The organism is Pseudophaeobacter sp. 1A16562, assembly GCF_041008785.1.
GTDB lineage: Bacteria > Pseudomonadota > Alphaproteobacteria > Rhodobacterales > Rhodobacteraceae > Phycobacter > Phycobacter gallaeciensis_A.
Map to the genome: position 1 here is coordinate 1 of NZ_JAXGFT010000022.1, position 45,924 is coordinate 45,924.

At 61.1% G+C, this 45,924-nt stretch carries 44 protein-coding genes; 22 read left to right on the forward strand and 22 right to left on the reverse strand.

The window, feature by feature from the left end:
- Nucleotides 1-438: 438 nt before the first annotated feature.
- From SM764_RS20980 to SM764_RS21025, 10 genes are all read right to left on the reverse strand, one after another.
- Entirely contained in the window at nt 439-789 is a 351-nt protein-coding gene (locus SM764_RS20980) for a RidA family protein (RefSeq protein WP_065271736.1), read from the reverse strand.
- Between the two features lie 55 nt (nt 790-844).
- The gene (locus SM764_RS20985; RefSeq protein WP_368948913.1) at nt 845-1,948 is read right to left on the reverse strand and encodes an NAD(P)/FAD-dependent oxidoreductase; all 1,104 of its coding nucleotides are present in this window, start codon (nt 1,946-1,948) and stop codon (nt 845-847) included.
- A complete protein-coding gene (locus SM764_RS20990) occupies nt 1,945-2,970 on the reverse strand; it encodes a histone deacetylase family protein (RefSeq protein ID WP_065271738.1) in 1,026 nt (341 codons plus the stop codon). The genes SM764_RS20985 and SM764_RS20990 overlap by 4 nt, the downstream gene beginning before the upstream one ends.
- The gene (locus SM764_RS20995; RefSeq protein ID WP_368948912.1) at nt 2,967-3,458 is read right to left on the reverse strand and encodes a GNAT family N-acetyltransferase; all 492 of its coding nucleotides are present in this window, start codon (nt 3,456-3,458) and stop codon (nt 2,967-2,969) included. Before SM764_RS20995 ends, SM764_RS20990 begins: the two co-directional genes overlap by 4 nt.
- Nucleotides 3,458-4,384: a 3,5-dioxohexanoate:acetyl-CoA acetone transferase gene (gene kce, locus SM764_RS21000; RefSeq protein ID WP_369002666.1), complete on the reverse strand. Its 927-nt coding sequence runs from the start codon at nt 4,382-4,384 to the stop codon at nt 3,458-3,460. Before kce ends, SM764_RS20995 begins: the two co-directional genes overlap by 1 nt.
- A gap of 3 nt (nt 4,385-4,387) precedes the next feature.
- Nucleotides 4,388-5,725 (reverse strand): aminotransferase family protein, encoded by a 1,338-nt coding sequence (locus SM764_RS21005; protein ID WP_274833854.1) that lies wholly within the window; start codon nt 5,723-5,725, stop codon nt 4,388-4,390.
- Nucleotides 5,726-5,764: 39 nt separating this feature from the next.
- A complete protein-coding gene (locus SM764_RS21010; RefSeq protein ID WP_065271742.1) occupies nt 5,765-6,844 on the reverse strand; it encodes an ABC transporter ATP-binding protein in 1,080 nt (359 codons plus the stop codon).
- A 65-nt stretch (nt 6,845-6,909) separates the two neighbouring features.
- A complete protein-coding gene (locus tag SM764_RS21015) occupies nt 6,910-8,052 on the reverse strand; it encodes an ABC transporter substrate-binding protein (RefSeq protein WP_369002685.1) in 1,143 nt (380 codons plus the stop codon).
- A 68-nt stretch (nt 8,053-8,120) separates the two neighbouring features.
- Nucleotides 8,121-8,906: an ABC transporter permease gene (locus SM764_RS21020; RefSeq protein WP_065273616.1), complete on the reverse strand. Its 786-nt coding sequence runs from the start codon at nt 8,904-8,906 to the stop codon at nt 8,121-8,123.
- A 17-nt stretch (nt 8,907-8,923) separates the two neighbouring features.
- On the reverse strand, nt 8,924-9,790 hold the full coding sequence (locus tag SM764_RS21025; RefSeq protein WP_065271743.1) for an ABC transporter permease: 867 nt from the start codon (nt 9,788-9,790) through the stop codon (nt 8,924-8,926).
- A 98-nt stretch (nt 9,791-9,888) separates the two neighbouring features.
- Between SM764_RS21025 and SM764_RS21030 the strand changes: the two genes are divergently transcribed.
- Nucleotides 9,889-10,863 (forward strand): LysR family transcriptional regulator, encoded by a 975-nt coding sequence (locus tag SM764_RS21030; RefSeq protein WP_368948910.1) that lies wholly within the window; start codon nt 9,889-9,891, stop codon nt 10,861-10,863.
- Nucleotides 10,864-10,887: 24 nt separating this feature from the next.
- Here SM764_RS21030 and SM764_RS21035 read toward each other — a convergent pair whose 3' ends face one another.
- Complete coding sequence (locus SM764_RS21035) at nt 10,888-11,244, reverse strand: hypothetical protein (RefSeq protein ID WP_369002667.1); 357 nt, start codon at nt 11,242-11,244, stop codon at nt 10,888-10,890.
- A gap of 126 nt (nt 11,245-11,370) precedes the next feature.
- Nucleotides 11,371-12,243: a MurR/RpiR family transcriptional regulator gene (locus tag SM764_RS21040; RefSeq protein ID WP_274830968.1), complete on the reverse strand. Its 873-nt coding sequence runs from the start codon at nt 12,241-12,243 to the stop codon at nt 11,371-11,373.
- A gap of 150 nt (nt 12,244-12,393) precedes the next feature.
- On the opposite strand from SM764_RS21040, the gene SM764_RS21045 reads away from it, so the two are divergent.
- The 7 genes from SM764_RS21045 (at nt 12,394) to SM764_RS21075 (ending at nt 20,589) form a co-directional block, all read left to right on the forward strand.
- On the forward strand, nt 12,394-13,179 hold the full coding sequence (locus SM764_RS21045; protein WP_369002668.1) for an N-formylglutamate amidohydrolase: 786 nt from the start codon (nt 12,394-12,396) through the stop codon (nt 13,177-13,179).
- Nucleotides 13,172-13,768: a TRAP transporter small permease subunit gene (locus SM764_RS21050; RefSeq protein WP_274830970.1), complete on the forward strand. Its 597-nt coding sequence runs from the start codon at nt 13,172-13,174 to the stop codon at nt 13,766-13,768. The genes SM764_RS21045 and SM764_RS21050 overlap by 8 nt, the downstream gene beginning before the upstream one ends.
- On the forward strand, nt 13,768-15,270 hold the full coding sequence (locus tag SM764_RS21055; protein WP_369002669.1) for a TRAP transporter large permease: 1,503 nt from the start codon (nt 13,768-13,770) through the stop codon (nt 15,268-15,270). Before SM764_RS21050 ends, SM764_RS21055 begins: the two co-directional genes overlap by 1 nt.
- A gap of 49 nt (nt 15,271-15,319) precedes the next feature.
- Nucleotides 15,320-16,354: a TRAP transporter substrate-binding protein gene (locus tag SM764_RS21060; protein ID WP_065271750.1), complete on the forward strand. Its 1,035-nt coding sequence runs from the start codon at nt 15,320-15,322 to the stop codon at nt 16,352-16,354.
- A 131-nt stretch (nt 16,355-16,485) separates the two neighbouring features.
- Nucleotides 16,486-17,838 carry a glutamine synthetase family protein gene (locus SM764_RS21065; protein ID WP_369002670.1) on the forward strand — a complete coding sequence of 451 codons (1,353 nt, stop codon included), beginning with the start codon at nt 16,486-16,488 and terminating at the stop codon, nt 17,836-17,838.
- 80 nt (nt 17,839-17,918) lie between these two features.
- Nucleotides 17,919-19,301, forward strand: a complete 1,383-nt coding sequence (locus SM764_RS21070; RefSeq protein ID WP_369002671.1) for an aldehyde dehydrogenase family protein — start codon at nt 17,919-17,921, stop codon at nt 19,299-19,301.
- A gap of 142 nt (nt 19,302-19,443) precedes the next feature.
- A complete protein-coding gene (locus SM764_RS21075) occupies nt 19,444-20,589 on the forward strand; it encodes an iron-containing alcohol dehydrogenase (RefSeq protein ID WP_369002672.1) in 1,146 nt (381 codons plus the stop codon).
- Between the two features lie 87 nt (nt 20,590-20,676).
- Here the strand turns inward: SM764_RS21075 and SM764_RS21080 are convergent, their stop codons facing one another.
- The 9 genes from SM764_RS21080 to SM764_RS21120 all read right to left on the reverse strand — a co-directional run bounded on the left by SM764_RS21080 (nt 20,677) and on the right by SM764_RS21120 (nt 30,848).
- Nucleotides 20,677-22,407, reverse strand: a complete 1,731-nt coding sequence (locus tag SM764_RS21080; protein WP_369002673.1) for an ABC transporter ATP-binding protein — start codon at nt 22,405-22,407, stop codon at nt 20,677-20,679.
- Complete coding sequence (locus SM764_RS21085; RefSeq protein ID WP_065271755.1) at nt 22,404-23,345, reverse strand: acetamidase/formamidase family protein; 942 nt, start codon at nt 23,343-23,345, stop codon at nt 22,404-22,406. Before SM764_RS21085 ends, SM764_RS21080 begins: the two co-directional genes overlap by 4 nt.
- 2 nt (nt 23,346-23,347) lie before the next feature.
- A complete protein-coding gene (locus SM764_RS21090) occupies nt 23,348-24,973 on the reverse strand; it encodes an ABC transporter substrate-binding protein (RefSeq protein ID WP_490363091.1) in 1,626 nt (541 codons plus the stop codon).
- Nucleotides 24,974-25,003: 30 nt separating this feature from the next.
- Nucleotides 25,004-25,924, reverse strand: a complete 921-nt coding sequence (locus SM764_RS21095; protein WP_065271757.1) for an ABC transporter permease — start codon at nt 25,922-25,924, stop codon at nt 25,004-25,006.
- Complete coding sequence (locus SM764_RS21100) at nt 25,924-26,829, reverse strand: ABC transporter permease (RefSeq protein WP_370571121.1); 906 nt, start codon at nt 26,827-26,829, stop codon at nt 25,924-25,926. Before SM764_RS21100 ends, SM764_RS21095 begins: the two co-directional genes overlap by 1 nt.
- Complete coding sequence (locus SM764_RS21105) at nt 26,826-27,398, reverse strand: ANTAR domain-containing response regulator (protein ID WP_274840295.1); 573 nt, start codon at nt 27,396-27,398, stop codon at nt 26,826-26,828. Before SM764_RS21105 ends, SM764_RS21100 begins: the two co-directional genes overlap by 4 nt.
- Complete coding sequence (locus tag SM764_RS21110; RefSeq protein ID WP_368948902.1) at nt 27,395-28,498, reverse strand: transporter substrate-binding protein; 1,104 nt, start codon at nt 28,496-28,498, stop codon at nt 27,395-27,397. Before SM764_RS21110 ends, SM764_RS21105 begins: the two co-directional genes overlap by 4 nt.
- Nucleotides 28,499-28,773: 275 nt before the next feature.
- On the reverse strand, nt 28,774-29,181 hold the full coding sequence (locus tag SM764_RS21115; RefSeq protein ID WP_368948901.1) for a diacylglycerol kinase: 408 nt from the start codon (nt 29,179-29,181) through the stop codon (nt 28,774-28,776).
- Nucleotides 29,178-30,848 carry a phosphoethanolamine transferase gene (locus tag SM764_RS21120; RefSeq protein WP_369002674.1) on the reverse strand — a complete coding sequence of 557 codons (1,671 nt, stop codon included), beginning with the start codon at nt 30,846-30,848 and terminating at the stop codon, nt 29,178-29,180. The genes SM764_RS21115 and SM764_RS21120 overlap by 4 nt, the downstream gene beginning before the upstream one ends.
- A gap of 288 nt (nt 30,849-31,136) precedes the next feature.
- On the opposite strand from SM764_RS21120, the gene SM764_RS21125 reads away from it, so the two are divergent.
- The 6 genes from SM764_RS21125 (at nt 31,137) to SM764_RS21150 (ending at nt 35,692) form a co-directional block, all read left to right on the forward strand.
- The gene (locus SM764_RS21125; protein ID WP_368999654.1) at nt 31,137-31,952 is read left to right on the forward strand and encodes a UDP-2,3-diacylglucosamine diphosphatase; all 816 of its coding nucleotides are present in this window, start codon (nt 31,137-31,139) and stop codon (nt 31,950-31,952) included.
- Nucleotides 31,953-31,964: 12 nt separating this feature from the next.
- The gene (locus tag SM764_RS21130) at nt 31,965-33,194 is read left to right on the forward strand and encodes a BtaA family protein (protein ID WP_369002675.1); all 1,230 of its coding nucleotides are present in this window, start codon (nt 31,965-31,967) and stop codon (nt 33,192-33,194) included.
- Nucleotides 33,187-33,834: a class I SAM-dependent methyltransferase gene (locus SM764_RS21135; RefSeq protein ID WP_369002676.1), complete on the forward strand. Its 648-nt coding sequence runs from the start codon at nt 33,187-33,189 to the stop codon at nt 33,832-33,834. The genes SM764_RS21130 and SM764_RS21135 overlap by 8 nt, the downstream gene beginning before the upstream one ends.
- 243 nt (nt 33,835-34,077) lie before the next feature.
- Complete coding sequence (locus SM764_RS21140) at nt 34,078-34,365, forward strand: ArsR/SmtB family transcription factor (protein ID WP_368948896.1); 288 nt, start codon at nt 34,078-34,080, stop codon at nt 34,363-34,365.
- Nucleotides 34,362-35,420 carry a permease gene (locus SM764_RS21145; RefSeq protein ID WP_368948895.1) on the forward strand — a complete coding sequence of 353 codons (1,059 nt, stop codon included), beginning with the start codon at nt 34,362-34,364 and terminating at the stop codon, nt 35,418-35,420. Before SM764_RS21140 ends, SM764_RS21145 begins: the two co-directional genes overlap by 4 nt.
- A 35-nt stretch (nt 35,421-35,455) precedes the next feature.
- Nucleotides 35,456-35,692 (forward strand): thioredoxin family protein, encoded by a 237-nt coding sequence (locus SM764_RS21150; RefSeq protein WP_065271767.1) that lies wholly within the window; start codon nt 35,456-35,458, stop codon nt 35,690-35,692.
- Between the two features lie 297 nt (nt 35,693-35,989).
- Here the strand turns inward: SM764_RS21150 and SM764_RS21155 are convergent, their stop codons facing one another.
- Nucleotides 35,990-37,006, reverse strand: a complete 1,017-nt coding sequence (locus tag SM764_RS21155) for a GntR family transcriptional regulator (protein WP_369002677.1) — start codon at nt 37,004-37,006, stop codon at nt 35,990-35,992.
- Nucleotides 37,007-37,185: 179 nt separating this feature from the next.
- Here SM764_RS21155 and SM764_RS21160 point away from each other — a divergent pair, with 179 nt between their 5' ends.
- From SM764_RS21160 to SM764_RS21195, 8 genes are all read left to right on the forward strand, one after another.
- On the forward strand, nt 37,186-38,694 hold the full coding sequence (locus tag SM764_RS21160; RefSeq protein ID WP_369002678.1) for an NCS1 family transporter: 1,509 nt from the start codon (nt 37,186-37,188) through the stop codon (nt 38,692-38,694).
- Between the two features lie 49 nt (nt 38,695-38,743).
- Complete coding sequence (locus tag SM764_RS21165) at nt 38,744-40,090, forward strand: amidase family protein (RefSeq protein WP_369002679.1); 1,347 nt, start codon at nt 38,744-38,746, stop codon at nt 40,088-40,090.
- Between the two features lie 11 nt (nt 40,091-40,101).
- Nucleotides 40,102-40,983: a polysaccharide deacetylase family protein gene (locus tag SM764_RS21170; RefSeq protein WP_274836431.1), complete on the forward strand. Its 882-nt coding sequence runs from the start codon at nt 40,102-40,104 to the stop codon at nt 40,981-40,983.
- A 62-nt stretch (nt 40,984-41,045) separates the two neighbouring features.
- Nucleotides 41,046-41,375, forward strand: a complete 330-nt coding sequence (locus SM764_RS21175) for a hypothetical protein (protein ID WP_369002680.1) — start codon at nt 41,046-41,048, stop codon at nt 41,373-41,375.
- Nucleotides 41,372-42,337 carry a CobW family GTP-binding protein gene (locus SM764_RS21180; protein ID WP_369002681.1) on the forward strand — a complete coding sequence of 322 codons (966 nt, stop codon included), beginning with the start codon at nt 41,372-41,374 and terminating at the stop codon, nt 42,335-42,337. The genes SM764_RS21175 and SM764_RS21180 overlap by 4 nt, the downstream gene beginning before the upstream one ends.
- 15 nt (nt 42,338-42,352) lie before the next feature.
- Complete coding sequence (locus SM764_RS21185) at nt 42,353-43,537, forward strand: ABC transporter substrate-binding protein (RefSeq protein WP_369002682.1); 1,185 nt, start codon at nt 42,353-42,355, stop codon at nt 43,535-43,537.
- Between the two features lie 328 nt (nt 43,538-43,865).
- The gene (locus tag SM764_RS21190) at nt 43,866-44,045 is read left to right on the forward strand and encodes a hypothetical protein (protein ID WP_369002683.1); all 180 of its coding nucleotides are present in this window, start codon (nt 43,866-43,868) and stop codon (nt 44,043-44,045) included.
- 541 nt (nt 44,046-44,586) lie between these two features.
- A partial coding sequence (locus SM764_RS21195) for a hypothetical protein (RefSeq protein WP_369002684.1) occupies nt 44,587-45,924 on the forward strand: 1,338 nt, incomplete at its 3' end.

Below are 45,924 nucleotides of genomic sequence, written 5' to 3' on the forward strand. Positions count from 1 at the left end.
ACCGTCTTTCCGATCCGTCAGCTGCGTCTCCGCCGCGCCCCGTAGCGCCTCAGCGCCGCCGGTGAAGGGGGTTCTAGTCCCAACTCCAAATACCCGCAACCCCAAAATCAACAAAAACACATTTTTCAGGAAGAAAGATGAAATAACACGCAAATACAATGACTTAAATCATATCTCTGCGACGCGAACCGTGCTGCACGCGGTGTCGCCCCTTGGGAATCTCGAGTAAATCACGGCGCCTTTAGACGAATCCAATTTCCCCCACAGGGTTACCCACAAACTCGCCCGACCCAAGCCTAGTTTTCGGCTCCGAATCCAAGGAATCGGGTGGAATCATCGGCCGTCCCGAGGCACCAACGCCATCGGATACAAAAAGCCCGGCCAATTTGGCCGGGCTTTCCGTGTGATGTATTCTGTCGTTGACCAAAGGCCGAAGGATCAGGCCTTGGCCGCGGTCACGATGAACTCGACCAGGAAGTCTGGGGTGGCCAGCTTGGCTTCGCCGCAGGCGCGTGCAGGCGTGTGGCCTTCGGGCACCCAAGCGTCCCAGACTTCGTTCATTTCGGCAAAGTCCTTCATGTCAGCCAGCCAGATCACCGTCTGCAGGATCCGGGTCTTGTCGCTGCCTGCTTCGGCCAGCAGCGTGTCGATCTGCTCAAGACAATCCTTGGTCTGCTGCGCGACGCTGGCGCCAGCGGTGCCGACCTGACCGGCCAGATAGATGGTGTCGCCATGGGTGACGATCTGGCTCATGCGGGGGCCGGTGTGTTTGCGGGTAATTTCGGTCATTGTCCGTCCTAATCTGTTCGTAGGGTCTGAAGTTAATCTGTGATCCGGGATCCGGTCATCCGTCAAAGCGTGCCGGGCTGAGCGCCGCGACGACTTCGGGTTCGATAGCGGGTGTCGCGCCGCTGCACAATGCAACCGTGAGAGCGGCCAGCGCCGGAGCTGTCTGCACCCCGTAGCCGCCCTGCCCGGCCAGCCAGAAGAAACCATCCGCCCGCGGATCGAAACCGACAACCGGGGTCCGGTCGGGCGCGAAGCTACGCAGGCCCGCCCAGGAGGTTTCGACCCGCGTCACCGGGACGGTCACCGCCTGCTCGAACCGGTAAAGCCCTTCGGCGAGCACCATGTCATCGGCCCAGGCATCATGCGGCTCGACCGGATCCTCATCGGCGGGTGAGACCATCAGCTTGCCCGCCTCTGGCTTGGCGTACCAGTTTTCCGCGGCCGAGGCGAAGAGCGGCCAGCCTGTGGGATCATAGCCTTCTGGGGCGGGCAGGATCGCGGCAGAGCGGCGCAGCGGTGCCACATCAACTGGCAGGGCTCCGGCCAGCGCCGCAACCTGCGACGCCCAGGCCCCGGCAGCATTGATCACAATGGGCGCAGTATATGTGTCATCACCCGCCTGCACCTGCCAGTCCTGCCCATCGCGGGTCAATGCGCTGACCCGCGCCCCGGTCACGATCTGACCGCCCCGCCGTTTCAACAGGCTGGCATAGCCCGCCAGCATCCGGTCGACGTCGATATCCTGCGCATCCCATTCAATCAGCGCACCCGCAATCCGTTCCGGACGCAGGATGGGAACCAGTTCAACCGCTTGCTCTGGTGACAACCGCTCCAGCCCGACAGCGCCTGCCGCATAAGCCTCAAGCGCGGGCAGTTCGCTTTCGTCGGCCACCAGCATCTCGCCGCGCGGTGACAGAAGTGAGCGATCCGAAATACCTTCCGGAATTTCCAGCACTGGCGCCGAGGCCGCGTTGAGGGCGCGCAGCGTGTCATTGCCATAATTGCGGATGAAGATAGCCGCCGACCGGCCGGTGGCGTGATAGCCGGTCTGCGGCTCTGCCTCCAGAACCAGCACCGACATATCGCGGGCCATTTCAGCAGCTGCCGAAATCCCGGCGATCCCGCCGCCGATCACGATGACATCAAAGTTCGCGCTCACGCTTCCTCCTGAAACCCGGTGAGGGTTCGTGTCAGGTTTTCGCCAAGCGAGTCGGAGAGGTAGCCTCCCTCCTGCACAAAGAGAACCGGCAGGCCGGTGGCCGCAATCGCCGCGCCGATGCGGGCAAAGCCCTCTTTGGTCACCGCCAGCCCCTCGAAGGGATCGTCAATCGAGGCATCCAGCCCCAGCGCCACGACCAGCACATCGGTGCCAAAGCTTTTCACACGCTGAAGGGCGGTGGCCAGGGTTTTCAGGTAATCCTCGTCCCCGGTGCCGCGCGACAGGGGCAGATTTAGGTTATAACCCAGCCCCTGACCTTCACCGCGTTCCTGTGCATGCCCCCAGAAGAACGGGTAGAAGCGCGCCGGATCCGCATGGATCGAGACAGTCAGCACATCGTCACGACGGTAGAAGATACCCTGGGTGCCGTTGCCGTGGTGCACGTCCACATCCAAGATGGCCGGGCGCAGGCCAGCGGCGCGCAGCCGCTCTGCCGCGATACCGGAATTGTTGAGAAAGCAAAAGCCCCCCGCCAGATCGCCAAAGGCATGGTGCCCCGGCGGGCGCGAAAGCACATATGCCGAGCGTTCGCCGCCAAGGATCAGATCGGCGCCGGTGACAGCCGATTGTGCCGACCAATAGGCCGCCTCCCAGGTGCCTTCGGCAATCGGGCAGGCGGTATCGGCTTGGTGGAACCCTGCCTGTCCCACGGCGGATTTGGGATACCCGTCGGTCCGGGCTGCAGGGTGGATGTTGGGAATGACCTCTTCACCGGCTCCGGGAATACGCTGCCAGCGGGTATAGATGTTCTCCAGAAAGGTCAGGTACTCCGCCGAATGCAGCGCTGCAATCGGGCCAAGACCGGCATCCTGAGGCGCCTGAAAGCTGCACCCGGCTGCCACTGCGCCTGCATGCAGAACCTCGATCCGCTTCGGTTGTTCCGGATTGGGCAGAATGGCGCCGTTCGCCATGAAATGCTTTGGATCGTGGTTCCACTGGCGTTCGTCAAAAACCGCTTTCATGTCTCTCCTCTCAGGGCCGCGCATCCGGCCTCATCCAGTATCATTTCCGTCTGCGACACGGCGGGTTTGAACCCGAGCCTGTCGTAAAACCTGCGCGCATCCGGGCTGTCGTCATAGACGTTGAGCTTCAGAAACCGTGCATCCCATCTGCTCTGCGCCTCTTGCAGCACCGCTGCCAGCAGGCGCTGGCCCAGCCTTTGCCCGCGCACATCCGCCGCAACCCAAAGGTCGGCCACATAGACCCCGGCCGCTCCGCGCACGGTGGAAAACACCGGCGAGAACAGGCTGGCCCCGACCGTGCGCGCCGCCACAGGCGGGCCTGCCTCGGCCAGAAGGGCGCCAAAGGCGGGATCAGTACCGAACCCTGCGCGCATCAGATCAGCCTCCCCCGCAACGTGGCGATCCCCCAGATCCTGCGACAACTGCGTTAGCGCCCAATGCAACGCAGGCACATCCTGCGCCTCTGCCGGGCGAAACCGGATCTCCATCAGATTGCGGTCCGGTCGGCGCCCTTCAGGGCCAGCATCTGGCGTGCCTCGTCGGGGCTGGCGACCTCGCGGCCCAGGTCCTCGACGATGCGGCGGATCTTGGTCACCTGCTCGGCATTGGTCTTGGCCAGCTGCCCACGGGAAATCATCAGGCTGTCTTCCAGCCCGACCCGCACGTGGCCGCCCATGGCTGCCCCCATGGTGATCAGCGGCATCTGGTGCCGCCCCGCCGCCAGAACCGAGAACATGTAGCTGTCGCCAAACAGCTTGTCGGCGATCAGTTTCATATGGGTGAGGTTCTCCGGATCCGGCCCGATACCGCCCAGAACACCGAATACGAACTGAATGAACAGCGGCGCCTTCACGAGGCCCCGGTCCACGAAATGTTTCAGCATATAAAGATGGCTGACATCATAGCATTCGAACTCGAACCGGGCGCCGCGCTCCTGTCCGATCTCGGTCAGGATCCGCGCCATGTCGCGCGGTGTGTTCTTGAACACCAGATCGTCGGAATTCTCCAGAAACGGCTTTTCCCAGTCGTGTTTCCATTCGGTGATCCGCTCGGCCGCCGGGTAAAGCGCGAAGTTCATCGTGCCCATGTTGAGGCTGCACATCTCCGGCTCGGCCATCTTGGGGGCTGCCAGCCGGTCCTCCAGCGTCATCACGGCGCTGCCCCCGGTCGAGATATTCAGCACCGCGTCGCTGGCCTGCTTGATGCGGGGCAGAAACGCCTTGAAATGTTCGCTGCTGGCCGAGGGCTGACCGGTTTCGGGATCGCGCGCGTGCAGGTGCAAAACAGCTGCGCCTGCCTCTGCCGCGCCCAGCGCGTGCTCGGTGATCTCATCCGCCGTCACCGGCAGATAGGGCGACATCGACGGCGTATGGATCGAACCGGTGACGGCGCAGGTGATCAGAATCTTGGACATGTCTCAGCCGACTTTCAGTGCGGGGTGTATTTCATCGGTGAACTGGACCAGCGAGGCATCAAGGCCTTCGATGATCTCATCCAGATGGGTTTCATTCACGATCAGCGGCGGACAGACGAGGATATGATCGCCCTCCACCCCATCGCGGGTGCGGCGGGAATAAACGATCAGCCCCTTGTCATAGGCAATATCGACAAACCGCTGGTAGGCGTTCAGCCCCTTGGGCAGCGGCGCCTTGCTGTCGCGGTTCGACATGAATTCAAAGGCGGTGAGCAGCCCCTTACCGCGTACATCGCCAATGATTTCGTGCTTCTGCATCAGACCGTGCAGGCGGGCGATCAGCTTGTCGCCCATCTCGGTGGCGTTCCGGCACAGGTCCTGTGCCTCGATCTCATCCACCACGGCCAGACCAGCAGCGCAGGCCAGCGGATTGCCGGCATAGGTAAACCCATGGGCAAAGCCGCCCGCATCCAGCACCGGGTCGACCAGACGTTCATCGGCGATCATTGCGCCCAGCGGCACATAGCCCGAGCCGATGCCCTTGGACATCACCACGATATCAGGTTGTGCATTCCAGTGCTCACAGCCAAGGAAGGTCCCCGTGCGCCCGGCGCCGGTCATGACTTCATCCATGATCAGCAGCACGCCATAGCGATCACAGATCTCACGGATCCGCTCCATATATCCGAGCGGCGGCACCAGCGCGCCCGTGGAGGCGCCCCCGACCGGTTCCAGAATAAAGGCAAGAACGCTGTCCGCTCCTTCGGCGAGGATCTTCGCCTCCAGCATGTCGGCGTAATGCAGACCGGTTTCCCTGTCGTTCGGGTCGAGACCATCCAGATAGGCGCGCGGCGCGGGCACCTTTGGCATTTCGCGCATCATCGGCGCAAAAGGCTGCGACAGGGTGGTATAGCCGGTGACGGCCAGCGCCCCCAGGGTGCAACCATGATAGGACGGGCTGCGCGAGATCACTTTCCAGCGGCTGTCCTGCCCGGTGGCCAGAGCGTATTGGCGGGCCATCTTCATCCCGCTTTCCACCGCTTCCGAACCGCCAGACACGAAGAACACCTTATTCAGCCCCTTGGGCATGCGCCCGGCTAGACGTGCAGCCAGTTGTTCAGAGGCTTCGGTTTCGAAATGCAGCCGATAGCCGAAGGTGGATTTCTCCATCTGCCGCTGCATCGCGGCCAGCACGTTCTCATTGGAATGCCCGATGTTGCAGACCATCGCCCCGGATGAGCCATCCAGATAGCGCCTGCCATCTTTGTCCCACATATAGACCCCACGGGCCTGTTCCAGCACCGGTTTGCGGCCTCGGCCCTGATAGAAAAGATTGCTCATGCTGTGATCCTGCTCGCGAACGTATCTTGCGTAATACCGTCAGGCGCCAGCCAGCGCCGCACAATCCTGCGGGCGGAATGCCGCGATGACAGATTGCCCTTCGGCAAAGGGGCGGCCGTCGATCATGTTGATCGCCTGTAGCTGGGTGTCCCCAACGCGCAGGAAATACCGGACGGTCTGCCCCTGATAATCGACGGTCTCGACCACGGCTTCGGCGGTGACGAGGCCAGAGGTATCGCTGCCCGGCGCCATCAGCACCAGTTTCTCTGCGCGCAGGACCAGCTTTGCTGCGGCGCCTTCGCTGGCGGCGGCAGCCTTGTCCGCGGGCACGGGAACCTTGCCGAACAGCGGCACGTCCAGCAGCGCGGCCTTGGCGTCGCGGGACACACAGGTGCCAGCCAGAATGTTGGAGGCGCCAAGGAAATTGGCGACGAATTCGCTGGCGGGGGTATTATAGACTTCTTCGGGGGTGCCGACCTGCTCGATGCGTCCGGCGCTCATCACCACGATCTTGTCCGACATGGCCAGAGCTTCGGACTGGTCATGGGTCACAAAGACGGTGGTGACACCGATCTGGGCCTGAATGCGCTTCAGCTCGACCCGCATGTCTTCGCGCAGGTTGGCATCCAACGCCGACAGGGGTTCATCCAGCAACAGCACTTCGGGTTCGATGACGATGGCACGGGCCAGCGCGATCCGCTGCTGCTGCCCGCCCGACAGTTCCTTGGGATAGCGGCTGCCCACGTCCGGCAGCTGCACCAGATCCAGCGCCTCCTGCACCCGGCGGGCCACATCGGATTTGGGGACATCACGGTATTTCAGGCCAAAGGCGATGTTTTCGGCCACGGTCTTGTGCGGGAACAGGGCGTAGTTCTGGAACACGATCCCCAGGTTGCGCTTGTGGATCGGTACATCGTTGACGCGCTTGCCACCGATCAGGATTTCGCCCTCGCTCGGATCCAGCAGGCCCGCGATCATCCGCAGGTTCGTGGTCTTGCCGCAGCCCGACGGCCCCAGCAGCGTCACAAAGGCGCCTTCGGGGATTTCAAGATTGGCCTGATGCACGGCCGTGAAGGTGCCAAAACGTTTGACGATGTTGTTCAGGGTGACGGAACTCACGGGGTGCTCTCCGGATGGAAGGTTCAAAGGTGCCCCCTCCCCGTTCGGGGAGAGGGCGGGAGGGATCAGTAGCCCTTCTGGACGCGACCGAAGGTTTTCGACCAGTCGGCTTCGTGACCGTTCCAGAAGTCCGGATCGGCAAAGGTCAGACCATCCAGCGTGCCGGTGGGGTCAAAGGCCGGCAGGGTCGGGATCTTGTCACCAAGTTCGACCTTGGTTGGATCCAGCGCGGTCGGGTAGTTCTGGCCTTCGGCCACCGCGATCGAGGTTTCCGGCGCCAGCATGAAGTTCAGCAGTTCTTCGCAGGCTTCCATCGGCGAGCCTTTCATCACGAAGAGGCATTCCTGCCAGCCGAATCCGTTGGGCGGATCCATGTAACCGATGTCATGGCCCTGCTCCTGCAGCGCAAAGATGCGTCCGGACCAGGCTTCGGTGACGTAGATCTCTTCTTCGGCCAGAAGGCTCATCAGTTCGGCGCCCGAACCCCAGTATTTCAGGCTCAAATCACGGTGGGTGCGGACTGCATCCCATGCTGCCTCTTCATCCGAAATCTCGTTCGGGTTCTGGCCGGTCTGCAGGGCCGCGTACCACATGCGGGTGCGCCAATCGCTCCAGCCTGCGATCTTGCCCTTGTAGGCTTCCTCGATCAGGATCTTGGCGCCTTTTTCCTTCATCTCGTCGTCCGAGATATGCTTGCGGTTATAGGCCAGACCGGTGGTGCCGTAGTCATAGGGCACGCAGGACAGTTTTCCGCCCGACACGCCGCGGAACACATCAACCAGTTTCGGGATCACGTATTCGAGGTTGGGGATGTTGGCCTCATTGAGTTCCGAGCTGAGGCCCAGCGCATGATAGCGTGCATAGTCGAAGACGCCCGACAGGTGCGCAATGTTATATTCGCCCGGCTGGCTGGCCTTGACGCGCGACAGGTATTCGTCGCCACCGCCGAATGTGCCGTCGACAACCTTGATGCCGGTCTTGCCGGTGTAGGGATCAAAAGCGTGCTTGCGGAAGGCTTCGCTAACAACGCCGCCCCAGCCGTCGAACCGGACCTGCTCGGTGGTCGCCGCATGCGCGTATTTGGCAAAGGGCGTAGACACGCCATAGGCCAGACCCGCCGCGCCGATCAGCCCCAGAAAGCTGCGGCGATCCAGATCACCGTTCATATAGCGCTCGCGGGCGCGCTCATACCGGGTGGTATTGTCCATTTTCTTGGTCATTTCAGTCTCCATGTTGGTCTGTATTTTGTTGGTCTTATTTGGGGAGGGCGCGGTTCTTACGTGCCGCTTTTGCGGGCCATGGCCCGGGCGATGGCTGCACCGAGGAGCGGCAGGCCAACGGTCATCACGATCATCACGGTGCCCAGCGCGTTGATCTCCGGGCTGATCGAGTTTCTCAGCATGGCGAAGATCTGCGTCGGCACGGTTTCCACGCCGCCGGGCTTCCAGAACAGTGTGCCGGTGATGTCGTCGAAACTGATGGTAAAGGCGAAGAGCCCCCCGGCCAGAACGGCGGGCAGCATCAGGGGCAGCGTGACCTGAAAGAAGGTCTGCACCGGCGAGGCGCCAAGGCTCATCGCGGCCTCTTCGACGTCGCGTTTGATCGACACAAGCCGCGCCTGCACCACGAGGATCACAAAGGGCAGCGTGAAGATCACGTGACCTGCCAGCAGGAGGCCAAAGCTCTTGTTGATGCCAAGGAAGTTCAGGAACAGCAGCAGCGCCACCGCAAGCACCACCTCGGGCACCAGGATCGGCGCGATAAGAAGGGTCGAGATCGCATTGGCCCCCGGCACCCGGTAGCGCACCAGCGCAAGACTGGCCAGAACGCCGAGCGTTGTCGAGATCAGCGCTGTCAGCAGTCCGAGGATGATCGAGGTACGAAAGGCGCGCAGGATCGCATCGTTCCCTGCCAGTTCCACGAACCAACGGAAGGAAAATCCGGTCATCGGGAAATTGCCAAACTGGCTGGCGTTAAAGCTGAGCAGCACAACCACGGCCACTGGCAGGAACATGAAGATATAGACGAGGACAGCCCAGCCCCGGATCAGGCTCCAGCCCACGTTGAAACGACCTTCCATCAGCCCAGCCCCTTCATCAGCTGGGCCATGCCCAGGTAGCGGTTATAGATCATCACCAGCGCTCCAAGCACTGCCAGCAGCATCAGCGACAGGGCCGAGCCAAGAGGCCAGTTCAGCTGGGTAATGATGGCTTCGAACACGAGGTTGGCGAACATGGCATCGCGCGGCCCGCCCAGAACCAGCGGGGTAATATAAGTGCCCGCGCCCAGCACGAAGCAAAGCAGACCACCGGCGGCCAAACCCGGCAGCGATAGCGGCAGGGTGACTTGCAGGAACGCCTGCCAGCGGGTCGCGCCCAGAGAATTGGCGGCGTTTTCAAGATTGGTATCGATGCCGTCGAGGCTGACGAAGATATTGAGAATCATGAAGGGCAGCAGGAAGTGCACCAGACCCAGAATGACCGTCACCTCGTTATAGAGCATCTGAATCGGCTCATCGATGATGCCCAGCGCCAGCAGCGCCGAGTTGAAGGCGCCGGATACACCCAGAATGTTGATCCAGCTCATCGTGCGGATGATGTAGCTGATCCAAAAGGGCAGCATCAAAAGCAGCAAGAGCACCGCCTTATTGCCCTGCGAACGGGCAATAAAATAGGCCGAAGGGTAACCCATCAGGGCGCAGGCCACGGTGGTGATCGCCGCGATGCGCAGGGTACTGATCAGAATATCCCGGTAGAAAGGATCGCTCAGCGCCTCTTGCCAGTTATCAAGGTAGAAACCCGCCACATCGGCGCCGGTGGCGGTGCGCAGCCAGAAACTGTAGACCAGAATAAACAGCAGCGGGACGAACAGTAACAACGTCACCGCAGACAGGGCGGGGAACAGCAGAATCCAAGGCTGACGCGCCTCTCGTTTTTCGACGGACATGGTCTTTCCCTGTTAACGCCCGCTTAATTCGGGCTTGACGGAAGCATGCAAAACCTGATCACCATAGATCAAATAGATAATCAAAATTGTGAATATAGATGGAATCTATGGAAAACGACGGGCGCTTTGCCCCCGAGCGTATTGCCCGCGAGTTGGACTGGAACCTGCTGCGTACCTTCGTGGTACTAGCCGAAAGCCACTCGATCACCGAGGCGGCACAACAACTGCGGCTGAAACAGCCTTCGGTTTCTGCCGCGCTGAAGAAGCTGGAGGACCGCATCGGGCGCAAGCTGATCGACCGCTCGCCCGGGCATTACCAGCTGACCGATGCCGGGCGGCTGCTCTATCGCGAGGCATTGGACATCAACGGCTCCATCCTGCGGTTGTCCACACTGATGCGGGAGCTGACAGACGAGGTGCAGGGCCACGTCAAGATCGTCATGGCCAGCCACGTTGTCTGCCCGCTGTTTGACGAGGTACTGGCCGATTTCCACCTCGCACACCCCAAAGCCACCCTGTCGATCGACGTACGCACCAGCGCCGCCGCCATCGCCGAGGTGGCTGCAAAACGGGCCTCCTTTGCACTGTGCCTGGTGCGGGATCACAACCCAAAGCTGGAATATCGGCGTCTGTACCGGGAATTCTTTGGTCTGTTCTGCGGCCCGCGCCATCCGCTGTTCGGGCGCAAGGATCTGAAACTGTCGGATCTGGCCGGGCACAGTTCGGTCAGTTTTGAAACCGACCGGCTGCACGATGTGCTGAAACCGGTGACAGTAATGCGGGCGCAGGCCGAACTGGGCGACAAGGTCACAGGCCTGTCCAGTCACCTTGAGGAAGTTCACCGCATGATCGTGGCCGGTGTCGGTATCGGCCCCCTGCCCGTCCACGTGGCGGCGCGGGATGTCCGGGATGGGCAGCTCTGGCAGGTCCCGCCATATGATGATCTTCCCGCCATCGACGTGCATGTGGTCTGGAACCGCCACGCCGCAAAAAACCGGGCCGAGGAATTGCTGATCGACGGCTTGCTGGAAGCGATTGCAGCCACCCCGATCGAGCAGCGAACCTATCGCTGAATCTGTACTGGCCTTGAAACCCGCTTACAGGGACAAGCGCCACGCGCCCGTGTCGTCCTTGCAGAACTTGCGCTTTGGCTGCAAAGCCTTCTCCCTACCCTTCATGTGCGCTTCGTGCTGCAACATGATGCAGTTGGCATTTCGGTTGGTAATCGTCACCGTTCCATGAGCCTCGGTTTCGGGATTGCTCCACGCCTCGACCGTGCCGGTCTTTGGCTGGCTGACGCTGTAGAGGACAGCCTCAGCCTGGATCATCATCTCCATGTCCAAAGGCGACAGGCCCGATTCCGCAAGAATCCGGCTCAGCGGCTTGCCGATGGAGGGGACGGCAGCCAGAACCGCAATGCTGGCGATGGCAACAACTCTGACAAACCTGTTCATACGTTCGGACCTCGCTAAAAAACTTTGATCTAGGCGCACCCGAAAGGCGCTGAATATCAATACACTGCGGTATCCTCAGGCGCATGTCCATCCCATCCACCGGATGGCTGACAGCAATTGTCGCTGTCAGGAAAACTTGCGGAACAGCCGCGTCATATCGAACAGTTCATCCAACCGTTCATAGCGCTCGCGGGTTTCATCCCAGCCTTCTTCCTGGGTGGCAGCGATCATCGCCTCGAGCAGCATCATGGTGGAGATGTTCGAATCCCATGCCGACGGGATTTCAACCCAGCAATTGAAGGTATAATGGGCAACCGAAGTGATCGGGCTGGCCCATTGGTCCGTGATCAGGATGATTTTCACCCCACGTTCGGCTGCCAGTTCCGCAAGCCGTTGCAGGTTGGTTTCATAACGCCGCACGTCGAACATCAGCAAGGTATCGCCCTCGACCATGTCCAGCACGTAATGGGGCCAGGTAGCCGAAGACGAGGTCATATGCGTCACGTGCTGACGGATCGCCTGAAAGTGGGTGAAGGCATAGTCGGCCAGCGCCCGGGTGATCCGTCCGCCCACCACATAGAGCCGCCCTTCGGTATCGGCCAGCTGGTGCACCGCGCGGTCGAATTGTTCGTAGTCGAGGTTTGAAAAGGTCTGACCAAGGTTGTCCGTCACAGCTTGTGCAAATCTGTTCAGCAGATGTCCCTCGGGCGCCTCGGACGCCCAGTTCGCGCGTCGTTGCGTCGGGCCGGACACCTGCGCCTCCAGCTCTTTCAGCAGCGCCTGATGGAACTGCGGGTAGCCCTTGAAGCCGAGTTTTTGGACCATCCGCGCCACCGTCGGGGTCGAAACCTCGGCATTCGACGCGACGATGGTGATCGAGGCCAGCCCCGCCGCAGGATAGTTTTCGAGCAGAGCATTGGCGAACTTGCGCTCGGACTGGGTCAGCGTCGAATAGTGTTCGCGGATCAGCTCTCGCACACTGGCGGCGGGTTTGGACAAGGGGGCACACCTCTATTTCGGTCGATCAAAAAACGGGCATTCGCCGCATCCTACATCGTGCGGAAAACGACCGCAGAAAAAACTGCCTGAAACGATATTGACAGAAAATGCCCCACGTGAAAACATTTTTCCAAAATCGGGGAGTACTGAATGTCACCGGGCGATTCCAACGCTCTGAGCGAGGCTACCGAAGTCTTCAACGCCGACGGCGCGGGGGAGGTGGTGATCCTGTGCGAGCACGCCAGCCACCACATTCCTGCGCGCTACAAAGGGCTTGGCCTCGCTGAAGCCGACCGCACCAGCCATGCTGCGTGGGACCCCGGCGCCCGGGCGGTGTCGCTCGCGCTGTCCGACGCTCTTGATGCGCCGCTGGTGGCCAGCCGGGTGTCGCGGCTTGTCTACGACTGCAACCGTCCGCCCGAAGCCGCCTCGGCCATGCCGGAAAAGTCTGAAGTGATCGTGGTGCCGGGCAACTGTGACCTGACGCCCGAACAACGCGCCGAGCGTGTTGACACGGTCTATACCCCGTTCTGTCAGGCGGTCAGCGACGTGCTGGCAGCGCGCAAGGCCAAAGACCTGCCGACGGTTCTGGTCACCATGCACAGTTTCACACCGGTCTATTTCGGCGAACACCGCGCCGTTGAAATCGGCATTCTGCACGACAGCGACACCCGTCTGGCCGATGCCATGCTGGCCGAGGCCCCTCGCCTGCCGCAGCGTAGGATCGCCCGCAACGATCCCTACGGCCCAGAGGATGGCGTCACCCATTCCCTGCGCCTGCACGGTCTGGAAAACGGGCTCGCCAATGTGATGATCGAAGTGCGCAACGATCTGCTGCGCACCCCGCAGGATGAGGCTGCCATAGCCGAAGACCTGCTGGTGCTGCTGCGCCCCGTGCTTGCCGCGCTCAAGGCCGGGAGGCAGGCCGATGCCTAGTTTCATTCTGCGATATGTCCGCATGATCGATGCGCTGAACCGGTTCATTGGCCGGTTCGCGATGTATCTGATCTTTGCCCTGATCGGGGTCCTCCTGTGGTCCTCGGTCTCCAAGACCTTCTTCAACCCGTCACTCTGGACATTGGAGACCGCACAATTCGTGATGGTCGCCTATTACATCCTTGGCGGGCCCTATTCGATCCAGATGGGATCGAACGTGCGGATGGACCTGTTCTATGGCGGCTGGAGCACCAGAACCAAAGCCTGGGTCGATGCCTTCACCGTTCTGTTCCTGATGGTCTACCTCGGGATTCTGCTTTACGGCGCGGTCAGTTCCACCGCCTATAGCCTTGGTTATTTCGGGATGGAGCCTTTTTCCTTCTTTGGTGACCTCATCTGGACGCTGGTGAGCGAAGGGCCGACCGCGGCGGGTGAAAAACTCGGCTATCTCGAACGCAGTTCCACCGCCTGGCGACCCTTCCTGTGGCCCGTCAAATTCACCCTCTGCTTCGGTGTCTTTCTGATGCTGCTGCAATGCCTTGCCGAATTGTTCCGGGATATCGGACGCCTGCGCGGAGTGGACCTCTGATGCCCTATGAAATGATCGCCCTCGTGATGTTTGCCGGCATGATGCTGATGCTGATGACCGGCCAGCGCGTCTTTGGCGCCATCGGTTTTGTCGGCGCGGTTGCCGGTCTGCTCCTCTGGGGCACCGGCGGTGTCGAGATCCCGTTTTCCGCCGCGATGAAGCTGATGAAGTGGTATCCACTGCTGACGCTGCCGATGTTCATCTTCATGGGCTACGTGCTGTCGGAATCGAAGATCGCCGACGATCTGTACCGCATGTTCCACGTCTGGATGGGACCGGTAAAAGGCGGCCTGGCCATCGGCACCATCGGCCTGATGGTTCTGGTCTCTGCCATGAACGGCCTGTCGGTCGCCGGCATGGCCATCGGTGCCACCATTGCGCTGCCGGAACTTTTGCGGCGCGGCTATGACAAGATTCTGGTGACGGGCACCATTCAGGCTGGGTCCAGTCTGGGCATTCTGGTGCCGCCTTCGGTCGTACTGGTGCTTTATGCGATGATCGCACGACAGCCGGTGGGTCAGCTGTGGCTGGCCGGCGTGGTGCCGGGCCTACTGATGGCCACCATGTTCATCGCCTACATCTATTTCCGCGCCCGGATGCAGCCGGACCTTGGCCCGGCGATGACACCCGAGGATCTGGCCGAATACAACCGCGTCAGTGACCACCCGCTGCGCCTGAACCATATCGTTCTGGCCGCGCTGGTGCTGATCCCACTGGTGGTGAAGCTGGACTTCGTAGCGCCGAAATCGGCCATCGGTCTGGCCCTGGCGGCAGCGGCGCTGTCCTTTGTGACCCGCAAAATCCCGCTGTTCTACACCGACCTGTTCCTGAAAGAGAAATACCGCCTCTTGTTCTCGGGCGTGCTACCGCTGGCGATCTTTGCCGCGATGATGATCCCCTTCGTCAACGGCTGGACCTCGCTGGTCGAAAGCTCGGCCATCGGTGCCATGACCGCCTTTATCGCTGCGGTGCTGAAGGGGCGCATGAACAAGGAGGTGTTTGAAACCTCCGTGCGCTCGACGCTGGGCATTTCCTGCATGTTCATGTGGATCATCCTCGCCGCGCTGGGGTTCGGCGCCATCTTTGACGGTCTGGGCGCCGTGAAGGCGATCGAGGATCTCTTCACCACGCAGCTTGGCCTTTCCCCCTGGATGATCCTGATCCTGATGCAGCTCAGCTTTGTCATCATGGGTACTTTCCTTGATGACACAGCAATGCTGGTGATCGTGGCACCGCTTTACGTGCCGCTGGTCGGGGCGCTCGGCTTTGATCTGATCTGGTACGGGGTGCTTTACACCATCACCACGCAGATCGCCTATATGACACCGCCTTTTGGCTACAACCTGTTCCTGATGCGCGCCATGGCGCCGCCGGAAATCGGGCTGAAGGACATCTATGTCTCTATCATCCCCTTTGTCGCTGTGATGATCGTGGCGCTATCTCTGGTGATGCTGTTCCCGCAGATCGCCCTGTGGCTGCCCGATCTGGTCTACGGAAAATAACCAAAAAGAGCCCTGTTCGGGGGCCCTATTTCAACAAGGAGAAAACGAGATGACGACAAGACGTAAGTTTTTGACCACCGCCGGTGCAGGCGCAATGGCGGCGCCGCTCGCCACACCGGCACTGGCGCAATCCACCATCAAATGGCGCATGCAGACCTATGCCGGTGCGGCTCTGGCCGAACACGTGGTGAAACCCGCGATCGACATGTTCAACCAGATCGCAGGCGACCGCATGCAGATCGAGCTGTATTTCGCCGATCAACTGGTGCCCACCGGCGAATTGTTCCGCGCCATGCAGCGCGGCACCATCGACGCGGTGCAATCGGATGATGACTCCATGGCATCGCCCACCGAAGTCACCGTCTTTGGCGGCTACTTCCCCTTCGCCTCGCGCTACTCGCTCGACGTGCCGGTTCTGTTCAACAAATACGGCCTGAACGAAATCTGGGACGAAGAGTATTCCAAGGTCGGCGTGAAACACATCTCGGCCGGAGCCTGGGATCCCTGCCACTTTGCCACCAAGGACCCGATCCGCAGCCTCGAGGATCTCAAGGGCAAGCGCGTCTTTACCTTCCCGACCGCTGGTCGCTTCCTCAGCCAGTTCGGCGTGGTGCCGGTCACCCTGCCTTGGGAAGACATCGAAGTCGCCATGCAGACCGGCGAACTCGACGGGATCGCATGGTCGGGCATCACCGAAGACTACACCGTTGGCTGGGCCGATGTGACCAACTACTTCCTGACCAACAACATCTCGGGCGCATGGGCTGGCTCCTTCTTTGCCAACCAGGGCCGCTGGAACGAGCTGCCGGAAGACCTGCAGACCCTGTTCCGCGTCTGCTGTGATCAATCGCACTACTACCGCCAGTGGTGGTACTGGGGCGGCGAAGCAGATCTGCGCGTCAACGGTCCGAAGATGGAACTGACCTCGATCCCCGATGCCGAATGGGCAACCGTTGAAGAAGCGGCTTACAAGTTCTGGGATGAAATCGCTGCCGAAAGCCCCACCAAGGCGAAGGTTGTCGAGATCATCAAGAAGTACAATTCGGACATGACCAAGGCCGGCCGCCCCTACCGCTACGGCTGATAGGCCCCGGTCTTTGACCTTTCATCCGGCCCGCCCAGCGCGCGGGCCGGATACCTGAACAGGAATTCGCCCGCAGGGGCCGGACGGAAACGCGTCCGCCCCTGCGGGCCGCAACACACAAAGGGCCCCTCATGCTCTCCTTCGACACGCTTAAATCTCAGGTTGCCGACGGCACTGTTGACACCGTTCTGGTGTGCCTTGTGGACATGCAGGGACGCCTGATGGGCAAACGGTTCCACGCCAAACATTTTGTCGCCAGCGCCTGGGAAGAAACCCATTGCTGCAACTACCTCTTGGCCACCGATCTGGAGATGGCAACGCCCGATGGCTATGCCTCCACCAGCTGGGAAGGCGGCTATGGCGATTATGTGATGAAGCCGGACCTTTCCACCCTGCGCCCGATGCCCTGGCTGGAAGGCACGGTGATGGTGCTTTGCGATGTGCTGGACCACCACACCCACAAGGAAATCCCCCATTCCCCCCGCGCGATCCTGAAAAAGCAGATCCAGCGGCTGGCCGATATGGGCTATGACGCGATGATGGCCACCGAGCTGGAATTCTTCCTGTTCGAGAAAAGCTTTGGCGAGATCGCCAAATCCGGCTTCCGCGATCTGACGCCGATCTCGGCCTATAACGAAGACTACCACATCCTGCAGACCACCAAAGAAGAGCACGTGATGCGCCCGCTGCGCAATCACCTGTGGGATGCGGGCATTCCGGTGGAAAACACCAAGGGTGAGGCCGAGGCCGGTCAGGAAGAGCTGAACATCAAATATGATGCCGCGCTCAACACTGCCGATCACCACACCATCGCCAAACACGCGGTGAAGGAAATCGCCTGGCAGCAAGGCCACGCCGCGACCTTCCTGCCGAAATGGCACCAGGACAAGGTCGGTTCCTCCTCCCACGTGCACCAGTCCCTGTGGAAGAATGGCAAACCCGCCTTCTATGACGAAAACGATGAACTGGGAATGAGCCAGCTGATGAAACACTACATGGCCGGGATGCTGAAATACGCCCCCGATTACATGTATTTCCTGGCCCCCTACATCAACAGCTACAAACGCTTCATGAAGGGCACCTTTGCCCCGACCCGGATCATCTGGTCGGTTGATAACCGCACCGCAGGCTTCCGCCTTTGCGGCGATGGCACCAAGGCAGTGCGCGTCGAATGCCGCGTCGGCGGCTCGGACATCAACCCCTATCTGGCCATGGCCGCGCAGCTGGCTGCAGGCATCGCGGGCATCGAGGAACAGCTGGAACTGGCCCCCGCAGCCAAGGGTGACGTCTATCAGGGCGAGACCGGCATGCTGCCCGGCTCCCTGCGCGATTCCCGCGAGGCGCTGAATGGCTCAACCCTGCTGCGCAAGGCATTCGGCGACGATGTGGTCGACCACTACGTGCGCGCCGCCGAGGTGGAGATCGAAGACTTTGAACGCGTGGTGACCGACTACGAAATCGCACGCGGATTTGAACGGGCCTGACGCCACGGCGCCTTGCTCCGGACCCCGAAATACTGACACGGCAGGGGAAAGCCCCCTGACAGCAAACACAAGAGGATGGCATGAGCCAGACACTGAAATGTATCTCGCCGATCGACGGATCGGTTTTTGCAGAGCGTGAAACCCTCTCGCGCGAGGACGCCTTTGCCGCCGCCGAGCGTGCCCGCGCCGCGCAGGCCGCCTGGGCCGCCCGCCCCCTGCAGGAGCGGATCGACCTGGTTATGGCCGGTGTCGCCAAGGTCGGCGAAATGAACGACGAGATCGTTCCGGAACTCGCCCATATGATGGGTCGCCCCGTACGCTTTGGCGGCGAATTCGGCGGCTTCAACGAGCGCGCCTCGCATATGGCGGAGATCGCCAAGGAAGCGCTGGCCGATATCGAAGTGGGCGAAGACGAGACCTTCAAACGCTATATCAAACGCATTCCGCAAGGCGTCGTCTTTGTCGTGGCGCCCTGGAACTACCCCTATATGACCGCGATCAACACCGTGGCTCCGGCCCTGATCGCCGGCAATACCGTGGTGCTGAAACACGCGACGCAAACCCTGCTGGTGGGTGAACGCATGGCAGAAGCCTTCCACGCGGCGGGCGTGCCTGCGGATGTGTTCCAGAACGTGTTCCTGGATCACGACACAACCTCTGCACTGATCGCGGCAAAGGCCTTTGATTTCGTGAACTTCACCGGCTCGGTCGGCGGCGGTCAGGCGATGGAGCGCGCCGCGGCTGGCACCTTTACCGGCGTTGGCACCGAACTCGGCGGCAAGGATCCGGGCTATGTCATGGAAGACGCGGATATCGACGCAGCAGTCGACACGCTGATCGATGGCGCCATGTTCAACTCGGGTCAGTGCTGCTGCGGGATCGAGCGGATCTACGTGCATGAAAGCGTCTATGACGCCTTCCTCGCCAAGGCGCTCGAGATCGTCAAAGGTTACAAACTGGGCAACCCGATGGATCCCGAAACCTCCATCGGTCCGATGGCAAATGTGCGGTTCGCCAAAGAAGTGCGCGAGCAGATCGCCGAGGCATTGGAGATGGGCGCCGTGGCCCAGATCGAAACCTTTGCCGGGGATGACGGCGGCGCCTACCTGACGCCGCAGATCCTGACAAATGTCACCCACGACATGCGGGTGATGCGCGACGAAAGCTTTGGCCCTGTCGTGGGCATCATGAAGGTCTCCTCGGACGAGGAAGCCATCAAGCTTATGAACGACAGCGAATTCGGCCTCACGGCATCGCTCTGGACCTCGGATGTGGACCGCGCCCAGCGCATCGGCGATCAGATCGAGACCGGCACCGTCTTCATGAACCGCGCCGACTATCTCGATCCGGGCCTGTGCTGGACCGGCTGCAAGAACACCGGGCGTGGCGGCGGCCTGTCGGTGATCGGCTATCACAACCTGACCCGTCCGAAATCCTATCACCTGAAAAAGGTGACGGGCTGAACCAATCCCGTCCGGGGCGCTCTGCGGCCCGGACCGCGCCCGCCCCCACGGCGGGCGCGATCGCGCCCACCCCGGTCGGGCCCGGTCCTTGTGTCACTCTGAATGTCCCCCGGCCCAATGGCCCTTATGAAAGGCAATATCCATGTCTCTCGTTGGAAACTGGTCCTATCCGACCGCAATCAAATTCGGCGCTGGCCGGATCAAGGAACTCGCCGAGGCCTGCGCGCAGGCTGGCATCAAGAAACCGCTGCTGGTCACCGACAAGGGACTGGCGGATCTGCCCGTGACCCAGTCCACACTGGACATCATGGAGGCTGCGGGCCTTGGCCGTGGCATGTTCTCCGAGGTTGATCCCAACCCCAATGAAAAGAACCTCGAAGCGGGTGTTGCCGCCTATAATGCAGGTGGCCATGACGGCGTGATCGCCTTTGGCGGCGGCTCCGGTCTCGACCTTGGCAAGATGGTCGCCTTCATGTGCGGCCAAAGCCGCCCGGTTTGGGACTTCGAGGATATCGGCGACTGGTGGACCCGTGCCGACGCCGACGCCATCGCGCCGATCATCGCGGTGCCCACAACTGCCGGCACCGGTTCCGAAGTGGGGCGCGCCTCGGTGATCACCGACAGCATCACCCACCAGAAGAAGATCATCTTCCACCCGAAGGTGCTGCCGGCCGTGGTGATCTGCGATCCCGAACTGACCGTCGGTATGCCGAAATTTATCACCGCAGGCACCGGGCTTGATGCCTTTGCCCATTGCGTCGAGGCCTTCTCCTCGCCGCATTACCACCCGATGTCCCAGGGCATCGCGCTGGAAGGCATGCGTCTGGTTAAGGATTACCTGCCCCGCGCCTATGCCGACGGCACCGATATCGAAGCGCGCGCGCAGATGATGTCCGCCGCAGCCATGGGCGCCACCGCGTTCCAGAAGGGCCTTGGCGCCATCCACGCCATGAGCCACCCGATCGGCGCGCATTTCAACACCCACCACGGCACCACCAACGCGGTCTGCATGCCTGCGGTTCTGGACTTCAACGCCCCGGTGATTGCCGACCGGTTCAACCAGGCGGCGTCCTATCTGGGTATTGAAGGCGGCTTTGACGGCTTCCGCGCCTATGTGCAGGAACTGAACGACAGCCTCGGCATCCCGCGCAAGCTGTCGGATCTGGGTGTCACCGAAGCCTCGATCCCCGAACTGGTCAAGGGCGCGATCATCGACCCGTCTTGCGGCGGCAACCCGATCGAGCTGACCGAAGCAAACCTTACAGAGCTGTTCAAAGCCGCCCTGTAAGGACGCCGTCCATTCGCACGTTCGGCCAAGGCGCCTCCCTGTCTTGCAGGGGGGCGCCGTTCCGTTTCGGGACCCGTGCTAGTCTCGTCAGACGGCGGCCCTGTGTCCGGCGCCTAGATCACGCAGGATCAGTTTTTCGGGCGACTGGCCGACTGGTAGCACGGGCGTTCCACTGGCATCACCAGCCTGCCGTTCTGGCAGAGGCCGCGTGGGATCCGGGACTGGCACTGCGGACAGCAAACGGCGGGTATAGGGATGGCGGGGCGAATGCAGCACCGCATCACGCGCGCCTTCCTCGACCACCTGCCCCAGACGCATGACCATGACCCGGTCCGCAACCTGTTCGATCACCGCCATGTCATGGCTGATGAAGAGGAAGGCCAGCCCGTCTTCGTCCTGCAGGCTTTGCAACAACTCCAAGATCTGCGCCTGAACCGAAACATCCAGCGCCGAAACGCTTTCATCCGCCACCAAAATCTTTGGCGACAGTGACAAGGCCCGCGCGATGTTGATCCTCTGCCGTTGCCCGCCGGAAAACTCATGCGGATAGCGCTGCATCATGTCCGGCGACAGGCCGACGCGGCGAAACAGCTCTGCAGTGCGGTCACTCATCTCCGATCCACTGGACAGGCCGTGAATGACCAGAGGTTCAGCCACTTGCTCGCCAACGGTCATCCGCGCATCCAGCGAGGCACCGGGGTCCTGAAATACCATCTGAATGTCCCGGCGCACCGGCTTCAGCGCGCCTGGGCCCATGCCATAGGTCTGCTGCCCCAGAACCGAGATCGAGCCCTGCCATGGCACCAGCCCCAACAGGGCCTTGCCAATTGTTGATTTGCCACAGCCGGATTCCCCGACCAGCGCCAGGGTTTCTCCTGCACGCACGGTAAAGGACACCTGTTCCACCGCGTGGACCCGCGCCTGCACCCGGTTGAGGATACCGCCGCGCATATCGAACCGCACCGACAGATCGCTGACCTCCAGCACCGGGGCGCCCTTTTGCACCTCCGCGCGAGGCGGCGCGGTGCCAAGACGGGGAACCGCAGCCAGCAATTCCCGGGCATAGTCGCTTTGCGGGGCGGCAAAGAGATCGCGCACAGGGGCGCTTTCCACCTCTTGTCCGTGGCGCAGGATCACCACCCGATCCGCCATTTCCGCCACCACGCCCATATCATGGGTGATCATTAGCACAGCGGTTCCATGATCCTTTTGCAAGGCGCGGATCAGATCGAGGATCTCTGCCTGCACCGTCACGTCCAGCGCGGTGGTCGGCTCATCGGCGATCAGCAACTCGGGATCGCAGGCCAGCGCCATGGCGATCATTACCCGCTGCCGCATGCCGCCGGATAATTCGTGGGGGTATTGCTTCAGCCGCCGTTCCGGTTCCGTCAGTTGCACATCCTGCAGCAATTTCAGAGCCCGCGCAGGGGCTTCGCCGCGACTGCACGCCCCATGTTCCAGCAGCACCTCGGCCAACTGGTCCTGCACCGTCATCAGCGGGTTGAGCGAGGTCATCGGCTCCTGAAAGATCATCGCCACCCGCACGCTGCGGATATCGCGGTAGCCGCGCGGACCAAGGGTCGTCAGCTCCAGATCGCCGAGTTTCACCGAGCCGCCCGCGATGCGGCACATCGGCTCTGGCAACAGCCCCATGATCGCCAGAGCGGTCATGGATTTGCCGGAACCGCTTTCGCCCGCCAGACAGAGCGTTTCGCCCCGCTTCAGATCAAAAGACAGCCCATCCAGAACCGTCTTCGCCCCCGAAGGGGTGGCGACCTGAACACTCAGGTCGCGCACTGTCAGCACGGTCTCGCTCATTCGAACACCACGTTCGGGAAGTAGAAGCTGACCACCCAGTTCGGCATGTCGACGATTTCGGAAATCCGCAGATCGCCGCAGACGGAACACAATAGGTAGGCATCTTCGGCCGACAACCCCTTGGTGCGGCCCAGAAGGTCGACCATGGCGCTGACAGCATCCTTCGCGGCCTGCATCATGTCATTGCCGATGCCTGTGGTGACTTCATACCCTTTGGCATCAAGATGGCGCGTCACCGGCCCCGGCGTGGAAAAACGCGGGAAGTTCAGGGTTTCCCCCTTCACCACGTCCAGCGTGACCTCCACATCCATCGGCGATTCAATCGCGGTGCCGCAAACCTCGCCATCGCCCTGCGCGGCGTGGGTATCCCCTATGGAGAACAGCGCCCCTTCGCATTCCACCGGCAGATACAGCGTGGTGCCTGCCGCCAGATCACGGATATCGAGATTCCCACCCATGCGGCGCGGCGGCACCACCGAATGCAGGCCTGCCTCGGCCGGGGCCAGACCTATAGTCCCGGCAAAGGGTTTTAGCGGCACCTTGGCCAGATCTGAGAACAGCGACGGCGCCAGGGTTTCCGGATCGTAATCCCAGACCTTGAGATAGGGATCGGTGAACTGATCGGCGAGCAGGCCAAAGCCCGGAATATTCGCGGTCCAGCCGAACCCCGAGGGGTGGAAGGCTTCGATCTTGACCTTCAGCACATCGCCGGGTTTGGCACCATCGACATAGATCGGCCCGGTGACCGGGTTGATCTTGCCAAAATCCAGATTGGGCACATCGGCGCTGGTGCTGTCCTTGTTGAACTGCCCGCCCGAACTGTCGAGACATTGGAAATGCAGGCGCGATCCGGGAGCCACCGTTTCCACGGGCGGGAGCGAATTGTCCCACCCGTGATGGTGTGCACCGTGGATCGTGTAATCACAGTGCTTACACATTTTTATTCAGCATCCTTCGAGTAGATGTAGTCATAGTTGACCGGAATATGGACCGGATCAACGAACAGGCTGTCGTCGCCCGCGATCCTGTCCGAGGTCAGGGTGAAGCGTTGCTCGTTGAAGACCGGCACCCAGGGGGCATCCGCCATCACATCCAGATAGATGGATTTCCAGGCCTCGATCCGGGCGTCGGCGTTTTCCGCACCAGTCATGGCGTCCGCCTCGGCAGCGCGGGCGTCCAGCTCCTCGTTGCAGTACCAGGACCAGTTCCAGCCCCCCTGAACCGCGCCGGCGCAGCCCAGGATCGGACCGTAGAAGTTCGACGGATCCGGGAAGTCGGCGATCCAGGCCATGCCGCCGGACCAGATCATCGGCGCCTGATCCGCCTCACCGCCTGCGGCGATCACATTGGCCTGTGCCAGGCTGCGGATCTCGGCGGTGACACCGATTTCCTTCAGGTCCTGCTGGATCGCCTGTGCAATCCGCGGGTTGGGATCGACGTTCATCACGTAAAGCTCGGTGGTGAACCCATCGGCAAAACCAGCCTCGGCCAGCATTTCCTTGGCGGCGGCGGGATCAAAGGCATAGCCTTCGTAATCCTCGGCGTAGCCCGGCATCGACGGCGGCAGCGGCTGGTTTGCCGGAACCGCACGGCCGTTGATCAGCTTGACGATACGGTCCTTGTTGATCGCCATGTTGACGGCCTTGCGCACGGCGACATTGTCGAACGGCGCCATCTGGGTGTTGAGTGTGATGTAACCGGTGTGCAGCTGGCCACCTTCGATAACGTTATCCTTCTGTGCCGGATCGTTCATCACCTGCAGGAACTGCGCCGGCGGGATGCCGTCGCCGGGCACATCCGCCTGCCCCTGTTGCAGACGCAGCAGGGCAACGGTGGGCTCCAGTCCGATTTCAAAGGTCACCTGATCCAGCTTGGGCAGGTTGGCGCGGTGGTAATCGGCGAACCGTTCGAACACCACGCGCTGGCCCGGCGCCCATTCCGCCAGTTTGAAGGCGCCCGAGCCGACCGGCTGACGGCCAAAATCTTCGCCTGCCGCCTCGACCGCTTCCTTGGGCACGATGGAGGCAAAGTTTAGCGCCATCACATGGCCAAAGGTCGCGTCGGGACGGGACAGGGTGATCTCGATGGTCTTGTCGTCGATCACCTTGACGCCCGAAAGCCCCTCGCCTTCGCCCGCGTTCCAGCTGTCAAAACCCGCGATCATGCCAAAGAAGCCTGCGCCAGGAGAACGGGTTTCGGGGTTGGTGACGCGCTCTAGCGAGTATTTCACATCCTCGGCGACAATCTCGCGGCCGTTGTGGAACTTGATCCCGTCCTTCAGGGTAAAGGTATGGGTCAGGCCGTCCTCGGAAATGGCATAGTCGGACGCCAGTTCGTTGCGCAGCGTCGTTGTGCCCGGCTCATAGCCCATCAGCCCGTCGAACAGCGATTTGATCATCGACCAGTTCTGCCAGTCATAGCCGATGGCGGGGTCCAGCGTCGCGACATCGTCCTTGTAGGTGACGGTCATGGTGCCACCCATCGGGGCATCTGCATTCACCTCTGCGGCTGCCATATGGCCGCACAAAGCCAGTCCGGCGACACCGGTTAAAAGAAATTTCTTCATGATTTCAGTCCTCTGTTGGTTTTACCGTTTCTATTTGGTCTTGATACGGGGATCGATTGCCGGCGCCACGAGGTCCGCCAGAAGATTGCCCAGAACGATCGCGGTGGCCGAAACCATGGTCACACCCATGATGACCGGAATGTCCACGCGCTGGATCGCCTGCCAGGCCAGCTGGCCGATCCCGGGCCAGCCAAAGACGCTCTCCACAACCACGATGCCCGACATGAACAGCCCGATGTCGATGCCGATCATCGCGATGATGGGAAGAATGGAATTGGGAATGACGTGCCGCAGGATGATACGGGCCTTGCCCAGCCCCTTGGCCCGCGCGGTGCGGACAAAATCCTGGCCCAGCACGTCGATCATGCTGGAACGCATCATGCGGCTGTACCAGCCCGCACCGAGAAACCCGAGCGTCACCGCAGGCAGCACCACATGGCCAAAGGTGCCGTAACCGCCAATCGGGAACCAGCCCAGTTTCACCGCAAAGACATAGAGCAGCAGAATGCCGATGACGAATTGCGGCGCCGAGATGCTGACAAAGCTGAAGATCATCAGCCCGTGGTCTGCGGGCTTGTTGCGGCGCAGCGCCGCGACGATACCGATGGTCAGGCCGAACACCAGCTCGGTCACGATGGCCGCAACCATCAGCAACAGGGAGGCAGGCAGCCGCGCGGCGATCAACTCGGAGACTTCGGCGCGTTGCAGATAGCTGCGCCCCATGTCGCCCTGAAACAGCGCCGTCAGGTAGTTCCAGTACTGCACGACAAAGGGATCGTTCAGCCCCAGCTGATCGCGGATGTTCTGCACCGTTTCGGCGGTGGCCGACCGCCCGGCGATCTGCCGCGCCGGATCGGCCGGCACAAGATACAGCAGGATAAAGGTCACCAGCGTGATCCCCAGAAGGATCAGCGCGCTCTCCATCAGGCGGCGGACAAGATAGGCCTGCATCAGTGGCGTCCTTTCAGGGTCGGATCAAGAATGTCGCGCAGGGCATCGCCCACTAGATTAAAGGCCAGCGCCAGCAACAGGATCGCAATGCCGGGGAAGAAAACCAGCCAGGGGGCGGTGGTGAAATAGGTCTGGTTTTCGAAGATGATATTGCCCCAACTTGGCATCGGGGGCTGCACACCCACGCCAAGGAAGGACAGCGTCGCCTCCAGCAAGACCGTTGTCGAGATTCCCAGGGTGCCAAAGACAACAATGGACGACAAAAGATGCGGCAGCAGGTGTTTGAACAGGATGCGCAGGTGGCCAGCGCCCAGCGCCCGCTGCACGGTGATGAAATCACGCTCGGCCAGCGACCGGGTCTCGGTATAGATCACCCGTGCCATCTGTACCCAGTTCACCATCGCGATGACCAGCGCCACGATCAGCAGCGAGGGCTGAAAGATTGCCGCCAGAACAATCGCCAGCAGCAGCGCCGGAAAGGCCATCATCAGATCGGTAAAACGCATCAGCACCGCGCCGATCCAGCCGCCGAAATAGCCTGCGGTAATACCGACTCCAGCGCCCAGCAGGATCGCGATCCCATTGGCAAGGATACCGATAATCAGTGACGTGCGCGTCCCCAGAATAAGCCGCGAAGCCAGATCCCGCCCCAAAAGATCCGTGCCCAGCGGGAAATCCGCGCCCGGCGGCAGAGGCGCCCCGGCCAGACTTAACCCGTCAAAGCTCTGCTCAAACGGGTCATGCGGCATGATCCACGGCGCCAGCAGCGCGGCGCCCACCATCAGGATGATGATCACCATCCCAAAGGCCGAGCGCGGCCGGGTCATCAGCTCATAAATCACACGTCGGCTGCGCGCGCCGCGGCCTGCTGTCATCTGACCGTCTGTGGCTGCTGTCATCGTCATGCCTGCCCCCGCATGGCCGGGCGCGCCAGAAACCGGACGGCAGCATCTTCCAAGGCGACGCGCTCGACCATGGCAAAGGCACGCAGTTTCTTCAGGGCCGTCGCCTCATCGACGCCCTCAGAGCGCATGATGACAAGAACCGCCTGCAACAACTCCAGCCGCATCGAGGCGCGCCGGTTGCTTTCAGCCTCACGGCGGCGGGTTTCCATGCGCTCCTTGAACCGAGCAAAGCCCAGCACCAGCGCCGAGTAGATATTGGCGGTGGCATTGACCGGCAGATAGGCGTCCAGACCCTGCCGCACGGCCCATTCCAGGCGTCCCGGCGTTTCCGACCCGATCAGCCCAAGGATCGGCATAGGCGCAGATTGCGGCGACCAGGGGAATTGCCCGTCCTCGGCCCGGTCAAGGTCCAGAACCAGCAGGTCAGCGCGGACATCTGCCTCTTCCAGCGCGGGCCAGCGCCCTTCGGCCTTGATGCCAAGCGTGCCCAGACGTCGGACCAGTTGATCCCGCATTTCAGCGCTGGGATGCAGGACAAGAGCGTATTTTCCGGCGAAGCTATAGGTCATTTTACGATCCTCAAACTGGGCGTCTGGAGCGGCGGGGCGGATACAGGGGGAACGCAGGTCAGATAGGGGTCCGCAGCGACGGGGCCCTCGGCAGAAGACAGCAGATGAAACTGTGCGTTCTCGGCCTGCGCGATATGCGGTGTCAGCGATGCGTGTCGGGTGATGGGGTCGATCTGCACCGGCCCCAGAACCGTTTCATGGCGCGCATCGCAGGCCGCATGGAACACCGCCCTTGGCGCGGTGGTCCCGGTTTTCGCGACGGTTTCGGCCAGAATGCGAACGCTGGCATAGGAGGTGGCAAAGACGCAGGAACAGCGCCCGTTCGGCGATATTTCCCGGGCACGGCGTACGAAATCCTCGGGGCCAAGCGGTTCGAAATAGGTCCCGGCCGAGATGATCCCGTCGCCATATTGGCCCAGCACATCAAGATCCGCTTCGGATTGGTTGCAGGACAGGATTGTCGGCCGCTGCCCGGTGGACAATCCGCGCAGGAACGCCTCATTCGACGGACCGATCAGCGAATTGACGACAACATCCGGCTGCTCGGCGATGATCTCGGAGAGGGCCAGATCGGAGTCCACATCGCCAAGCGGTACGAAACGCTCGCCGACGATCTCAACCCCGGCGGCGCTCAGCCGTTCGCGGGCCAGACGCAGCGTTTCCCAGCCCCAGACATAGTTGGAGCCAAGCAGGTAGGCACGGCGCGTGCCTTGGCTCAGCACCCGGTCCAGCAGCGGGATCATATGATGGTTCGGCGCGCCCCCCATGTAGACGACGTGATCGTTGCTTTCGAAGCCCTCATAGGGGCACGGGTACCACAGCATCGCGCCATAACGCTCCAGCACCGGGATCATGTCCTTGCGGCTCCAGGAGGTGATGGCGCCCACCACGTGTGACACACCACCAGCAAGGATATCTCGGGTCATCGCCTCATAGGCCTCGGGACGGCCCGCCGGATCACAGGTCACGGGCGCAATTCGGGCAATGCCCTCGCGCTCCAGATCGTCGATGGCCAGCTCGGCCCCCGCCAGTCCGGCCTGTCCCAGCGCGGCGTAGGGTCCAGAGGTCGAGAAGACCAGACCAAGATCGAATTCCAGCATAGTACCCCACAAACGAAAAAGCCCCGCCACCCTGCAAGAGGGTGATCGGGGCTCAATTGCCAACGGCGATCAGGTCGCCATGTAGGTCCAATAAGGCTTAACAGGACCGGGAAGTCAAACTCTTCGTGGCCGTTTTGTGACGGCTCAGACGCGGGCGCCGATTTTTTGGGCAGCCGCGAAGGCGGCCCTTTGGCGCCTGTTTCTATTGCACCCATGGCGTCGCAGACTGCCGTCCCGCCTGCCCCATGATACCTTTGGCCGCACCGGAGTTGCGGCTAGCCAAACAGCGACAGCAGGATCCCCCCGACACACAAGGCATTGGAAATGATCAGCAGCGCAACCGCCAGAGAGCCAAGGTCCTTTGCGTGTTTTGCCTGCACCGACCATTCGGGCGATATCCGGTCGGTCAGCACTTCGATCGCGGTATTGAGCGCCTCGACCGCCAGCAGGAGTGCAAAGAGAATGGCAAAGGCCGCAAGCTGTAGAGCAGAGGCCCCAAGAACCAGCAGCAGGGACCCCGTCCCAGCCCCCGCGACAAGCTCCAGCCGGGCGGCGGTTTCCGCCATCAACCGCTGCAATCCGCCAAGGGAATACCGGGCAGCGGCAATGACATGCGCAACGCCGGTCACGGCAGGCGGGATTTCTTGCGGGGCTGCGCCCTGCGATTGATCACGTACCGTCATGTTGCGGGCCTCGCGATACGGCAGCGCGACGCCAGATCCAGCTCCGGCTGCCGGACCTCGGTACGGATGTCGAGGAGGCCCAGAACCGTATGGAACAGATTGTCCTGACTGACAGGTTGATCGGTCATATCCTTCAGACAGGCGCCATCCAGATGCATCGCTTCGCGATAGCTTTCCGGCACCCACATCAGGAACGGCACCCGTGTCTGCGCCTCCGGCGCCATGAACATCGGCGCGGCGTGGAGGTATAGCCCGCCCTCCCCCAGGGATTCACCGTGATCCGAGATATACATCAACGCCGGTAGAGCATGGTCCTGCGCGTTCAGCATTGAAATCGCCTTGGCCAGGATGTGGTCGGTATAGGCGATGGTATTGTCATAGGCGTTCACGATCTCTTCCGGCGTGCAATAGTCGAACTCGGCTGTTCTGCAATCAGGCGTGAAGCGGGCAAACGCCTCGGGGTAGCGCCTGTAGTAGGCGGGCCCGTGGCTGCCGATCATATGCAGCACCAGCACGGTGTCTTCCTTGATCGCCCCGATCTGCTGCGCCAGCGCCCCAAGAAGCGCCGCATCGCTGCATTCCCGATCGGCGCAGGCCGCCGGATCAAGCGTAACATCGACCTGCCGCGCCCCGGTGCGCCGGGCGATCCGCTGATCCCCGGTGTTGTTGTCGATCCACACAGGCTGCACCCCGGCATGATCCAGCACATCCAGAAGATTCTCCTGCCCCATGAAGGCGCGGTGGCTGTAGTCACTCCGGCCCAGCGCGGAGAACATGCAGGGCAGCGACACCGCCGTCGATGTTCCACAGGACGAGGTTTCGCTGAAATTGAGGAGATCAAGCCCCGCCAGCTGCGGCGTGGTGTTCCGCTCATACCCGTTCAGCGCGAAATTCTGCGCACGGGCGGTCTCTCCGGCGAAGATCACCAGCAGAACCGGTTTTTTTGCCGCCAGCAGGTCTTCCCCCTTGGCTGCATCCTGTCCCAGCGGTGCGACCTCTGTGTTGCTGGCCCGGATTTCCATCTTGGCGTAGCGGGCGATGGCGCCAATGGTGGCGCCGGGCTGGTAGCTGCCCATCAACTCGTGATGCTCTCGGATGACCGAGGCATTTGCCTTGAGGTTGACGAACAGGAAACCGAACGTCATCGCGAAGCTTGCGACAGCAGTCAGCGGCAGCTTCCACAGGATATGCCGGAACTTCGGATAGGTGATGCGCGGCCAGAACAGCAAGGCGGCGGGCAGCACGCCAGTCAGCCCCATGTAACGCAGATAGGGCAGCGTGATCAGTTGCCGGGATTCCGCATAGGTGGTGTTCATCACGTTCTGGATCATCAGCTTGTCGATCATGATGCCCAGGTGCCCCTGATACCATGAGGCCGCCGCCGCCAGAAGAATGAGAATGGCAGCCACCGGGCGCTGCACGCGCGGCCAGCTGAACGGGCTGAGGGTAAAGAACGTCAGCATCCAGACCGCAGCTCCGAACAGCACCACATTCAACGGCGCGCCCTCGAACAGCGTCGAGAGATGCCGCCAGAACGCCGCGTTGAAGGCCACCAGCATATAAGTGGCGACCAGTATGTTGAGCATCGTTGGCGACAGCTCCGGTCGCCTTATCTGCCGCAGCTGGGTGATCAGCTTTCTGGCTGCATCGGAAAATCGTCCATGCAAGGGGCATACCTCCGGGTAAATGTAACTAGCCTGGGCCGTCGTCAGGCAACTGCCGTCAGGCGCAGCTCTTTGCCTCGATCCCCGGGAGACTCCGGCCATTGCGGCTGGTGTTGGGCGGACAAAAAAACTGATGACGAGCCTGTGCCTGCGCCACCGGATGCCGCAGCAAGCTTTCAGCAACCTTACATCTCTCCGGGTCGGCCGAAACGCGCCAAGCCAGGACCGTCATGCTTCTGTCAATTAGCTGCGGTACCTCTGGCGCCACGCGCAGCAGCACGGGCGAGCACGATGAAGTACCGCACCCTCTTTCTGTCTGACATCCATCTGGGTACCCCGGGGTGCCAGGCCGAACTGTTGCTGGACTTCCTCAACAGTCACGACGCGGACAGCTATTACCTGGTGGGGGACATCATCGACGCCTGGCGGATCCAGCGCAAAGGCTTCCTGTGGCCGCAGGCTCATAACGATGTGGTGCAGGCGATCCTGGCAAAGGCGCATGATGGCGCCGAGATCTATCTGATCCCCGGCAATCACGACGAATTCCTGCGCTCGTACCTCGGGACACATTTTGGCGGCATCGAGGTGGTGCAGACGGCCGATTTCATCGCCGCCAACAACAAACGCTATCTGGTGACCCATGGCGACCAGTTCGATTCCGTGGTGGTCAATGCAAAGTGGCTGGCCCACCTTGGTGACCGAGCTTACGATTTCATGCTCTGGCTCAACACCCGCATCAACCGGCTGCGGCATCTTTGGGGCGGACAATACTGGTCCTTGTCCAAATGGGCCAAGCATCAGGTCAAGCAGGCCGTCAACTTCATCAGCGAATATGAAAACGTCCTGACCGCCGAGGCGCGGCGCGGTGGCTATGACGGGGTCATCTGCGGCCATATCCACAGCGCCGCCCTCCGCGACATTGGCGAGATTTCCTACGTCAACACCGGCGACTGGGTCGAAAGCTGCACCGCCGTGGCCGAACGGGAAGACGGGCAACTGGTGCTGATCGACTGGACCCGCTCTGCCCGGCGCGCCCATCACCGCAGCCGCCGGGCGCGGCGCAAGGACAAACAGTTCGAAAAAGACAGGCAACTTGAAAATGTATGAGAGGTGCCCCCGATGAGCACGACTGCACAGGCGCGGCTGGATGCTGCCGTTCTGCAAGATGGCGATGCCGCAACCGGACGACTGGAGCGCCTGTTTTCACGCCTGTTCCTGGGCCTTGTCTACCCGCAGATCTGGGAAGATCCGGTTGTCGATATGGCAGCCCTGGAAATCGAGCCGGGAGACAACCTCGTCTGTATCGCATCCGGCAGCTGCAACCTGATGTCCTATCTCACCGCGGGCCCCGCGTCGGTCACCGCCGTTGATCTGTCGCCTGCCCATGTGGCGCTGGGGCAGTTGAAACTGACGGCAGCGCGCTGCCTGCCGGATCATGCGGCGTTCTACCACTTCTTTACCCGGGCCGATCTGGCCAGTAATGTCGCGCTTTATGACCGGTACATCCGCCCCAATCTCGACCCGCGCGCGCGGGACTTCTGGGACGCGCGGCAACCGATCCGCCGCCGGATTTCCGTGTTTCAGAACCGGTTTTACCGTCATGGTCTGCTGGGGCGTTTCCTTGGCGCTGTGCATCTGGTGGCCCGCCTTGGCCGCGTGGACTTTGCGCCGCTGCTGGCCGCACGGACTCTGGACGAGCAGCAGGCGTTTTTCGATGATGAGATTGCGCCGCTGTTCGACATGTGGCTGGTGCGCAAACTGGCCGGGTTCCGCGCCGCCCTGTTCGGCCTTGGCATCCCCCCAGCCCAGTATGACAAGCTGGCCGCCGACGGTGGCGGCGACGTCCTGCCGGTGCTGCGCGAACGGGTACGCAAGCTGATGTGCGATTTCCCGATCCGCGAGAATTATTTCGCCTGGCAGGCCTTTGCCCGGCAATACGACCCCGCGCCGGATGGATCCTTGCCACCCTACCTGAGCCGGGAGAACTTCGAGGCTCTGCGACAGAGTGCTGGCAATGGCCGGATAGTAAACCGCTCCCTCACCGATCTGCTGGAGGCAGAGCCGGACGAGAGCAAAGACGGGTACGTGCTGCTGGATGCGCAGGACTGGATGAATGATACGCAGCTGAATGCGCTCTGGGCGCAGATCACCCGCACGGCGAGGCCGGGCGCACGGGTGATTTTCCGCACCGGCGGCAGCGCTGATATCCTTCCCGGCCGGGTCCGGCCCGATCTTCTGAACCAATGGACCTATGACGCCGAAGCCTCGGCCAACGGCACGGCAGAGGATCGTTCGGCCATTTACGGCGCTTTCCACCTCTACCGCACCAAAGGGCCTTCCCATGTTTGATTCAGCACCGGAGACCCATGCTGATCTGATGGATCAGACCTATCGCCATCAGCGGGTGATCTATGATCTCACCCGCAAATACTACCTGTTCGGGCGTGACCGGCTGATTGCGGACCTCGCTCCCAAGGAAGGCGCCCATGTTCTGGAGGTGGCCTGCGGCACCGGGCGCAACCTGCATCTGGCGGCCCGCAAATACCCGCATTGCGCCTTTTACGGCCTGGATATTTCGTCCCAGATGCTGCGTTCGGCACAGGCGAAATTGAAAGACCGGGCACAGCTGGCTCAGGCAGACGCCTGCGATTTTGACGGTGCCACGCTGTTTCAGCGCCCCCGGTTCGACCGGATCTTTGTCTCCTACGGGATTTCGATGATCCCGGACTGGAAGACCGCCCTGCGCGTGGCGGCCGCTCATCTGAAGCCCGGCGGTGAACTGCATGTGGTGGATTTCTCGGATCAGTCCGGATGGCCTGACTGGTTTGAAGCCTCACTGCGCCGATGGCTGGCGAAATTTCACGTCAGTCCACGGCTGAACCTTAAAACCACCCTGCACAGGATTGCCGCAGAGACCGGCGGCACGGCAGAGCATCGCCAGCTTTACCGCGGCTATGCGCAGCACGGCGTGCTGCGCAGGCCGCGTTGACACCACGGCGCGGCGCTCCGGGCCTGCTGCGGACCGCTGCCTCTTTCAGGCAGCACCGGCGAAAAACCGATCACAGACAAGGCATTCCGGGGTGCACAACTGGTTGTCACCGCGGCGATGCCGCGCCCCAAAGAAGCAGACTTCGCTGAGCAAGCACCACAGGCTGAGATCCAGTGATTCACCCAATGGGGCCAGTTGACGTGGATCAACGCGCATATGCGGCAGGCCGCATATACATGCGTCATGCAAGAGATACTAAACGCCATTTATGACTCGACCCGCCGCGCCGCCCTCGCCATCGTTTGGGACGGCGGCGAGCACTGCGTCTGTGAGTTGATGGAGCGGCTTGATGTAAGCCAAAGCCGCATGTCGCGACACATGAAGGTGCTGCGCGAAGCTGGTCTGGTTATCGACCGGCGAGACGCTCAATGGGTCAGGTATCGTCATAACCCGAATATCCCGGCAGAAATCGCGGCTGTCATCTCTGCGGTCTTGCTGGCGGAAAACTCTCTCGAACAGGAGATGGCATGACCACAGATACCCAAGGACTCCCCGCGAAGCATGCGGCACCGGATTGGCTGTGGTATGCGGCTGTTGTCGGGGCCGCGGTCGTTGGCTGGCTGGTATACGGGCAGTTGATCCCGTTTTCTGAATGGGTCACCAGCCTTTTGCCCGTTGCCCGTGACAGTCACACCGGCGAAGCGATCGCCTTCTTCGTATATGACGTCCCGAAAGTGCTCCTGCTTCTTACCGGCATCGTCTTCGTGACGGGTGTCCTGCGCAGCTGGTTCAGCCCCGAAAAGACGCGTACCATCCTGGCTGGCAAGCGGGAGTTCTTTGGCTATCCGCTGGCCGCCTTTCTTGGTGTTCTGACACCGTTTTGTTCTTGCTCATCCGTGCCCCTTTTCATCGGTTTCGTCTCCGCAGGGGTTCCCTTGGGCGTGACGTTTTCGTTCCTGATTGCCGGTCCGATGGTCGGTCCGGTCGGACTTGGGCTGCTCTATGCTCTGGTGGGATGGAAAATCGCCACGATCTACCTTGTATTCGGTTTCACGATCGCAACCGTCACCGGCTACGTGATGGGAAAAATGCGACTGGAACGCTATCTGCAGGACTGGGTGCGCGACCTGAATGCAGGTCCTGTTGGTGCCCTCCCCGAGGAGACGGTTACTTTCGTCGACAGGTTGAAAACCGGCGCAGAGCAAGTCCGTGAAATTGTCGGCAAAGTCTGGATCTGGGTGCTGATCGGGATCGGAATTGGCGCGCTGATCCACGGGTATGTCCCCGAAGCGATGATGCTGAAAATCATGGGCGGTGAGGCATGGTGGTCAGTGCCGGCGGCGGTCGTCTTGGGCGTGCCGATGTACACCAATGCCGCGGGTGTCATTCCCATCGTCGAGGCACTGCTTGGCAAGGGCGCGGCCCTTGGCACGACGCTTGCTTTCATGATGTCGGTGATCGCCCTGTCGCTGCCCGAAATGATAATTCTCAAACAGGTGCTGACCCTACGTCTGATCGCGATTTTTATCGCCATAGTTGCCGCCGGTATTCTCGCCACTGGCTATCTGTTCAACTTCCTTCTGTAAACGCTCCCATAGATCCGCTCTTGAAAGGACATCCCGTGAAATCTGTCAAAGTCTACGGTCCCGGCTGCAAGCGCTGTGAAACCACAGAGAACATGGTCCGCGACGCAGCAGCGAAACTGGGCGTTGAAATCACCCTCGAAAAGGTGACGGACGCGAAATCCATCGCAATGGCAGGTGTCATGTCGACACCCGGGCTCGCGGTGGACGGCAAGCTTGTCCATGTGGGCGGACTTCCCGACCCGGCCAAGCTGGAGCAATGGCTAACCGCCTGAGCAGCCGGATCTAAGCTTTAGCAGCCAATTTTGCCTGGACACCGCGGACGATGCGCCAAATCAACAGTCGCGAACCGGACGCAAAGCCAGTCGCAACGGGCTGGTGGTTTCCCGCCGTTGCGGAGGCTGGCATGGGGCATCTCGCCAAAGATGTAGTACACGTGACGTCCTCTGTGCAGCTCACTGAGGGCAGCCGTCCGATCAATCTGGCGCCCCGCTCCCAAAGCAGCTTTTATCCTCTCGCAGCGGTGTGGTTGCCGCCCGAACTAAGGTACAGTCTATTGCGTCCCGAAGTCGCTACTTTCCGTTGAGCAATGCGGTCTGGTTTATCGAGATCATTCCTGGCGTCAGATAACTGGGCAATTCTGGTGGCAGTAATACCGAAAGGGTTTGCAACCTTTTGCAGGTACGTTCCCGTGCTTCCAGAAGATGAAATTCCAGTAAGGAGGCCGCGGCGGCTGTATCGTTGCGCGCCAGAGCTTCAAGAACCGCGATGTGTTCTGAAATGAGACGGCTGGTCCCCGGCGACCGACCAAGAAGCAGGCGGAACATTTCATTGATTGCCAAGACCAGGCGCGATTTTTGAAGGGTCTTGAGCAGGTGGTCGTTGCGGCAGCCAGACAGCGCCTGCACATGCAAGGCGTTTTCCATTTCGGAAATGTCCTCTGCGTCCAGATCCCCGTCTTGGCGGTCCAGCTCCCGTGCCCGCGCCAAGGCCCGTTCAATGTAGCTTTTTTCGATATGGGGCGCCGCCTCTGCCAGCGCCACAGGCTCCAGCAGGATGCGCAACTGATAGTGATTGCGCACGTCCAGAGCGGTCAGAACCGGCAACACCCATTTGGAGCGCTCATTCTTCTCTACGATGCCGGAACTGCGGAGTTGCGAGAGCATGTCGCGGACGACCGAGCGGCTGACGGAAAAGCGCTCGGTGAGCTTGCTCTCGTTGATTTGCAGAGGGCCGAAGGGAAGGGCGCGGATCAGCTCATCGCGCAGGACTGGCAGGATCTGATCAGGGTTGGACAGCGCTCTTGGAACGCTGCGGCTTGCTGTTGAATCGAACAGGGCCTGTTCAATCGAATCCCGACGGGGCGGGACAGAAGAATCAGTCCCGACCAGAAAGCCCCGGCCTTCGAAGCGGGTGATCATTTTTACAGAATGGAGCTCGGCAAGCGCCTTTCTGATCGTGGTTCTGCTGGTGCCGAAATGCCGGGCCAATGGCTCTTCGGTCAGGACTTGCCCCGTCTCCAACCGCCCAGCCTCTATGGCATCTTTGATCGCCTGGGAAATCGATATGTATCTGGGAATTATGGACAAATTTTAAACTTCGCTTTTGCGTTCTGTTTCGGATTCCAGCCACTCAACTGACATGCGCCGAGCCCCTAATCCCCAACTGCAACCTATCTTAGGCCGCTGCACTGGGAAACAAAAGGCTTCCCTTTCTTTAAAATGATCTTATGAATACTAAAGATCATTATAACGTGGGAGGACACGAGATGGCGTATTCAGAAGCGGCGGCGCAGCCCCCGAGGGCGGATGAACAATCGCATCTGTTAGAAGCTTCAATTTTGCCGGTCTGGCTCAATCAGCGGACCATTGGTGGACTAGGCTACGTGTGGATCTGGATTGGTATGGCGGTCATTATCGCGACCTTCCAGCTCGGTGCGGGCGGGGTTGCCGGATTGCCGCTGACGACGGTGATCGGAACCATTTTCCTTGCCAATCTTGTGCTAGGGCTGGTGATGGCGCTGACGGCGGATATCGGCACCGAGCATGGCATCAGCTTTGCGGTTTACCTGCGGGCGCCGTTCGGCACCGTCGGCACCCATCTGCCTTCGGTCACCCGCGGCATCGTGGCAGCGGCCTGGTTCGGCATCCAGACCTACCTCGGAGCGCTCGCGCTGAACGGCATCGTGTCCTATCTGGGCGGCTTCGACAGCTGGGTCTTCTGGTATGTCGCCTTTGGTCTGATCCAGATCATCAACACCGCGATGGGCATCCGGGCCGTGCAACTACTCGCCAGTATTGCAGCGCCTGCGATCATCGCGATCTCGATCTGGATGTATTACACCCTCGAAAGCGTCGCTTCGGCGAGCGGCCATAACATCTGGACCTTTGCCGGTGACGCGGAAATGAGCATCGTTGCGCTCTTCGTGGCCAATATGGCGTTCTGGTCGGCACTTGCGGTGGATATCCCCAATATCACCCGTTTTTTGAAGACGAATAGCGGCGAGAAAAGCTTCTTCCGTCGCAACCGCAACATCTTTGCGGCGCAGTTCATCGCCCTGCCGGTGGCGCAGAGCTGGATCGCGCTGATCGGGGCGGTTTCCTTTATCGCGACCGGAGACTGGAACCCGATCAACGTCATTCAGGCGCAGGGCACCGGGGTGACGCTGGTCGTGCTGCTCGCGATGGTCATCCTCGCGCAGTGGTCCACCAACACCAGTGCAAACCTGATCCCGGCTGCGCTAACCTTCGTGAACGCTGGCGCGCCGCGCATCACCTATGCGATGGGCATCGTGATTGCGGGTATCGTCGGCACGCTCACCATGCCCTGGCTGATCCTGAACCACCTGTTCACCTACCTCGGCATGTATGGCGCGATGCTGTCTGCTGTCGGCGGCATCATGGTCTGCGACTATTTCCTGATCCGGGGTCGCCGCCTGAACGTGCCGGACCTCTACCGCGAAGACGGCCAGTTCCGTTACTTTGGCGGCTGGAACCCGGCGGGTCTGATCGCCTGGGCCGTTGGTGGCGGGCTGGCGCTGTATTTCATCCAATACGCTTATGTCGTCGGCTTCCCGGCTGCGATGGCGGTGTATTTCGTCCTGATGAAAGCCTGGGTCCTGCCGCGTCATCAGCAGGCCGAGACCAACGACCCGGACGATGCGAAGTACCTCGCGACTTCGGTGGATCTGAACTGGGTCTACACGGCGGAAAACGGCATGCAGCGGGTCAGAACCGCAGACATCCCGTCGGATGCGATCGCTCGCGAAGACCTCTAAGCCGATCAATCCGGGCGGGGGCATATCGCCCCCGCCCCTGGAGACCATCATGACATTTTTTGAAGAGCATCACTCAGCCGGGACAACGACAGTTCCGGTGACGGAACGAACGGCTGCCGCGCTGCACGCGCTGGAAGGCTGGCAAGAGACAGGCGCCTGCACCGCGATTACCGCAGAACGCGCGATGACGCAGGCCGCACAGGCCGAAGACCGCGCGTCCCGTGGTCAGGCGTTAGGGTCTCTGGACGGGATGAGCGTCCTGTGGAAGGACATTATCGACCAGACGGGCGAGATCACCACCTGCGGTTCGGCGCTGCGCAAATCCGTGCAGCCTGCGACGCAGGACGCGGCCTGTGTATCTCTGATCGAGGCCGCCGGTGGCGTATCGCTGGGCCGGACCGGCCTCTCGGAATTTGCCTTCTCGGGCCTCGGCATCAACCCGCATTTCGGCACCCCGCCCTCTGCCCTGTCGGAGACGGTGCCGCTGCTGCCGGGTGGCTCTTCCTCGGGCTCTGCGGTGCTGGTCGCGGCGGGGCTGGCTGATCTCGGTATCGGCACCGATACCTCGGGCTCCGTCCGGCTGCCTGCGGCGCTGAATGGCATCTTCGGCTTCAAGCCCAGTGCGAGCCGCTATGATCGAACCGGCGTGCACGAGCTGTCCCGGACACTTGATACCGTTGGCACATTCGCGCGGTCCTTTGACGTGCTGCACGCAGCGGATCACATTCTGAACACGAGGCCAGCAACCAGCCCCGGCACGGCAAAGACCGAGATCCTCGATCTGTCAGAGAGCCTCGGGCCGGTCTGGGATCCGGAGGTCACCGCAGCCTATCAGGCGGCGCTGAGCCGTCTGACTGCCGCCGGATGGACCGTGCGCGCCGCACACCTAAAAGTGGTGGACGAGTTGCGCGCCCTGACTGCCGCTGAGGGACCGCTGGTCGCGATCGAGGCCCGGCGGAAATATGCGGACCTGCTGGCCAGCCACGAGGTCAGCAGGATCGACCCGGTGATCCGCACGCGGCTGCAGCAGGCGCCGGTCCTGAGCGACGTGGACTATGCCGGTTACCTGCAGAAACGGGAGCAGTTGATTGCGGCGGCCCGCGCCGAGATCGGCGACAGGCTGCTCGCCTTCCCCACGGTGCCCTCGCTGCGCCACCCGCTGCCGGTCTATCTGAACGACCAGAAGGCGGCGCAGGAGCTGAACGCCAGACTGCTGGGTGCGACGATGATCGGGAGCCTGCTGGACTGGCCCGGCCTCGCGGTGCCGCTGCGCGATGCAGCGGGCCGTGTCGAAGGCTCGATCCTGCTGTCCGCTGCCTCTGGCAATGATGAGGGGCTGCTGGTTCAGGCCGAGCAGCTCCTCCCCGCACTTACCCATCCAATCCTCAACATCTAAGGGAGAATGAAATGACAAAGAAAATTTTTGTCGCTTATGGCGTGGATGTCGATGCCGTTGCCGGCTGGCTCGGGTCCTATGGCGGCGAGGACTCGCCCGATGATATCTCGCGCGGGATGTTCGCGGGCGAAGTCGGCTCGCCGCGCCTGCTGAAACTGTTCGAGAAATACGGCATCAAGACCACCTGGTTCATCCCCGGCCACTCGATGGAAACCTTCCCCGAGGAAATGGCAGCGGTCGCCAAGGCAGGCCACGAGATCGGCATTCACGGCTATTCGCACGAAAACCCCATCGCGATGACCCGCGAGCAGGAGATGGCGATCCTCGATAAGTCGATCGAGCTGGCAACCGCGCTGAGCGGCAAGCGTCCGACCGGCTATGTTGCGCCCTGGTGGGAATTCTCCAATGTCACCAACGAGCTGCTGCTGGAGCGCGGCATCAAATACGACCACTCGCTGATGCACAACGATTTCCACCCCTACCGGGTGCGGGTCGGCGACAGCTGGACCAAGATCGATTACAGCCAGCATCCCGACACCTGGATGAAGCCGCTGGAGCGGGGCGAGGAAACCGACCTGATCGAGATCCCCGCCAACTGGTATCTCGACGATCTGCCGCCGATGATGTTCATCAAGAAAGCGCCGAACAGCCACGGTTTCGTCAATCCGCGCGATATCGAGCAGATGTGGAAGGACCAGTTCGATTACGTCTACCGTGAAAACGACTATGCGGTTTTCACCATGACCATCCACCCCGATGTCTCGGGCCGTCCGCAGGTTCTGATGATGCACGAGCGGCTGATTGAATACATCAACAGCCACGAAGGCGTGCAATGGGCCACCTTCGACGAGATCGCAGACGACTTTAACGCACGCGCACCGCGCAAAGCGTGATCCAGACGGTGGGAGGGGCCACCCCTCCCACCAATAAATCACCAAGCCCGGAGGATATCGGCATGTGCGGATTATGCGGAATTTTTGGCACGGATGACCACTGGAGCGCCGCCGGGTTTGAAACCAGGGCCTCGGCAGATCCGGTGCTGCGGCGGCGGGACCGGACGGCGCGGATCGCAGTGGTCAACCGCATGCTCGCCCGCAAGCGCATCCAGCTCTCGGATTGGCAGGGGCAGAGCTACATCCTGCGCAATCTGACCGGCCGGCAGGCCATTGTCAGCAATGTCACCGAGGTCTGGGCCGCGCTTGAAGCGGAGTTCGGCGGCGGTTTTGACCCGCTGGACCCGGCGAACTTTCCCGCCCCGCTCTCCGAGGCAGGAGCGCAGTCATGACGCGTCGCACAGCGGTTCCCATCACCCTGCTGACCGGCTTTCTGGGCGCTGGTAAAACCACCTGGCTGTCGCGCGCGCTGCAAGATGACACCGCAGGCCGCGTCGCCGTTCTGGTAAACGAGTTCGGGGCGGTCGGCATCGACCACCTGCTGGTGGGCACCATCGCGCCCGATACCGTGCTGCTCGACTCCGGCTGCATCTGCTGCCAGATCCGCGGCGAGCTGAAGGACGCCATCCTGAACCTGATGAGCCAGGCGCAAAACGGCGAGGTGCCGCAATTCGACCGGATTGTCATCGAAACCACCGGCCTGGCGGACCCGTCGCAAATCCTGTCGACGCTGACCTTCGATCCGGTGCTGCACAATCAGGTCATCCTGCAGGACGTGGTGACCGTGGCCGATGCGCTGAACGGTGCCGCGCTGCACGCGAAGCAGCCCGAATGGGTGGCGCAGGTGGCGGCGGCCAGCACGATCCTGCTGTCAAAGACCGACCTCGTACCCGAGGATCGGCTTCTGGACCTTCAGTTGCGGCTGGGGCTGATCAACCCGACAGCACAGCTCCTCGATGCCCGGCAGTGCCCGACCTTTGCGGATATCGGCAGCGATGGCACCAGCGCCCCCGTCCCGGCGCAGGCGCGCGCCCCCTCGCACAGCGACGGCACCGGCGCGCAGACCCTGAGCCTCAGCTTCGACGATCCGCTCGACTGGACCGGGTTTGTCGTCTGGCTCTCTGCGCTTATCCACCGCCACGGCACCAATCTGCTGCGGGTAAAATGCCTGCTCAAAACGCCCGAGGGGATCGTCCTGATTGATGGGGTCGGCCACACGTTGCACCACCCGCGTCACCTTGACAGTGAGATGCCTTCCGATCAAAGCTCGCACCTCGTATTTATCGGCCGTAACCTGGACATGACGTTGTTGCGTGCCTCGTTTGAAGCCTTTTTGAACGTGAAAACATCCTGACAGACATAAAGCAAAATGCCGGAACCACTGACATCGCCGCCGTTGCATACCAACCCACCCGTGCTGCGCGTGTTGGGAACCGGAGTGACGCTGATCGACACCGTCCTCGCCTCGGCAGAGGCTGATCTGGGTATCCGGCTTGAGTTCACCGCCTTGGACGGGATCGAAGCACAACGTCGTGGTGTACTGGCGCCAGACAGTTTCGACATCTACGACCAGTGGTTTCATGACCTTGATCTGGTCTGGCCTGCGCGTTCGCTACGGCCGATCGAGGTCGATCGGATCGACTGCTGGGACGAGATCTGGTCCTGGCCAGTGCTCCAGAGCGACCCCGACAGGACGGCGTCGCGCGGCACGCCGCGAGACCGGTTATTCGTGCAGGAAAGCGGCGAATTGGGGCCGGCAGCCTCAGGCCAGATTTCGATGCTGCCAACGGTATATAACGCCGACAGCTTTGCTATCGTCGGCGACAGCACCGCACCCGAGCCCAGGAGCTGGGGCGATCTTTTGTCCGAGCAATGGCACGGCAGGGTCGCCATTCAGGCGGATGCAGCCATTGGCGTGCCCGATCTGCTGCTGGCCTTGCGCGCACGGGGCGAGTTTCAATGCGATAATCCCGGAAACCTGGCCCTCGGAGAAATCGGAAGTTTCATCCGCCTCGTCAAACAATATCAACTGTCGGGTCATTTCGCCGGGTTCTGGACCGATAGGACGCCTGGCACAGATGGGACCGCCAAACTTTCGACCATGTGGTGGTCGAATTACCTCGCGCAAAAGGCCAAGGGTATCCCCATCCGGATGTGCGCACCGCGCGAAGGCTATCGCGGCTGGTGCGGCGGCATGGCCTTGTCCCGGCATCTCGATCAGCGCACCGAGGACCTTGCCTACGCTTATCTGAACTGGTGGCTGTCCGGCCCCGCAGGCGCGATTATGGCGCGCAATGGTGCCTATATGGCTGCCCCCAGCGCGACGCGCGCGCATCTATCATCGGTTGAGTGGGATTTCTGGTATGGTGGCAAACCTGCCGCTTGCGAAATCCGTGACGCGTTTGGGAATGTCGTCTATCACCCCGGAGAACGCCGCGAGGGCGGTAGTTATGAAACGCGGCAAAGTCAGATCGTGATCTGGAATTCCGTAATGGAAGAGCACAACTTCCTGGTCCGGCTATGGGATCTGATTACCGCTGACGCGCTGATATAGTGGATCTCCCTGTGTCGAAGCGGATTGCCAGAGGCAGCAGTCTTGTGAAGACTTTGGGGCCATACGATACACCGAACTCTTTAAATCCGTCTGATCCTCCTGAACATGTCGAAACCTAGTTTTTGAATTGATCCGGCCCCCCATTTCCATCGCCAGTATCGCCCCCGTCGATCACCCTGGGGGAGTAGAAGCGCGGTAGGCTGCGACAAGTCATACGGTCGTCTCCATGTTTCCTGAAGCGGATAAAGATACCAGTGCCCGTTAAGGTGGTCTCAAACAGCCGAGGGCGTTTTTTATACCTGTGTATTTTTACCCAGGACTTAGCGACATGCCAAATATCAAGCCGCCGTTCACCGCTTTGTCTTTGTTGACCAATCAATCTCTGAAATCCGCAAACAGCTTGGCAGAAGAGAGTGCTTACGACCTTCCCCCTTCTCCGTTGATGGCTTGCGGCTTTGCGGAGCCCTTTGTTGCAGGTCGATTTCCCGATAAATCAAAGCGCGATTGAAGGCTGTCAGCGCGCCATTGTTCGGTCTGGCAGTGACTCATTGGCGGAACACAAAAACGCCGCCTCACAAGAGGCGGCGTTGTGCGTTATTTTTGGTTGCGGGAGCACACAACCGCCGCAACCTACCTACCCTTTCAGCCGCTATTTAATGGGCAGATGGACTTTGTTGATGGCATGGATACTCTCCCCTTCTGTGAGGGCTTCAACAAACATCACATTGGCACATTACGATGCCACCGGGAGGAGGCATCCATGCCATCGACAAAGCCCTCTGGCGGAACAATTTACGGGCATGAAATCACTTTCCTGCGACGCCCCCCGTTGCCGAAGTCCTAAGCCTAAACACCGGTGAATAGGCCCCTCCTGTTTGGTATCTCCGACCTCCGTTCCGTTAAAGATCCACAGGGCAGCATTTTGGCGCCCGCCTCAAAACCTTGTTTTTATAGGCAAATCAACTACTCCACGGAAACGAGAAAACAACAATCCATTAACTCATCAACCGTAAGAGGAATGGGATTGAAATCGACTTAGAAAGAACACGATGAGTGAATTGACACAGCAGACATTTCTCCAAAACAATGCCTCTGATCCTGCGCTTTCGGTAACGGCTGATGGCGGGCGGGTGCTGTTCTTTGTGCAGCCGGATGCGGGTGACAACTACGGGATCTGGGCGCAGCGGTACGATGCAAACGGTGTGGAGACCGGAGCGATCTACCAGATCAACACTGTCGAGACCGACGCGCAAACCCAGCCCGAGGTCACCGTTCTGAACGATGACCGCATTCTGGTTACCTGGGTGTCGGGCATCGCCAATGGCATCGGTGAGGTCAGGGGCCGCATTCTGGATGCCAATGGCAACCTGGTCTTGGGCAGTGAGGATTTCCTGATCACCCCCGCCGACACCACCGCCAATTACGCCAGAGACCAGGAAGTAACAGCTCTGGCAGACGGCGGCTTTGTGGCCGTATGGTCTGAATCTCATGACGATACCAGCCTGCGAGGTATCTACGGCCAGCGTTTCGATAGTACAGGCACCCCAGCGGGGGACGATTTCCGCATCCGCGATCCTCAGTTCAACGGAGAAGGCGAAGCTGAAGTACTGGCCCTGGCGGGCGGCGGTTTTGTCGTTACCTGGAGCGACGGAGCTGGCCTTTGGGGCAGCGACGCAACCGGCGGTATCTTTGGACAGATGTATGACGCCGCAGGGGCGCCTGTTGGCAGCGAATTCCACGTGAACACAACCACGGATGAGGAACAGGAGCAATCGCAGATGCTGGCGCTGGCGGACGGCGGCTTCATGGTGTTTTGGCTGCATGACGACAACCCGCAAGATCTGCGCTTCCAGCGATACGACGCAGATGGCACGACCGTCGGGACCGAGCGCGTGCTGGCCACCGATGTTGCGGTGCGCCACTATCAGGAGGCTGCGGGCGACTGGAAGGTGATTACCCTGGAGGGCGGCGGCCTCGCTGCGCTCTGGCGCACCAGCCTGTCCTCCAATGAGTTCCATGTCCAAAGCTTTGATCTTGACGGCACTGCGATCACCGGTGTCGCGACCATCAACAGCCGACAGGGCAGCTTTGACAATTCCACCCACTATACTGCCGATATCGATCAGCTTCCCGATGGGCAGCTTATCGTAACTTGGGAGTATGAGAACTCTGCTGGGTTCGGTGAGATCTACACGCAGACCATTGATGCGCCCCCCGCTGTGGCGGATCTGGACGGACCGCGGCAGCTGCTGCCGACGACGCTGATTGCCTCTGATCCTGCGCTTTCGGTAACGGCTGATGGCGGGCGGGTGCTGTTCTTTGTGCAGCCGGATGCGGGTGACAACTACGGGATCTGGGCGCAGCGGTACGATGCAAACGGTGTGGAG

What these genes read in the sequence shown, in the direction of transcription:
- SM764_RS21110 (WP_368948902.1), bottom strand. Translation starts at nt 28,498, where the DNA reads ATGCTGGAATTCGATCTTGGTCTGGTCTTCTCGACCTCTGGACCCTAC.
- SM764_RS21065 (WP_369002670.1), top strand. Translation starts at nt 16,486, where the DNA reads ATGCTCTCCTTCGACACGCTTAAATCTCAGGTTGCCGACGGCACTGTT.
- SM764_RS21085 (WP_065271755.1), bottom strand. Translation starts at nt 23,345, where the DNA reads ATGTGTAAGCACTGTGATTACACGATCCACGGTGCACACCATCACGGG.
- SM764_RS21080 (WP_369002673.1), bottom strand. Translation starts at nt 22,407, where the DNA reads ATGAGCGAGACCGTGCTGACAGTGCGCGACCTGAGTGTTCAGGTCGCC.
- SM764_RS21035 (WP_369002667.1), bottom strand. Translation starts at nt 11,244, where the DNA reads ATGAACAGGTTTGTCAGAGTTGTTGCCATCGCCAGCATTGCGGTTCTG.
- kce (WP_369002666.1), bottom strand. Translation starts at nt 4,384, where the DNA reads ATGTCCAAGATTCTGATCACCTGCGCCGTCACCGGTTCGATCCATACG.
- SM764_RS21160 (WP_369002678.1), top strand. Translation starts at nt 37,186, where the DNA reads ATGGCGTATTCAGAAGCGGCGGCGCAGCCCCCGAGGGCGGATGAACAA.
- SM764_RS21105 (WP_274840295.1), bottom strand. Translation starts at nt 27,398, where the DNA reads ATGACCTATAGCTTCGCCGGAAAATACGCTCTTGTCCTGCATCCCAGC.
- SM764_RS21115 (WP_368948901.1), bottom strand. Translation starts at nt 29,181, where the DNA reads ATGACGGTACGTGATCAATCGCAGGGCGCAGCCCCGCAAGAAATCCCG.
- SM764_RS21180 (WP_369002681.1), top strand. Translation starts at nt 41,372, where the DNA reads ATGACGCGTCGCACAGCGGTTCCCATCACCCTGCTGACCGGCTTTCTG.
- SM764_RS21015 (WP_369002685.1), bottom strand. Translation starts at nt 8,052, where the DNA reads ATGGACAATACCACCCGGTATGAGCGCGCCCGCGAGCGCTATATGAAC.
- SM764_RS21145 (WP_368948895.1), top strand. Translation starts at nt 34,362, where the DNA reads ATGACCACAGATACCCAAGGACTCCCCGCGAAGCATGCGGCACCGGAT.
- SM764_RS21165 (WP_369002679.1), top strand. Translation starts at nt 38,744, where the DNA reads ATGACATTTTTTGAAGAGCATCACTCAGCCGGGACAACGACAGTTCCG.
- SM764_RS21025 (WP_065271743.1), bottom strand. Translation starts at nt 9,790, where the DNA reads ATGTCCGTCGAAAAACGAGAGGCGCGTCAGCCTTGGATTCTGCTGTTC.
- SM764_RS20995 (WP_368948912.1), bottom strand. Translation starts at nt 3,458, where the DNA reads ATGGAGATCCGGTTTCGCCCGGCAGAGGCGCAGGATGTGCCTGCGTTG.
- SM764_RS21175 (WP_369002680.1), top strand. Translation starts at nt 41,046, where the DNA reads ATGTGCGGATTATGCGGAATTTTTGGCACGGATGACCACTGGAGCGCC.
- SM764_RS21185 (WP_369002682.1), top strand. Translation starts at nt 42,353, where the DNA reads ATGCCGGAACCACTGACATCGCCGCCGTTGCATACCAACCCACCCGTG.
- SM764_RS21050 (WP_274830970.1), top strand. Translation starts at nt 13,172, where the DNA reads ATGCCTAGTTTCATTCTGCGATATGTCCGCATGATCGATGCGCTGAAC.
- SM764_RS21030 (WP_368948910.1), top strand. Translation starts at nt 9,889, where the DNA reads ATGGAATCTATGGAAAACGACGGGCGCTTTGCCCCCGAGCGTATTGCC.
- SM764_RS21140 (WP_368948896.1), top strand. Translation starts at nt 34,078, where the DNA reads ATGCAAGAGATACTAAACGCCATTTATGACTCGACCCGCCGCGCCGCC.
- SM764_RS21130 (WP_369002675.1), top strand. Translation starts at nt 31,965, where the DNA reads ATGAGCACGACTGCACAGGCGCGGCTGGATGCTGCCGTTCTGCAAGAT.
- SM764_RS20980 (WP_065271736.1), bottom strand. Translation starts at nt 789, where the DNA reads ATGACCGAAATTACCCGCAAACACACCGGCCCCCGCATGAGCCAGATC.
- SM764_RS21095 (WP_065271757.1), bottom strand. Translation starts at nt 25,924, where the DNA reads ATGCAGGCCTATCTTGTCCGCCGCCTGATGGAGAGCGCGCTGATCCTT.
- SM764_RS21170 (WP_274836431.1), top strand. Translation starts at nt 40,102, where the DNA reads ATGACAAAGAAAATTTTTGTCGCTTATGGCGTGGATGTCGATGCCGTT.
- SM764_RS21090 (WP_490363091.1), bottom strand. Translation starts at nt 24,973, where the DNA reads ATGAAGAAATTTCTTTTAACCGGTGTCGCCGGACTGGCTTTGTGCGGC.
- SM764_RS20990 (WP_065271738.1), bottom strand. Translation starts at nt 2,970, where the DNA reads ATGAAAGCGGTTTTTGACGAACGCCAGTGGAACCACGATCCAAAGCAT.
- SM764_RS21190 (WP_369002683.1), top strand. Translation starts at nt 43,866, where the DNA reads ATGCCAAATATCAAGCCGCCGTTCACCGCTTTGTCTTTGTTGACCAAT.
- SM764_RS21070 (WP_369002671.1), top strand. Translation starts at nt 17,919, where the DNA reads ATGAGCCAGACACTGAAATGTATCTCGCCGATCGACGGATCGGTTTTT.
- SM764_RS21100 (WP_370571121.1), bottom strand. Translation starts at nt 26,829, where the DNA reads ATGACGATGACAGCAGCCACAGACGGTCAGATGACAGCAGGCCGCGGC.
- SM764_RS21005 (WP_274833854.1), bottom strand. Translation starts at nt 5,725, where the DNA reads ATGAGCAATCTTTTCTATCAGGGCCGAGGCCGCAAACCGGTGCTGGAA.
- SM764_RS21045 (WP_369002668.1), top strand. Translation starts at nt 12,394, where the DNA reads ATGTCACCGGGCGATTCCAACGCTCTGAGCGAGGCTACCGAAGTCTTC.
- SM764_RS21125 (WP_368999654.1), top strand. Translation starts at nt 31,137, where the DNA reads ATGAAGTACCGCACCCTCTTTCTGTCTGACATCCATCTGGGTACCCCG.
- SM764_RS21075 (WP_369002672.1), top strand. Translation starts at nt 19,444, where the DNA reads ATGTCTCTCGTTGGAAACTGGTCCTATCCGACCGCAATCAAATTCGGC.
- SM764_RS21055 (WP_369002669.1), top strand. Translation starts at nt 13,768, where the DNA reads ATGCCCTATGAAATGATCGCCCTCGTGATGTTTGCCGGCATGATGCTG.
- SM764_RS21135 (WP_369002676.1), top strand. Translation starts at nt 33,187, where the DNA reads ATGTTTGATTCAGCACCGGAGACCCATGCTGATCTGATGGATCAGACC.
- SM764_RS21060 (WP_065271750.1), top strand. Translation starts at nt 15,320, where the DNA reads ATGACGACAAGACGTAAGTTTTTGACCACCGCCGGTGCAGGCGCAATG.